We start from the raw sequence: 57671 nt of genomic DNA on the forward strand, positions 1-57671 counted from the left end.
GCAAGAAGCTGTAGAGATGCGATCGCAAATTGCGCCTCTATTATCAGATCTAGAAACAAGTCGTGAGGCAATCTTTGTAAGAATCAACTATGGTGAGAGCTTACTGAGACTCACAAAGTTAGTCCCTCAATCAGTAGCCAATTCTCTATTAGTCGAAGCCGCCCAAACATTAGCAGTTTCAGTCCAGCAGGCTCAATCCATCAACGATAGTCGTACTATTGCCCATGCGATCGGCAGTCTTGGCAATGCTTACGAACAAAGTAAACAAATCGAAGAATCTCAAAAACTCACTCAACAAGCTTTAGCGATCGCCCAAAGTATCAATGCCACTGACATCGCCTATCGTTGGCAGTGGCAATTAGGCAGACTGCTCAAGGCTAAGGGTGATATCAAAGGTGCGATCATTGCCTATACAGAAGCCGTCAATGGGTTACGCCAATTACGCAGCGATCTTGTATTTGTGAATCCCAATGTGCAATTCTCATTTCGAGAAACCGTCGAGCCTGTCTATCGGCAACTCGTGAGTTTATTGCTGCAAGATGATACGGGTGATAAACAGAAAAACTTAATCACAGCGCAAGCTGCGATCGAATCATTGCAAATTGCCGAACTAGTCAATTTCTTCCGTTCTGACTGTCTTAATGCTGCCCAAGTGGATATTAATCAAATTGATAGAACTGCGGCGGTCGTTTATCCAATCATTCTCGAAGATCGTTTAGAGGTGATTCTCAGTCTGCCTAATCAACCGCTCCGTCATTATGCTAGTAAAGTCACAGCCGCAGAAATCGACGATATAGTCATCGATTTACGTCTGAATCTGCGAGATCCCTCTTCAGAGGATTTTCTTTCGAGCGCTCAAAGTATTTATGATTGGTTGATTCGTCCTGCTAATAGTGCGATCACCCAAAGTAATGTCAAAACCATTGTTTTTGTTTTAGACGGTTCTTTAAGAAATATTCCCATGTCCGTTTTGCATGATGGGAAGCAGTTTCTAGTTGAGAATTACAGCATTGCTCTCACACCGAGTCTGCAACTCCTCGACCCCAAACCGATCGCTAAGCAAAAAGTTACCGCCCTAATTGGTGGATTGAGTGAGGCAAGACAAGGATATTCAGCATTACCAAATGTCAAAGGCGAATTACAGGAAATTAACAAACAAGTTCCTTCGAGTTCGACCTTGCTTAATTCTAGTTTTACGAAACAAAATCTTACCCAAACACTGACCTCCCTGACTTTTCCGATCATCCATCTTGCTACTCACGGCAACTTTAGCTCTGAAGCTGAAAACACTTATTTGCTCACTTATGATGGAAAGTTAACCATTGAAAATCTTTATCAGTTGTTACGTTCTAATAACCGCAGTGATTTAGAACCAATTGAGTTATTGATTTTGAGTGCATGTCAAACAGCGGTGGGAGATAAGCGTGCGGCTCTAGGTTTAGCGGGAATGGCGGTACGGGCAGGAGCGAGAAGTACGATCGCCTCGCTTTGGTCGGTTGATGATGAAGCTACGTCTAGGTTTATGATTGCTCTCTATCAAAGTTTATCCTCAGCCAATGTCACCAGAGCCGAATCCTTAAGACTCGCCCAGCAGTCTCTTCTCAAAAATGCAAAATACAATCATCCCTTTTATTGGTCTCCCTTTGTATTGCTTGGTAACTGGCTATAGCAGTTGTGCAACCCCAAACAAATGAAGGCGGCGCAACGCCTTCATTTGTTTGGGGTTTAGCAAAAGTTAGCGGAACCCCAGAGGCTAGTGGCGGCGCGAAGCGCCGCCACTAGCCTCTAGTTTTATATCTATAGCAAAACTAAAGCAAAACTAACTTGCTTTGCTTAGCAGTCCTATATCATTTGTGTGTGGATTTTTTGTTTTGTGGAAGGACACCCCGATGGGGGTGTCCTTCCACAAAACATTTAGGATTGCTATAGATATAAAAAAGGAATGAAGTGCCGAGGCACGCTCGGCACTTCATTCCTTTTAAACTTTGGTATGACGCACTGCGGAGAGAAGCCCATACTCGATACCTTCGCCAAGGGCTTTACAAGAAGCATCGATAATATTGTTTGATACTCCCGCCGTTGACCAGCGCCTTTTGCCATTACTGAACTCGATTAAGACTCTAGTAGTAGCTTGAGTTCCAGAATCACTGTTGAGAATCCGTACTTTATAATCAGTGAGATAAAAGTTTGCAATTTCAGGGTAGAAGCTAATCAAGGCTTTACGAAGGGCGACATCAAGAGCCGCCACAGGACCATTACCTTCAGCAGCCGTAAGATGCTCTTCATCTTTGACCAGTACTTTTACCGTGGCTTGGGAATTGACAGATCCATCTTTGTGAGTTTCATCTGTAGCGCAGTAAACATGAAAACTACTAATTGTAAAAAATGTAGGGCGATCGCCCAAAGCTTCGCGCACTAATAATTCAAAACTTGCCTCCGCAGATTCAAACTGATAACCAATTTGTTCGAGTTCTTTAGTCTTTTGCAAGATTTGCCGACAGGCAGAATCTTCTTTGCGTAGACAAATGCCAAAGGTTTCCACTTTGGAGATCACATTGCTGAGTCCTGCTTGCTCAGAGATGACGATACGGCGATGATTGCCGATACTTTCGGGAGTGATGTGTTCGTAAGTAAGGGGATTGCGCTGCACCGCGCTCACATGAATTCCACCCTTGTGGGCAAAGGCAGAAGCACCGACAAAGGGGGCATGGTCATCGGGCGCAAGATTGACGATTTCACTGACTTGGCGGGAGACTTCAGTAAGTTGTGATAACTTGGCGGGAGCAATGCATTCATAGCCCATTTTTAGCTGCAAATTGGGGATCACGGTGCAGAGATTGGCATTGCCGCAGCGCTCACCATAGCCGTTAATTGTGCCTTGTACCATCGTCGCGCCATGCTGTACTGCTGCGATCGCATTGGCGACGGCTAAGCCAGCATCGTTATGGGTATGAATGCCAATTTGCGGCGAGCTACTACCCCATTGACGCAATGAGTCATACACAACTTCTGTAATTTGCGCCACTTCATCGGGCATCGTGCCACCATTGGTGTCGCAGAGGACAAACCATTCCGCTCCAGCGTCAAAGGCGGCTCTTAAGGTCTGAATTGCGTAGTCAGGATTATGTTTATAGCCATCAAACCAATGTTCGGCATCGTAGATCAGGCGGCGATCGCAACTTTTGAGATAGGCGATCGTATCGCTAATCATGGCAAGATTTTCGTCAAGGGTAGTACGTAATCCTTCAATCACATGAAGATCCCATGATTTGCCAAAAATAGTAATCCACTTGGTTTCCGCACCAATGATGGGTACTAGCATCGGATCGTCCTGAGCTTTGATCCCTGCGCGTCTAGTTGAACAGAAAACTACGAGTTCGGCACTGCTAAGTCGATACTCCTGCATTCGTCGAAAAAATTCACCATCCTTAGGATTTGCGCCAGCCCAACCACCTTCGATAAAAGCAACTCCCATCCGATCAAGGCGATCGGCTATGCGTACTTTATCTTCTACTGACAGTGATAACCCTTCGCGCTGAGTGCCATCGCGAAGGGTTGTGTCGTAGATCAAAATATTTTGATTTTCCATATTTAAAATTTTCAATTTTTATGAAAGTCTTCTAGCAGCAGACTTTCATTGGTTATTTACCCATAGCTTTGACTAAGAAAATGCCACCAAAGTACAAAATACCAACAGCACCCGCCAATAAACTTTGAGTCATTGGATCAGTCGATGGGGTTAGTACTGCGCCAAGGATAACCGCACCAAGGACAACATAGCGCCAACCTGCGAGCATTCTGGCGGAGTTGACAATGCCTGTCATTGCTAACAAAGCCTGAATTACGGGAATTTGAAATGCTAGCCCTGTACTAAATAACAACAACAGTACAAACTCAAAATAGCGATCAATTGACCAAAACTGCTCAACTACGTCGCCGCCATAGCTAATAAAGAAATTGAGAGCCGCAGGGATCAGCAACTCGTAAGCAAACACAATCCCTAGGACAAATAAAATACTAGAACCAAAGACAATCGGTGCGATCGCTCGTTTTTCTTTGCGAGTCAGACCTGGCAAGATAAAGCGCACAATCTGGTACAAAATTGCTGGGCTAGCCACCAATAAGCCACTGTATCCAGCGACTTTGATCGATACAAAAAAATATTCCCCTGGTGCAAGTTGTAAAAATTTCACTCCTTGAGCAGGAATTTCTAATAGAGCGACAATTTTATTAACTACAGCGAAGCAACCAATGATCGCCACAACAATGGCTATTAAAGCGTAGAAAATTCGCGATCGCAGTTCTTCTAGATGATCGAACAGGGACATCTCGACATCTTCAATGGCTTCAAGATCGTCATCAATGGGAGGATCGACAATGGCGATCGCAGACTCATTTACGTCCTCAATAGGTTTTGTGGACAAATCCTGTGGTTGCTCTGCTTCACTTACCGTCTCTAGCATGGTGTCGTTACTAAAATCTACTTGTCGATTGCTTAACCCGATTGCTTAACAAACTTATCAAATAATCGAAGCCTATCGATACTATAGCAACCAAATCCGACTTTGATGTTTTGCTATGAATATAGCTGTAGTCACTTGTATTTTTACAAGCCAAAACCAAATAAGCGAGTGGCGGCGCGAAGCGCCGCCACTCGCTTATTTGGTTTTGTGTCCTGACAAGAGTCGCGATAGCTATAACTCGGATGACTTCAATGTTAAGAACATTAACTTCTTGCTGCATTTAGGCTTGCTTTATGTGAACTTTCTGACATTTACCTGTGTCTAAACAACAAGAATGTTAGATTTAATCATGGGGTTAAGGAGATGTTTCATGTTGTGGCTCACTATGTAAAATTTCGGGGAACATAAATGGCTTCATTCAAAGTTTTAGGATTATTGACGATCAGTTGTGCAGCATTTTCCATAAATGCCCCAAGCTTGAAGGCTCAAGTGACTATTGGTGCTAGTCAGCCTAGTGGCTTGTCACCTGCTCAGCAAATTCTCATGGATATGCGACAGACTAATGCCCCTAATGTTGGTGGTGGAAGTATGCAGTTATTGCGGTTTACAGAGAATAATGTCACATTCGCCCCCCTAGAAGGTTTAGATCGATTGTTTAATTGGCAGACTTCAGAAGATACAGGAACTACGGCGGAGAAAACACTGGGCGATCGCGTTGAGGAGTTTAAACTCATTCAGCGCCAGCAAATAGTCTCTGATAGCCAGATTTTTGAAGCTATTAGTCGCATCAGCAAGAAAAACTAAAACTGACAAAAAAGAGCGTTGCGAAGCAACGCTCTTTTTTGTGAGTGTATATTTGTGCAAAATTTGTGCCGCGATCTGAGAAAATTGGGCTTATATTTTTTATTAAAATTTTTTAGGCAATCTAACTAATATGTTTGACGTTCCAGAACTGACCTCGATCGCAGAGGCAAATCCTCAAGAATTAGCAGAAATGATTTCTGAGTTAGAACAGTATCGCGAAAGAATTGTTAACGAAACCCTTGCCACAGCACAACGCGCTAAGATCATGAAAAGCCAAGCTCTAGCCAATTTAGAGCCAAACTTAGCCAAAATTGATGCTACCCTTCAGTCACTGCGTCAACAGCAAAGTAAAGTTTAAAATTTTTCCGCTATAGAGGTTTTCATTTTGCCGTAGGCAAAATGAAAACCGCAAACCATTACTATGATAGTTTTTTTGTTTTGTGAATGAGTAAGCACTCATTCACAAAACGTTATAAAGGCAGATTATGATGGGCGGCAAGAAGCATCGCCCGTCATAATTGCAGAAACTTTATCGACATTTAACAATGGATACCCCAGTTCTAGATATTCAAGCTGCAAACGATATTCTAATTCAGCAGGTAAATGATCAAATTTCCCTTGGTACTTTCGACAATAGCGATCGCCAACTCATTGGGCAGCTAGTGGAAGGACTAGGTGATCCTAGAGGAATGGTCAGACTCAGATTTGCGGAAACTATTGGTGAAATCGGTGAATTAGCCACCCCCTTCTTAACGGAAGCGCTTACCAATCATCCCAATGTTGTCTTAAGGAGAGCAGCAGCTAAAACCCTGACAATTATTTCCGATCCTACTGCTGTACCAACCTTACTCAATTCTTTTCTCAATGATCCAGATACTGTTGTGAGAAGTTCATCGGCGGGAGCATTAGCCAGAACTGGAGAAGCTTCGGCTACAGCTCTATTAGGGATTTTAGAATCCCCTGATCAACCTCAAGATATTAAAGGACAGGCGGCATGGGCTTTAGCCTTCATCGGTGCTGATGCCGCAGAGCACTTATATAAAGCTCTAAATTCGGAATCTTTAGATGTCCGTTGTGCTGTCATTGGAGCCATTGGTCATGTTGCCCAAGAGCAATTAGATGAGAAGTCCTGCAATGTTCTCATTTCGGCACTCACTGATCCTGAACCAATTATTCGGACTGAGGCAGCAGCAGCGTTTGGTCAAGTGGAATATACTGAGGCAATTCCGCACTTAATCTTAGCTTTGCAAGATTCGGATCTTGGTGTTCGCAAAGCTGCCATTAATGCACTTGGGAAGATTGGCAATTCCAGTGTGATTAACTCTTTACAACCATTATTAAATGATGAGCAAGAGGCGGTGCGAGTACTCGCAAAATTAGCGATCGCCCAAATCAATCGTCAGTCTCAGAAATAGAAAAAGGCGCTTTGCGCCTTTTTCTATTTGGGGGAGTAATTAATCATTTGTTCTACATTAGCTGTTATGCCTTCACAAATCTCGTCAATTGGTAAGTCGTTAAAGTCATGACCAAAGGGGTTCTCAATCTCGTTACCGATTTGTTCTACTCCTAATAAAATAAAACTTACTAGTCCTACAGCGATCGCTGCTAGCCAATCAATCTCAATTACGAGGTGAAATGGTAACCCAATACAGTAAATCAAAATCAAGCGCTTTAAATAGATGCAATAGGCAGGTGGGAGTGGGGTCTTAAGAATGCGTTCACAACTAGTTAAACCTTCTACTAAAGCATTGAGGTGACTGTTCATCGTTACAAAATAATTAGTGTCAATGCGATCGCTTTGAACTTGCTTTTGTAAATACTCTCCCAACCAGAGCGTCAATTCTAAAGGAGCATGTTTTGTATTTCGCAGCTTGATAATTTCTTCTTCACTAAGCAGATTATCCAGATCCTGTTCAATCATTTCACTGCGTAGATGGCGTTTTGTCGCGATCGCAAAAGCCGTTAATAACTTAATCGATTTTTCTTTTTGTGGCTTTTCCTGTTCATCAGCATTGGTTGATATTTGCATTAGCCTTGATAAATTGCGAATATTCACTACCAAAGTTCCCCAAGCTTTTCGTCCTTCCCAATAGCGATCATAAGCAGCATTTGTCCGAAACACCAAGAGCAAACCTAAAACCAGATTAAAAACAACATTGTTAGTCAGATCACCAAAAACTTTGAGCGATATTTGTGGTTCGTAATAATGAAACAGAGAGACTAAGAAGGCAAAACCTGCAAAAATTATAACTCTCGGTAAAATAATCGGTGCTACAGAGCCTTGAAGCTTAAATGCAAGATTGAACCATTTCAAAGTCATAATCTTGGTCGTCTTAAAAGTTGATTGCCTTAAAAATTGTATAATGCTTTGTAGTAGAGTGGAACGATAGGGCTGGGGCTTGTATACAAAGCTTACTTTACAAATATGTAGGGATTTGGTCTCCAAATACTCTTTTAAGATGACATAAGAACATTATGACTATCTTTGTTTCACGTAAGTAGCTCAGCATAGTTATAAACAAAACCCATATTTCTGTACGGCCCGCATAGCGGGCCGTACAGAAATATGGGTTTTAAGTTTACTTATGCTTGACTACTTAACATCAGTTATAAGAAGAAGTGAAATCTATTCTTTTGAGAGCAATTTACTATGGAATTTCGTCAGGATTAATCCCCAGAGATCTGAGGTAAGCGACAAGCTTCTCCTTTTCATGGCGTTCTTGATTGGCGATCGCCTCTGCCTCAATCCTAGCTTGCTGCTCAAAAGAACGCTCCAATTCTGCCTGAAACCTAGCGCGTTGTTCCTGTGATCGCTCAAACTCCGCTTCAGCATACGAACGTAAAACTTGATTAGAAATAGGATCAAAGAAACGAAAACCGCGATCTGAATACAAATGTAAATCTAAACCTAATACTTCACTATGAAGTGATAAAGTATTGTCAGACAAGGTTGAAGAAGCGATCGCTACATACTCACCATTCTCCAAACGTACACCCTGCAATGATGTTGGTTTTAAATATTCACCAGTTGGGTCATATTGAAAATACTCTTTAACTCCCAAATTACGATAAATTAATGGATTCTGCTCGCGGTCTTTCGTTACCGTTCCCTTAGAAGTTATTTCCAACACAAAATCAGGAGCTTTCCCTCCCTCTTCATAGATCTTGTAACTAACACGGTCTTCATTACTCATGCCAAATACCACAAACGTATCTGGTGCAATCCTTTTCTCGACGTTCTCTTCTCGATAACGGATAAATAGATTCCCAGACACATATACATTTGCCTGTTTCTCAAACCATAGCCTTAATGCTTCAGTCGTATAGCTAAGATTGCGCCTTTGTTTATCGCCCTCTGGCATTGGCTCAAAGTCCTCGTCTGGGTATTCAATTGTGGAGAGTAACTTAAGATCATTAGAAATTGTCATGATGCCACTCCAAGTCAGATCTATCTCTAACTTAGCATATTGTACAAAAGCACAAAATGGCTTAGCCATTTTGTGCTTTAAAAACTTGACTGGGTTACTTTTTCATAGATTACAAAGCTTCACCTCGTCGATAGAGTTCACGAGCATAGTCTGTCCAAGTTCCCTGTCCCCAATAACGGAAGCAGCTAGTTTGCACTAAGAGATTGTAAAGCAGAGCTTGCTGATAGTCCGATCGCTTAGTAACTGAGGGATCTTGTGCTACAAGAGCATCATATTTCTCATGGAACTTGGCACTGAGTTTATTCATCGGCTCCAATACATTTTCATAGCCATGTACCCAACTCATGCTGTTTGTCCATGATGCGCCATCCATGTGGAATTGATGGTCACTTGCTTTGAGTTCAGTAATTGCTTGTTCAACGGCGGCTGTACTAAGACTGTGGTTTTGATCAACCTTATGCCAAACCTTATGCTGTTGCACCGCTTGAATAGTCGGGTAGTCAAGGGTACTGACTCCAGATGCCTCGATCATTTCTAGATATTCGGTTCCATTTAAGCCCACAACTCCCGAACTACCACGACCATTATTTTTTAGTTGATCCCATATCAAGGGATAGTCGCGAGGGAATTCATTCATCATCACACCGCCATTCTCACCATCGGCAATTTGCGAAACTAGCGAAGGTACAGAAATATTGCCAAGCATCTGCCTGCCCCGACCTTTAGCCTCATGATAAGGCTGCATTTGGGCGACTAGTTTCGTATCTGAGCCTTGGGTTTTAATCAAAGCAGTGATACTAATCGATTCACCAGTGGAATTCATCGCCACTAAACGATTGGGCAAATACTTCTGATCTTGAGTTAGTCCTGAGCCATCAAGACTTTCTACGGAATGTTCCTGAACCATTAACCATCGATAGCCGCATTCTTTGAGAGCCTTTATATATTCATAGAGCGTATCGGGATGATTGGGAAGATGCATCTCAGGAGGCGAGAACCCTTTAACCCGTTTTAGAGCATCAATGCCAAAGATAGAAGCAAAATGACTTTGCCATGCTTGAATATGTAGTTTTATGTCAGGAATTGGTGTCGATGGAATCACCGCATGACTCCACATTGTGCCAAGCCATTCTACATAGGGTTGATATTGGCGATCGCAGGTAATACGTTTGAGGTTGTCCAAAATGTCATGGCGCTGCATCTGCTGCAAGCCCCAGAGCAAATTTCCTGAATAGTCCAACATAATCCGAGGATTACTGCCTTGTGCGACCAATTGCGGGATAAAATCGCCCATGCGGCTGTAGCACCAAGCAAACACGGAGGCATTGTGGTTATCACCTTCGCCCTGATGTTCAAACATATGTTGCAGATTGCAAATCAGCGCTCCATTTGCTCCTGCGGGAATCGTGGGTTGGTGCATATGCAAGGCACAGGCAAAGGCAGCGGTAATCTCTTCAAGGCACAGATTATTATTATTTAAAAATAGAGGTGCATCATCTTGCACGGTGCGTTGAATTACGTCTTCATTTCCGCAAATAGCGGGGAAATCAGAGGCAACAGAGCTTGACGGTATAGATGTAATCAAAACTTGTAAAACCTCAATATAAATTTATAGCGGCTTTGAGATCAATCTGAAGTAATCTCAAAATCGCTATATTACATTCTGACAGTACTTGTGATTAAGTACTTATAAAATGGTGTGCTTCGCACACCATTTTATAAGTACTTGACTTTATAAGTAGCTAGGCATAATTAAAAAATAGAATCAAAAGCTGTGGCGCACGCGCAGCGTGCGTCACAGCTTTTAGGGTTTTATAATTAATTGTGTCCAGCTACTTAAGTAGTTAGGCGTAATTAATTGCTGATAAGTATCAATCCACAAAATTGTTAAAACACTCTCATGAATTAACGCCAGTTTGTCGAAAGCGAAAAATGGTAAGAATCGCTTAGCAACTCTTACCATTTTTCGCCATTTGCGGCGTACAAAGCACGCCGCAAATGGCTATATCGTACTCACGTTGAATTAGAAACCTAAACTAGCAGGATTTCTAAAAGCTAAAATGGCTATACCATTTTAACTTTTGGTGCAATTAGGAAGCAGGTAACTCGCCAGTGACGTTGACTTTAAAAGCTTTGACTTCGTTAGCTTTAGGCAAAGTCAGTGTGAGGATACCATTGGTATATTCAGCCTTAACTTGTTCGTTTTCGATCGCTACAGGTAATGCAAAGACTCGGCGGAATTTACCATAGCTCATTTCACTCCAGTAGTAGCCTTTGTCGGATTCTTCCTTACGTTGAATGTGGCGCTCGCCAGAAATTGAGAGAGAATCCTTGGTTACTTGGATATCGAGATCTTTAGCTTCGATTTCAGGAAGTGAGAGTCTTAGAGTTAAGTGGTCACCATCATCGCGTAGTTCACTAGCAGGAACCCATCCGCCCTTTGATGTTTCTTGATCTAATGGTGCAAATTCGCGGAATAAGCGATCGAACTGACGACGTACTTCTTCCATTTCTTGGAAAGGTTGCCAACGTACTAACATAAATATCACCTTAAGCTATTTCAAAACAACAATGAGTTAACAATGAACGTTAGGAAGTAGATGAATAATTTGATGTTTTGTACTTCGCTTTCGTTCACAGGATTATTATGAAATAGCCGTAAAGCTATGAGGAGCAGGAGAACCACACTTTTTAAGTGCGGTTCTCCCTACAGGTGTCTGTGCTTTGGGATTAGGACATAAAAACCAAGAAGTGAGTGGCGGCGCGAAGAGCCGCCACTCACTTCTTGGTTTTTGATTTGTCATTAAACCTACATTTTATTGACAATAAATTCTGTAATTTTGAGTAATCCTTCTTGGGTTTTGAGATTACTAAATATAAAAGGTTTATCACCGCGCATTTTTCGGGCATCGCGATCCATTACGCTTAGATCCGCACCAACATAGGGAGCAAGATCAATCTTGTTAATTACTAATAAATCAGATTTAGTAATTCCAGGTCCACCTTTGCGAGGAATTTTGTCACCTGCGGCAACGTCAATCACGTAAAGCGTTAAATCCACAAGTTCAGGGCTAAAGGTAGAAGCGAGATTATCACCGCCGCTCTCTACAAAGAGTAAATCTAAATCGGTAAAGCGAAGTTCTAATTGCTCGATCGCTGCAAGATTCATGGAAGCATCTTCGCGAATAGCAGTATGAGGACAACCACCCGTTTCCACACCCACAATGCGATCGCGGGATAGAGCCTCACTGCGAACTAGAAATTGAGCATCTTCTTGAGTATAAATGTCATTGGTGACAACGGCAATCTGAAAATGCGATCGCATCGATTTGCAAAGGGAATCAACAAGGGCAGTTTTTCCAGACCCAACTGGGCCAGCAACTCCGACACGAAATGGTGACATTGGGATTTATCCTGCTTATATATAGGGTAAAGTAGAAACGACGCTTTGCGTCGTCTCTACTTTACTGTAATTTTAGCCAATGCACATTGTTACACAACGTTTATCGAGAACAGATTTATCAACTGACGGAAAGCAATTGGTTGATCAAAATTCTCTCTTAACACTTGCACTCATTGCTGAAGATAGAACCCGCAGCCGTCACCGATTTATGACAGTTGAAGGAGAAGAGATTAATTTACAGCTTCCAAGAGGTACAGTACTTAGAGAAGGAGACATTCTCGCCGATGAGCATAGTCAAGCGATCTCCATTGTCGTCGCTAAGCCTGAACCAGTTATCACTGTTACAGCGAAGCATCCCCTTGAATTTTTAAGAGCCGCCTATCATTTAGGTAATCGTCATATTTCATTAGAAATTACGGAAACCTATCTGCGTCTATTGCCTGATTCAGTGTTAGAAGATATGGTTTTACACATGGGATTGACCGTAACTCACGAAACTCAACCTTTTCAACCTGAGTCTGGGGCTTATCATCACCATGATCATTAATCCAAATTCTTGGCAATTATTGCGGCTATTGCAACTCACTAGTCCTGCTTTACCAGTTGGTGCTTATAGCTATTCTGAAGGAATTGAATATCTTTGCAGCAATGGCACTATTCAAACTGATTCAGATTTGTGTGATTGGTTAAAAAGAGAGATGCATTTTGGATTTGTGACTAACGAAGCTGCGATCGCCCTACGCGCTCATCAGGCAGTCATGTCTAACAATATCACTGCTTTAAACTACTGGAATAATTGGCTGTCATCAACTAGAGAAACTGAAGAAGTCCGTCTTGCTAGTTGGCAAATGGGACAGTCTCTAATGAAGTTATGGCAGCAACTTCCAGATCATCAAGATGATCAATTAGCTATTTATAAATCAATCAACGAACTTTTACCAACTGCTAAAGAAAATTCTTTTGGGAAAGGCTGTAACTATGCGATCGCCTTTGGAATTGTGGCAGCTAGTTTAGGAATTGATGCGAGTAATACAATCGTTGGCTATATTTATAGTTGGCTATCTAATCTAGTTAGTGCTGCTGTTCGAGCTGTTCCATTTGGACAGACTATAGGACAACAAGTCATATTCAGACTCAATCCTGATATTCTTTGTAGTTCTCAATTAGCCTTAAAACGTTTAGATAATGAATTGGAATGGTGTGGTTGGGGTGCAAGTTTAGCTTCAGCCAATCACGAGACTCAATACTCACGATTATTTCGTAGTTGATGCTAACCTGAAAATTATTAAAACTGTTGTCAAACAACAGTTTTAATAATTTATTAGTGGTTTATTAAGTTATACATGGCTGCCGCCAGTCACGTTTAGGGCAACATTCAAGCGCAAAAGTGAGTAACGAAGCTTTGCTTTAGTACTCACTTTTACGCTTTATGTCCTGATACACTAGGCGACATCTTGGTGTAAGTTTGGCAATTTCTTAAAGCTGTTCTAGAATTGTTAAAGCCAATCGATTAGAAAAGTATGGAAACTGACAACCCCCAACTAGTTACTACTGAACAACTTTTCTTGGCTAAGATTGAGCGCTTGGAGCAAGAAATGCAAGTGCTGCGAGCGCAGAATATCATTTTAAGAGAGCATTTAGATGCAAAAATTACACAAGGAGAACAATTAACGCAAGCTAATCATCGTCTGCAAACCGAAATAATTGATCGTCAACAGACAGAGACTGCTCTGAGATTACTTTTAGATCGGCTTTCAAGTGAAAAAAATGATCTGGAGATCATTCTTGATACCACCACATCCCATAGTGACACGATTGAAGCCCTACTTTATGACAAAGCTTTATCACTAGCCCGTGAAGTAACTATTGATGGGTTGACCCAAATTGCTAACCGTCGAGCCTTTGACCAAAGATTAGAAACAGAATGGCAACGCTTAGCTAGAGAAAATTTGCCACTCTCTTTGTTACTTTGTGATGTCGATTTTTTTAAGCGCTATAACGATCGCTATGGACATCCTGCGGGAGATGATTGTTTGCGGACAGTTGCCAAGGCGATCGATTCCTGTATTCGTCGTCCTGCCGATCTTGCAGCTCGTTATGGCGGCGAAGAGTTTGCGGTAATTTTGCCGAATACTGTACGAGAAGGGGCTACCTTTATTGCTGAAGAAATTTGTCATGTCATTGCGGAATTGCGTATTCCGCATGAAGCTTCTTTTGTCAAAGATCGAGTTTCCGTCAGTATTGGTATATCTACAGCTCTACCCGAAAGAAATGTACATCCAAGAAGCATCATTGAATCTGCTGACAAGGGGTTATATCTCGCCAAAAATCAAGGACGCGATCGCGCTGTATATAGTAGTAACTACTAATTAGGGCTTGCTGAAAAAGAGACTAAGTGGAAAGTAGTGTGCAAAGAGGAAGGGGATAATACTTTGAGTGTCTACAAGGAAATTGCCAAGAAAAAGAATTAAAGTTAAAGAGCGGTTTCCGCGAAGGAAGAACAAAGAGTTGCCAGCAAAACAAAAACCAAGAAAAACCGAAAAAAATAATCCGCTTGAGCAGCTTGGAGATATGCTGTCCTTGCTTCTCGTCGATAGGTGCGTGGTTTCTTCGCTAATTGTTCTTTCACTTGTTTGTAAAGAGCATCAATCACTATTTCCGTTTGTTCCCTTGCTTCGTTCAACAGTTTGATGTCAGTGGGATAACGGATGTCGGCTGGCGCGACTGTTGCATTTAGCAGCAGTTTCCCTTGGTTTGCTGGCTCTGGTTCTTTCTGTTCCTTTTCTATATTCTGCTCTTCTAACTTCTCTTTCTTGTCTTCTTTTTTCTCTTCTTTCTTGTCCTGCTTTTCTACTATCTCTTTTTGTCTCGACTCTTTAGGGGGGGCACTATCCGTTCGTTGATTCTGCCCACGGTCTCTAGATTCAATCGTTTGCGGAAATGTACCATCATGCTTGCTTCAAATGGGGCTTTGTCTCTGTACTCTGATAAGCATAGGAAGTATTGTAAACATGGATTCTCACGAATTTGTTCTACTGTCTCTTCGTCACTTGTTCCTAGCTTCTCTTTGATGATCAGCGCCCCAAGTGCCATCCGAAATGGTTTTGCTGGCGCTCCTTGTCCTTGACTAAATTGCGCTGCATATTCATTCTCAAATTGTTCCCACGGTACTAGTTCTGCTAATCTTACCCATCGATTTTCTCCTGACAGTTTGCCGCCAAATGGTAAGTAGAAGTTCTCGAATGATAGCTGTCCTGTGGGGGATTGTCGGTACATGCAATTTTATTTGTGCAAGGGTTTTTCTTGCTTTTCCTGCTTTTCCTTGCATTTTATCAGTTTTCGATCTCCTTGAAAACCATTGCTTGTATGCTTTTCTTGCTTTTTCAGTAAGCCCTATGTAGCGATCGGTCTTACTGACAAATCTCGACATACTTGTCTCAGTTGAAATGCTCCTCTCTGGGCTGCTGTCTCAAAACTACTGATTCGCTCGTGACATAACGGGATTGCCCAACTCCCTGACATTTCTGGTACCCATCCCAAGGTGCTGTAGTCATGCCCCAACACAATTGGTTTGTTACCTTCAACCAAATTCGGTTGATGCACAAAACTCCTGTCTTTTAAGGTTTCGGCATGGGGGCTTCCCCATCCTGTATGGTCGCCTGCTAGCAATGGTCGTATATCTTTGGGTATTTGTTCGACACACAGTCGTCTAAGCTTTCCCCGTCTCGGACGGCTATCTTTTAATGATTCATACAGACTTGACCATTTCCGTCGATACACTGCTGATAATGATAATTCTGCAAATGACTTTACACTTGGACTGGTTAACACTGCATCCATCAAGTCAAATATTGCATCCCGTCCGTTCCCTAAAAATCTATATACCTGTTGACGAAAGTTCTGTAATTTATCAATAATCATGGCTGTAGATGTGCTTTCTCTTTTTCATCTACTTTAGGCAGTTTGTATCTCTTTTACTCTGCCTTTTTTCCTTCTTTAGTCTAAACTCCAGCCCCTAGAGCAACTGATTACGACTGTACAACAACTACAACCTAGCGATCGCGCCCAAGTAGCCAAAGCCTTAATTCAAATAGAACTAAAATCAGATCTGACCAAATTACTTGAAAAACTGTATAGCCAACCCCCTATAGATGAAATTACAGATGCCGAGATTATGAACGAAATTAAAGCTGTGCGTCAGCAATCAAGAAACTAGACATGAAATTGAGATGTGGCGCTGATTGATTTTTGAGATAGGTGATCTCTTAGTTCTTCTTCCATTTTGTCTAGTTTTGCTTGATTAAAACCATTACCCGATTGACAGCATCTTGGACAAAAACTTTGAGAAACTCATCACGGCGATTTAGTTGGAACTGACGCTGTACTACTTCCGCGATACCACCATCACCCCAATCGCGATCGCGACTGAAATATTCGATAAAACTCTTGCCAGCAATGCGGGTGAGATAGGCAGCCGTCACTGATTGAATCGTCGCCTTGAGTACCAGTCCTACGACCGTTACGGAAATGACCGTAGAAACAATTTGGACTACCCCTTTAACGATGCCGAGACTAACGAGAGTGCGGGTGAGAGAATTCGCTAATTCTTTACCGCGATCAATATTAATTTCACAGCCGTAGACTTTCCCAATTTCTACAACCATTTGTGCATTAATTGCGGCTGTAGCTAGAAGATCGACTACTGGTAAAGGCGTGGCAAAAACCACGCCAACTACTAACCATTGGAACTTCTCCACTACCTTTTCGGCTTCTGCTTGTTGTTGTTGCGAGAGGGCTTCGCGAGTTGCTTCCGTAAGCCTTTGCGATCGCAATAACACATTATCCGCCACCAGTTCATCGCCCTCATAGCTAAGAATATCGAGCATACGGGCTAGCAAGGGTTGGATTTTAGGGTTAGGCGTAACGACTTCGCCAGAGTCGAGGGTAATCGAGGCAGGATTGGCAGCGATCGCAACGACATCTTCGGGCGCGATCAAGTCCAATACTCGCGATCGCAAGCTGGTTTGAATGATTTCGCGATCGCTTTTGGTGAGCCGATCAATTTTATTGAAAGCAAGCACAGTTCGCTTACCGATTTTCGTAAGCGCTTTGAGAACTTCATATTCTGAGCGTCGTAAGTCATCATCGACCACAAATACAATCAAGTCTGCTTCTGTAGCGATTTTTCGGGCTTCCTGTTCGCGATCGCTACCCAAGGCACTCGCTTCTAAAATTCCTGGACAATCAGTGATTTGGACAGGTACATCTAGATTGGGAAACTTCACAGGCATATAGACTTTCCCCAGTTGCGTAGTTCCCATAGTAGCGCCGACTTCGCCTCTAACTTCAAGATCTTGAAGTGCTAAATCGAGCAATCCATTCACTAAGGAAGTCTTACCTGCGGAGCCGACTCCAAACACCACCACCCGCAATTCTTGACGAATGAAATTCTTCTTGAGTTGTTCTGTTTGCTCAGCGAGCGATCGCCGCATCACCTCATCTTGGATTTGCTCAACTTGACGCTCTAGGGCTTCGAGGCTATCTTGGGCAGCTTCGATCTTGTCGGTAGGAACTTCAGGAAGTGGTCGGGGTGGAGTTGGTTCGGCTTGAAAGAGATTAAGATATCGCCAGATTACAAAAAACAATCCTACTAATGATCCCATTACTAACAGCACAACGAAGCCACCCAAAATTGGCGATGAAGTGGCGACAAGTTGATAGATTTGAATAATGCGATCGAGTAAGGGAACGACAAACGAAATCACTAGACCAAAGCAGCCTAAAACAAGTAGCGATCGCAACCAAGGAAATTTTCTTTTCATTGGCTTAGGACTGAGGTTTTACAGGGAATTTTGCAGGGTGAGACTTCCGCCACCACCTGAAAATAATTTTCTCTGATTCCACCCACAAAACCAACAGCATACTGAATCCAAAGCATAAGCCCAACTCTGAAGCCGAAAGAGCATCTGTCCCGAAAAATTGTCGTAGGCTTGGCACGTAGAGCAGCGCAAGTTGCAGGATCGTGGTAAAAATTACGGAAAATAAGAGATATGGGTTGGAAATAGGATTTAACTCAATGATCAGTTTGGAATCAGAACGACAGGCGAGGGCATGACCCATTTGAGCAATACAGAGAGTTGTAAATGTAATTGTTTTCCAATGCTCTTGCCATGAGGGATTACCAGAGTTATAGACAAGTTCCATTAAGGAAATAGTTTGCAAACCAAAAACAACACCAATTCGCAGGATATACCAACCTAATCCCCTCGCAAAAATATTCTCTTGGGGATTAAAAGGAGGTCGTTGCATTACATCAGCTTCTGATGGCTCCACGGCTAAAGCTAATGCAGGTACACCATCTGTAACTAGATTCATCCATAGGATTTGTAAAGGGCTAAGGGGAACTGCATTAACACCGAGAAATGGAGTGGAAGCGATCGCAATCACTTCACCGACATTACTACCAAGAATATATTTAATAAAGCGGCGAATATTCGCGTAAACCGTGCGTCCTTCCTCAGTTGCCGCCACAATCGTCGCATAGTTATCATCCAGCAAAATCATATCGCTGGCTTCTTTAGAAACATCTGTTCCCGTAATTCCCATGGCAATTCCGATATTCGCCTGTTTGAGTGCAGGGGCATCATTCACACCATCACCAGTCATCGCCACCACTTCACCACATCGCTGTAATGCTTGGACGATTCTTAGTTTATGCTCAGGGGAAACTCTGGCATAGACAGCAGTTTGTCGAGAGAGAGTCGTGAGTTCATCATCGGTCATCAACTCAATTTCTTGCCCCGTTAAAACGCGATCGCTATCTGGATAAAAAATATTTAAGTCACGGGCGATCGCTTGGGCGGTAAGTTGATGATCGCCTGTAATCATCGTCGTGTGAATCCCAGCCTGACGACTGATTTGCACAGCTTTAGCAGCTTCAGCCCTGAGCGCATCCCGAATCCCGATTATTCCTAACCAAACGAGATTATTTTCTATATTTGCTAGTTCTTCCTCTGTCGGTAATTGTTCTAAGGGCAGATAGGCAAATCCTAATACCCGCATTCCTTTAGAAGCAAGGAGAGTATTTTGAATGTTAATCGCCGTTTTATAGGAAGTTGTAATTAAACCAATTTGCTTATCGATTTGAATGCGATCGCAGCGACTTAAAACTAACTCTGGCGAACCTTTACAAAATAGAAAGTAAGGTGTACTCGGTAATAAAGACGCGATCGCTCGTAGGGCTTCGGGTGTATCTTCGGCATTCATACTGTTGATGGTAGCGATCACGCTCATCATTTTCCGCTCAGATGTAAAGGGAATCTCTGCAACCCTTGAGAAATAATGCGTAAAGTGCAACTGCCAAAGATTAGCTTTTCCTGCCAAAGTTAATAACGCGCCTTCGGTAGGATCGCCAATTATTTTCCATTGTGAATTATTGGTAGCCACAGGCAAGGGGCTTAAGTTTCTTTTTCCTTTTGAGGTTTGGCGATCGCTCATTTGTTCAACAGTCTTTTTCTGGAGATAGGAGTCATTGCAAATTACACCTGACGCTAGTAAAAGCTGTAATTCTGCACATTGATAAATACTGAGATCACTAGCTAGCATATCTCCTGCTAGTCGGGAAAGCGAAAACTCACCAATTGGTTCATAGCCAGTTCCGCTTATTTGGGCAGCATAACTTGTAGTAAAAATATTTTCGGCTACCATTTTATTCTGGGTCAGCGTTCCTGTTTTATCGGAACAAATCATGGTCACTGAACCAAGGGTTTCCACCGCAGGCAATTTCCGAATCAGTGCATTACGACGTACCATTCTCTGAGTGCCAAGGGCAAGAGTCACCGTAATCACCGCAGGTAAACCTTCAGGAACTGCTGCAACCGCCATACTTAAGGATGTATTTAGCAACTTCACAAAGTCACCATTCCGCCATAGCCCTATGCTAATTACGATCGCTACTAGCACCAAAGAGGAAACTACCAAAGCCTTAGAAAGTTCGGTCATGCGTTTTTGTAAGGGAGTTTCTTCCAATTCCACATCTTGCAGTAGATTCGCAATCTTGCCTAATTCTGTTTGCATTCCTATCGATGTGACCAGCATCATCCCGCGTCCTTGCAATACCTCAGTCCCCTGAAAGAGCATATTGCGGCGATCACCCAATGATTCGTCTTCATGAAATATTTGATCGGCAAACTTATTTATGCCTTGCGATTCTCCCGTCAGCGCTCCTTCTCTGACTTTCAGCTTGATCGCCTCTAATAAGCGTCCATCCGCCGCCACCTGCATCCCTGCATCCACAAACACAATATCCCCTATTACCAGATCTGCTGAGAGGATTTCCGTAACTTTGCCTTCGCGAAGGACTCTTACATTGGGAGCCGCCATGCGTTTTAAAGCCGCAAGTGCTTCCTCGGCACGACTTTCTTGGACATAGCCCAAAATGCCATTGAGAATGACGATCGCGGCGATCGCTACCGCATCTTTGGGAAAATTACCCACCCGCAAATCTAATCCTGCGGAAACTACCGCCACTCCCATCAGCATCAACAGCATGATGTTAGTAAACTGATCGACAAAAATGCTGAGCTTAGAGCGTCCCGCCTTGCCAGTTAATTCATTACGACCATAGATCGCTTGGCGATCGCTCACTTGCCACGACTCTAGTCCCAACTCTGGATTTGTGTCCAAAGCCGCGATCGCTTCATCAATCGTTAAAGTGTGCCAAACTGGCTTTGTCGGTAAATTGTTCATTGTTTTTGCCAACAATCAGAATGCTAGAGTCTCAGCTTAAGCCTATCAGAGTCTATGCCCTCTCTAAGCTAAGTTGTATTGAGAGATTGTTACGACTGACATAAGCGCGATCGCTATACAAGATAGTCCTCATGCAATTCTGAGGGAATATCAAGAACGCTTACCTGCTGTAAATCCATACCACTCATCTACAAGGGGATAATATTTATAAATATCAGAGCCAAAGTGGTAGTTCCCATAGGGGTTAGGCTGATAGGCAAATCCATAAAAGTCAGAGATATCAATAAAGCGAAAGTTCGCAGTACTAAAATAGATGCCACCACGACTATCGCGATCGCATTCTATGACGCGATATAAACCTAACCGTTGGTTAACTGGTTTGCTATTACAGATTGAATTGAGCTTATCTACATCCGCAACAACCGACTCAAATGCAGGACGTGATACTGAAAAGGCAATTGTTTGGGGCAGATTGGTTTTTAATAAAATTACTGTTAGCCCTAAAGTTATTGCAGCAGCGATTACTAAGGTTTGAATTGCAGGGAAAAAATTTATTTTCTTCAAGATTTGCATCCCAACTACAATTATCACTACAAATGCAATTAAAAGCGGGATTCCATAAATATACACAATCAAAAGAAGAATAAAGGGCAGATCGGCAAGCTCCCCAGGGAAACAACTAATCCACAGTACTCCCAAACAAATTAGGTAATAGCTCAACGTAGGAAAATTGACAAAGGGGCAAAAGCTGATAAATTAAAGAAATGAAAGAACTACCCAACCTAAAAGAACTAACAGACGAGGCAAAAGAAGCCTTGATAGTTAAGTTATGGGAAGAACTACAAAAACTACAGAAGCAGTTAGAAAAGAAACCAAAGAAGACTTCAAAGAACTCAAGTTTGCCACCAGCCAAAGGATTTAAAGCGGAAATCAATAATCCAGAAGAAACAGAAGGCAAACGAGCAGGAAGTATAGGAAGAGATGGAGGAGGTCGTCAACTGAGTGAAAATCCAGACCAAACGCTCAAAGCAACTGTAAAAAGTTGTGCAGAATGTGGGAAAGAGATCGCTGAATCAATGCAGGTATTACTGGAACGATACGACAAGATCGATATACCACCAATCAAGCCCATCGTTACCAGAATCGAAAGGTATGGATGCAAGTGTGAGCATTGTGGACAGGAACAAATCGCAGCATTACCCGTAGGACTTGAAGTAGGAAGTCCCTTTGGAGAAAGAATAGCTGCCCTAGTGACAACGATGAGATACAGTCACGGTATAAGCTATGGAAGAATGCAGCAAATGCTGAGTGAAGTATTTGGCTTAGAGATATCAGAAGGAGGTATCGCCAATCTCTTAACAAGGGTGAAAGGACAACTAGAGTCGGAGGTGACAGGAATACTCCAAGCCCTAAAAACATCTCGTCTAGTATGCAGTGACGAAACCAGAGCAAGGGTAAACGGTAAAAATCAATGGGAATGGGTATTTCAGAACGAACAAGTATGTTTTCATATCATCCGACCGTCTAGAGGCGCAGATGTCATCGCCGAAGTGATGGCAGAGCATCAACCAGAGGTGTGGGTATCAGATTTGTTTAGCGCCCAAAAGACCAATCCAGCGACAGAATGGCAAGTTTGTCTTGCCCATCAACTCAGAGATTGTCAGTATGGAATTGATGCAGGAGACCAGATTTTCTCTGGCAGGATGAAAAAGCTGCTGCTACGAGCTTTGGTGCTGCGAAGGCGATGGTCGGATTTAGCTGACTCTACTCGTTATCAATATCGATGTCGATTGTATCGAGACCTCGACAATATTTTAGCTCTGTTACCTACTCAAGAAGATGGACTTAGATTACAGAAGCGATATCTAGAATTACGAGAAAACTTATTTCTGTTTTTGGATGACCACACCATCCCGCCAACTAATAACTCTAGCGAACAGGCTTTACGTTGGAGTGTCATTTTTAGAAAAGTTACGAATGGTTTTCGCTCCGATTGGGGGCGTGACTTATTTGCGGCTGTTCGTTCCATTGTCAATACTGGAAAAAGACAAGGCTTTTCTGCTTTTGAGTCCATTCTTATCGCTTTGAATCCTCTCAAATCATTGTTTTCTATAGGTTGAGCAATTACCAAATTAGTTGCAAGATCAACAACAGTATAAGTAGGAAACGATTCACCATTCTTCAGCACCTTATTTAGAAACTTGCCGTAGATTATAGCGATCCTAAACAGGTGAGAGTGCGCCCCTTCGGGGCGCACTCTCACCTGTTTATAAGGATTGGTAAATAGATCGAACAAAGAGATCGCAATTTAAGGTTACAGTGTAGTAAATCTGACCCTTTACAACCTTTATCAATTCCGCTCCGCTATGTCCTACGATACTCCTCGCATTGCCAAAGTCCACCGCAAAACTGGCGAAACCGATGTCACTGTGGTGCTAAATCTTGATGGCACTGGCAAAGGCAATATCAATACTGGTATTCCTTTTCTTGATCACATGCTGCATCAAATTTGTTCCCACGGATTGATTGATCTTGATGTGCAAGCAACAGGTGATTTACACATTGATGATCATCACACCAATGAGGATGTGGGGATTGTGTTAGGACAAGCTCTGGGGCAAGCATTAGGCGATCGCAAAGGAATTAATCGCTTTGGGCATTTTGTTGCTCCCCTTGATGAATCTTTAGTACAGGTAGCTCTCGACTTTTCGGGTCGCCCCTATTTGGTATATGGCTTAGTGATTCCCAATCAACGAGTGGGAACCTATGACACAGAGCTAATCCGTGAGTTTTTTCAAGCTGTGGTTAATCACGCGCAAATGACACTGCATGTGCGCCTCTTAGAAAGCGGTAATTCTCATCACATTATCGAGGCTGCTTTCAAGGCGTTTGCCCGAGCTTTACGGATGGCGGTAGAAGTCGATCCACGTCGCGCCAGCATGATTCCTAGCTCTAAAGGTGTTTTATAGCACTACCCCCCAAGATGAGATGGCGGCGCTTCGCGCCGCCATCTTAATTCGTGGGGTATATAATTTTAAAGCAAACCCTCTAAATCAATGGTGGTTTATGGCTGAGGCATTGAGTATAGGCGATCGCCTAGAATTTGGCTTTTGGGAAGCAGGCTGTATGATTTGGGTTGGCGCAAAGGACTTTGCTAGCCAAGACTATGAAGGCTTTTGCAATTTACTTTGGGATAACGATCAAGAGAAATTAAAAGCAGCCATCCTTGAACAGAAAGCATTTCTGGCGATGGATCTCTATCAAGATGATGGCTACAATGTCCGCGTTGTGATGGGAGAACTCAATGAACAAGAAAGTGATGAATGGGTGGCACGAGTACGATGGCGACTTGATCTATCCTGTGGACAAATGGTAGTTTCAGGTGTGCTCGGTGATGAAGAGGAATTTGATGATATAGCTGAAGCAAGGGCGATCGCAGATAGTAGTGATTCTTTACAATGCTTTGTCGAAGTTCCGCCAAATGAATACCAAGTTGAAGTATATTCCTATGCACCGGGGGATTTATCCACGGGCTGGGGACAGATTGTGAAGCCTGACCTATTTAAACCAACAGCAGAAATTATTGCTGAGCCATTAAAAGCATATTTCGAGCGAACCCGCCCTAATACAACTATGCCTGCATGGATCGGTTGTGAAATTGAAGAAGATCCAGACCTTCTCCAAAAATATTACCGAGAAGCCTCCACGCAACAATACACCGATTTTGTAATTCGGCTCTCACCTGTTCTTGAGGACTTACCGCCACCCGAACTCGTAGAAAGTGGATTGGTAAAATGGGAGTTTCGCAAACCCGAACGCTGTCCTCTTGGCTTAATTAGCTAACAAAACTCAAGAAGTGAGAAACGACGGGAAGTTCCATTTCTTATAGCTGTCACGATTTGTACTAGGACTAATCAAAATCCAGAATGCGAGTTGCGGTGCGAAGCGCCGCAACTCGCATTCTGGATTTGTGTCCTAACAAGACTGGCAACAACTAAACTTCAATATCTAGTCAGCGATCGCTACTTGGTTACGCCCATTTCTCTTGGCTGCATATAAAGCATGATCAGCCGCCGTAATTAAGCTCTCCAACGAATTGCCATGTTGACGGATGACGGCTATTCCTAAACTAATCGTGATTTGAATATTAGATGGCGTGGGATTTGTCTCCACATAGTAACGTAATCGCTCCGCAATCTCCTTCGCTTGATTAAGCGTCGTATCAGGCAATAAAATCAAAAACTCTTCCCCCCCCCAACGACTAGCTGAATCTATTTGTCGCATTTTGGTTTGGAGAATTTGGGCAAGATGCATGAGAACAATGTCACCAGCATCATGCCCATAGACATCATTAACCCGCTTAAAAAAGTCCACATCAATCAAGATAATCGCAAACTGGCGATCGCTACGATAAAACTGATTCATCACAATCTCAAGCTGATGCATCATTGCCCGTCGGTTAAGTAAACGAGTCAGCACATCTGTGTTAGCTGCAACCTTCAAATCATAGAAAAGCCTCTGACAGACCATCATGATAAATCCAGCCGTTAATAGAAAAGTAAACACAGATACGAAGATCAAAGTGGAAGCATTTAGCTCGTTGGGAACAAATAACTGATTAGGTGGATTTTTGAGAAGGAGTATAACTCTACCTGCCAATGAAATTAATAAACTAATCATGACAATCGCCATAAACTTAGAAGCTCCAACAAAGCTTTTATGGGAAGTCGTTAGTAAACAATAGGTAGATATGGAAAAAACAACCATTTGAAAGATTGTTTGAGTAATGGTTTTAAATACAAAAACATCTTTAAATATCAAAAAATATGACTGAACAACTATGAATAGAAGATTAATAATTAATAGATAATGGGGCTTAATCTTTTTGTCAGTAAATTGAGCAATTCCCAAGCATGAGATGGAAGTACCTATGAGAAGAAAAAAACCTGCTAAAACTAATGTTAGAGAGACGAAGGGGCTTTTAATTAAACTGATAAAATAGCTAATTATTGTGAAAGCTCTACCAAACGTATAGGTTTTGACTCCGCGATATTGATTTACCAATGAGCATAAAAAAATCAGTATTAACAACTGTAAAACTGCATCAATACTAGTCATTAAGATCATTGTCTGAACGTCAAGATTTACCAAGATTGTAAACATTGCATCAAAAACTGGATTTGTGCTTGGGTATGGCTTGCCATCAGGGTTAAGCGAATACGCGGAGTGGGAACGGTAGGCGGACGGATGGCAGGTGCAAAGATTCCATTTTCGCGTAAGTGGGTTGCCATTTGTAGCGTTTGTGGAATATCGCCAACCTCGATCGCCATAATCGGTGAATCCATAGCGATCGCTCGAATGCCCAAATTTTGTAAACCCTGTGTAAATAGCGCCACATTTCGCCAAAGCTGCTCACGGAGAGTATGCTCAGTTTTGACAATCTTAATTGCCGAGATCGCTGCGCCCGTATCCGCAGGCGATAGCGCTGTCGTATAAATCCAAGTAGCGGCGCGATTGCGTAAATAGTCGATTAGTTTTGCCGAACCTGCCACATAGCCCCCCAAACTGCCCAAAGCTTTGCTCAGGGTTCCTACTTGAATTAAGTTTTCCCGAATTCCTAAAGCCTGAGTTAAGCCACCGCCGCGATCGCCAAATACACCCGTGCCATGCGCCTCATCAACTAACACCATACAGTCGTATTGGTACGCCAAGTCCATTATTTCCCGCAATGGTGCAAGATCTCCATCCATACTAAACACACTGTCGGTCGTAATCAGGCAACGTCGATATTTCCCTCGATGCTCTTGCAATTTGGCGGTAAGGTCAGCTAAGTCCAAATGTTGATAATCGATCGCCGTTGCGCCACTGAGCAAGCCACCTTTTTTCAAACAAGAGTGATTGTAAGCATCACCTAAGATCAAATCTCGCGTCCCCACGATCGCCGCAATTGTCCCCAAATTTGCTAAGTAGCCAGAGCTAAACACTAACGCCGCTTCGGTATTTTTGAGATCAGCGATCGCCGCTTCTAATTCCTCATGCAAAGCCAAATGCCCCGTTACTAAGCGCGATCCCGTTGAGCCTGTACCGTAGATTTCTGTCGCCTTAATGGCAGCGTCAATCAAGCGGCGATCGCCTGCTAAACCCAAATAATTATTGCTAGCAAACATCAACATTTCGCGCCCATCAATGGTGGCGATCGCCCCTGCTTTGCTCGTAATGGTTTGCGTAGAGCGATACCAGTTAGCTTTGTGGATCGAGTCTAGGGAGCGATCGAGCCAGTCGTAGGGAGTAGCTAAATGAGTAGATATAGGTTCAGGCTTCACACTTCTTTACAAATTAGGATTAAAATCTTTATAGGATAAGCGGCGCATAGCGCAAATTATCCTACCGTTATTATCTAGGTTTAAAAAATGACTGTTGCATATCCTCGTAAACTTCGTGGACAGCTAAGCGCCCAAGACATTCTCGATCAAGTGGTGCGTCAGCGTGAAATCCACATGGTCACAATCAATCGCTATCGTTTCAATGAACAACGTAGTTGCAAAGACTTGACCGACCTCATCGAAAGACTCGACGGCAAGCCCCGTGACTTAATCAAAGATTTATCGCATCACGTTGCCGATGAAGCGCGTCATGCGCTCTGGTTAACTGATTTGCTCTATGAACTTGGTGAAGATATCGGCACTCCTCCTGGAACTTCCTATATCGATGAGTTTGAGCGCTTCATTAGCCATGATACGATCACTACTGCTGAAGATGGCATCATCGAATCACTTGCAGCGATCAATGTCACGGAAAAGCGTGGTTGTGAATACTTCGCCGCCCATATTCGCGCCCTAGAAAAAGCTGAGCAAACTCCCGAAAACATCAAAATTCGTGAAACGATCGCCCAAATTCTTCCTGAAGAAGTTGCTCATGTGCGTTGGGGTAATAGCAAGCTAGCCGAAATTGCTAAAAAGAGTGAAGCTCTCCATGCCAAGGTGGATACTGCTAAGCGTAAATATGCTGCGATCGAGCAAGCTGCCTACGAATCAGGAATGGATGTTCTCGCTGGTGCAGAAGTGCGCCGAGTGGAGAATTTGATGAAGATTGCCGATACACTTCCTCTCTGGCAACGTCCTCAATACTTAATCGATCAACTTCCTCAGACTTTGTTCTCTACCGAATTGCAAAAAACTAGAATCGATCTAGTTAAGAGAGCTTGGGAAAAAGATCCATCTTCTTTTGTCGAGAAATTCATTCCTATGTTCTTTAATGCGAATTTGAAAGATACGGCAAATAAGGCAGGAACCTATTAATAATCACCACAGACAAGGGGCTTAAGCTCCTTGTTCTATTTAAGACTTCAAGTTTGCTAATATTTTAAACAAATATCTGATGTTACTTAGAACAAAGATAGTCATAATGTTTGTTTGCACGTCATAATTCAAAAAGGATTTGGAGTCCAAATCCCTACATATTTGTAAAGGTAGACGCTTGGAAACCAAGCCCCACCTTCAATACCATATAAGTAGCTAGGCATAAATAAACTAAAAACCGAAAAGATTGTTCCGCCCGCGTAGCGGGCGGAACAATCTTTGGTTTGAGGTTTTAATATGCTCATCTACTTAACATCAATTAAAAAGGAAGAGGCGCGATCGCGCCTCTTCCTTTTTAGTTGGAGCGTAACTTCTCTAATTCTGAACGTAAACCTGCTAGCTGATCTGTGAGTTCTTTTATCTCATCCCGCATACTTGCTTTTATAGATTGATTAGACCGCTCCGATGGACTATCCGTTGTATTGTCATCAACAGTTTTAGCCGTTGTGGTGACAGTAGTTAAACCTGCTGATTCAGAAGTAGTAGTAGATGAGCCGTTTACCTGTTGCGCGATAAACTTGTCTACATAGCTACGAGCCTCAGCCTCAGTCGTTACACCCTTTTCAGCAAGCTCTTGAGTAATCTCATCAAAACTGCGCCCCAACCTTTTGAGATTTTCTTCGCGTTTGGTGGGGTCTTGGATTACCTCAAGTAATGATGATGTTGCACCGAGGGTGACATAGTAGCCTCGTTGAAAAAGCTTTTCTAAGTCGATGGTATCCATAAAACTCCTGCGAATGTGTAGTTTTGTAATATATTCTAACCGATATATTTGACACGAGTTTAAAAGTGAGTGGCGGCGCAAAGTGCCGCCACTCGCTTTTTGGGGTTTGATTTGTCTTAATGCAAGTGACCTAAGCAAAACCAGATAATATTTTAAAAGCCTTGCAAAGCAAGGCTTTTAAAATATTATTTTTGTAAATACCATGAGTGCAACCGCGCAGTTAACTACGCAATTAGAAGAACAAGTTATTTTAGTGGATACAAGCGATCTCCAAGTGGGGATTGCGGAAAAATTGCAAGCACATCGTGAGGGTTCACTACATCGTGCTTTTTCGATTTTTGTGCTGAATTCACAGAATCAACTTTTATTGCAAAAACGAGCTAAGCATAAATATCATTCAGGAGGACTGTGGACAAATACCTGTTGCAGTCATCCGCGCCCCCACGAAATGACATTAGATGCGGCTCATCGTCGTTTGCAAGAAGAAATGGGCTTTGATTGTGAGTTGCAAGAGCTATTTAGTTTTGTTTATCGCGCTCAGCTAGATCATGAACTAACTGAGTATGAGTTTGATCATGTGCTGCTAGGATATTGCGATCGCGAACCTGTTCTCAATCCTGAAGAAGCCGAAGATTGGAAATGGATAGATTTAAAATTTTTGCAAGCTGATATTCAAGAAAATCCACAATCCTATACCTATTGGCTACGTGATTGCTGCGATCGCTTCATTACTGAACTAGGATAAATACAAACAACTCATTGTTTGTATTTATTTTTCTGGAGGAAAATATGGAAACTTATTCAGAAGAACAAGTCGATCAAATTCTCCGTTATGCCCTTGCCAAGAGAACCAATGGTCAAAATCTGACCAAACAGCAAGTATATGAGATTGCTTCTGATATGGGCATCAGTGAAGCCGATTTTTTAGCATCCGTTCAGGAATGGCAATCTACACAAGCTGTTCGCAAAGAGCAAGTAGAGTTTGACAAATACAAAAAAAAATCTTTAAAGTCAAATGTCCTGAAATATGCGATCGTTAATTCTTTTTTAGTAGCACTCAACCTGTTTACATCTGGTCGAATCGGCTGGGCAATCTATCCTCTATTGTTTTGGGGATTAGCTATTGCACTGGATTCATGGGTTATTTACCAGTCAGAAAGCGAAGAATACGAAAAGCAATTCCAAAAATGGCTACGCAAACAAAAGCGCGATCAGCTTACTGCCCAAATCACAGGTAAATTAACCACTAGCCTCGAAGAATGGCTTAAATAAAAAAAAGAGGTAATGCGAAGCATTACCTCTTTTTTTATGGGGATTTTTTATGCGGATGGAGAGACTCGAACTCTCACATCAAAGATACTAGAACCTAAATCTAGCGCGTCTACCAATTCCGCCACATCCGCTTGGTTTAGGTGTTTTTTGCACCGAATAAAATAATACAGCAATCTTGGTAAATTACTACACAAAATTTTAATAGACATCTAGAGGTAGTAATGTGCGGCGTAGAGAGCCGCACATTATTTACAGCAATTTGCGCTTGCACACAAATCAAGAAAAAGCTTAAAAGCATTGCTAATCAATGCTTTTAAGCTTTTTCTTGTGGTTTGTTTAATTGGCAATTGTTGTAAGAATTTGGTATTAAGGGGCTTTGCCCCTCAATACCAAATTCGTGGCTGGGGGATGAGTAAAAGTAACCAAATCGAGAATCTAAGGCTGATAAACAAAAGGCTTAAGCCCCTTGCCTTTCTTATCAAATGATTTAGGATTGCTATACAATCATTTTGATTAGTTGCCTGATCTATATTCCTATTCTGAGCCTACCATTAGCATCCTTGTTGAGCATGTCCGTCTAGTGCATATCCATAAGCCTCAAAAAATTGATCTAGAGCAAATTTACCCCTGTCCTTGCCCTCGCAAACGCGGCAAGCTAAAGCCGATCGCATTGACGGATGCTTTTGGATGCGATCGCTGCTCTTTGCTATTTCAGCTAGAAAACGACGGCTATAGTCTATTACAGTTAGGTGGGATTGAGTCTCAACAACATACATGGCAATGGACTGGTAAATGGCAACCTATTTATCGAAATAGCCAGCAAACTTGGATAGAAATGGCTTTGATATATACGGCTTCACTGTTGTTTTTTGCTTTAGTTATTGTCTGGGCGCTAAATCTCAAATCAACTTTAGGTATTCCTCTAGCCATTTTGTTGTTTACCCTTTTAGGTTTGCTAATATGGCGATTGCTCGTGATCCGTCGGCGCGATCTTTAACAATTATTTATTACTGAGTATGTCACCAGAAGACCTTACAGGCTTCATTTATAAATCCCATGATGCGGCGCTGCAACTGATGCAAATCTCTACTAGAGACCGCGATAGTTTGCTGCTAGAAATTGCCAATAGCATTAAAAAGCATAAAAACGAGATTTTAGAAGCGAATACGCTGGATTTAGAAGCTAGCCGCGATATGGCTGTACCTGAGTTGGTATTAGAGTGGCTGAAACTGACTCCCGAACGTCTCAACAATGCGATCGAATGTCTGATCCAGCTTGCGAATCTGCCTGATCCACTTACCCTGCATGTGGGCATAAATGGCTATCAGCGAGTCCCTTTAGGCGTAGTAGCTTTTATCTATGAAGGCTTTCCTCAACTGGGCTTAATTGCGGCGGGCATGTGTCTTAAAGTCGGTAATACAATTATTCTCAAGGGCGGGAATGAAGGCACAAATACCCAAGAAGCGATCGCGGCAATCGCTAAGGAAATCCTCATAGCTAGAAATTTTCCTGAAGCATGTATGTCCTGCGTTCCCAAAGGGGTGACCCTCAAAGAACTAATTGTCCAAGAAAAGTATTTGCGATTGGTGATTCCCTATGGTCGCCCTAGTTTTGTGCAGCAGGTAAGCAAACAAGCAACGGTTTCCGCTTTGCCCATCTCTATGGGCAATTGCTATCTATATTTAGCGGCTTCAGGTAAGTTAGACTTTGCCAAAGAAATTATTCTGAATAGTCGTAAAGGTGATCCTGATGCAGTCAATGCGATTGAAAAGGTTGTCGTACATCGATCTTGGCTTGAGCGATCTTTAATTGATCGCAGTCTCGGTGAATGGATTAGTAATCTTAGAAAGCTAGGTTTAGTAGTACGTGGTTGTGCGGAAACAACCGCCTATTTTCGGCAATTTCTGGAGGAGTCCCATAGCGAGGAAACAGACAAACCAAGTCAAATTCTTATTGACCAATCAATCGAGTCTGAGGATATTTGGGGACAGGCTTATTTAGATGAGACGATCGCCATCAAGATTGTTAATGATACTGAAGAGGCGATCGCATGGATTAATCAGTACAGCAGTGGTCATGCCGATGTCTTGCTGACTGATTCCCTATCTGAGCGCGATCGCTTTGTCAGTCGTGTTAATAGTAGTACGATCTTTGTCAATGCCCATAGTCGCTTTAGTCGCTGCTCTAAACTTAACGATAGCGGCAATGCCAAAATTGCACTGGGGATGTCTAGCTTAAAAACGCGAGGTGCATCGAGATATCCGGGGGTGATCGATATCTATGCGCTGACGACCACTAAACAAGTGATGACGAATTCATGGATGTCATAAATTTAGCAGTAGCGCTGAAGTAATACTTCCAATTTCTCGACTGGCGATCGCGGCGAAAATCTTGGTAATTCCTGTTCTTGTTGGCGATCGTTAAGCAAACAAAGTACTGGGATTTCATACTGATAGCGATCGAACCAGTCTGGATTACTAGTGATATCTCTAATTTCTAGATCGAAGGCAACTTGCTTTACCTGTTGTAATTTTGTCAGCAAACCTTCACATAGGCAGCATCCTTGCTTGCTATACAAAATTAGTTTCATAGATTTTTTGTTGAATATAACTTCACTATGTTATATTATTAATCCGTCAGAACGCATAGCTCAGTTGGTTAGAGCACCACGTTGACATCGTGGGGGTCGGTGGTTCGAGTCCACTTGTGTTCATATACAGTGCCTTACGCTAAAACTAAGCCAAAGTTAAAAACAGCATAGCCTTTTTTAACTTTGGGATAAACCTTGATCGATCACTTTGGGAAGTAGCATCATAATACTGGCATCAAAAGCTCGTTTAAAATCTGGATCGGAGACATAGCGTTTATATGTCTCCAAATCTTGCTTACGTTCTTTATTCATAGCTTCTCTGATTAACTGCTCGAAGGCTAGATGACGGTTCTGCTCGTCTTGGTTGTTGACTACTTGAGATTCGTAATTAGGATGTTTAGTTATATGATGCACGATGTTCATAAACTTGACTGCATTCCATCCTGTAAAGAATCGGGTATTAAAGGCGGCAATAATTTCATCGAGGGGATCTTTTTGGATTTCATCGTGAAAACCGCGTGGGTTAGGGTTTTGCGGATCGAGTTCGGATGCGTTTGCATCTAGGGTAATAGTGTGATTTAGTTTGACGCGCTCTAAGCCATAGGTCGATAGATCGATGCTTTCGAGTAGCTGATCGAGGTGTTCTTGGGTGGGATCTTTGACTATCAGTTTGGGAATGAGGAATTTGAGAAACCAGTGCAACATTTCCCATTGCATATTATTGAAGGGAGTGATACAGGCGACTTGAGCGTATATTTTGACAAACTGTTTGGCTTTGATTTTGAAGTCGATTTTGGCTTCGTTTTCTAGTTCTAGTTCGCGGTCGAATCTATGGGCAGCAGTGTCAATTAAGGGACTAAGCTGATCGGCTTCAGCCTTATTAAAAAAGAGTTGGTTAAATTGCTGAACTTCAGACCATTCATATACGCCAACACCGTCTAATGCTTCTTTGAGGTCGTGGAGAACATTGACATCGGTGGGTTGGCTGAGGGTTGTCGAGGTATAGAAAGGGTCAAAGGCTTTTTTAATTTCATCAATGGTATTGAAGAAGTCAAGGATGAAGGTATCGTTTTTGGCTACGGATGCATTGCAACGATTAAGACGCGATAGGGTTTGGACGGCTTGAACAGATTGCAGCTTTTTATCGACATACATTGTGTGCAGTAAGGGTTCATCAAAACCTGTGAGGAACTTATTAGCAACCACTAAAATTTTGTAGTCATCCTTTGCAAATTCTGTGGGGATATCTTTGCTAGGAAATCCGTTAAGGATGTCTTCGGTGTATTTGATACCATCGATAGTTTTTTCATCAGAAAAAGCAACGATCGCTTTAAATGGCATATTAGCGGCGGTGAGAGCGTCGCGAATCGCAAAGAAATAACGGATCGCGGTTTCAATATTCCGACTGACGATCATGGCTTTGGCTTTGCCCTTGAGCTTTTTCGGTTGCCAAACCTGTTCGATAAAATGGTTGAGCATAATATCGGCTTTGGTGGCGATCGTTTCTTGGTGCGATTCTACATAGGCGCGGAGTTTTTTTTGAGCTTTGGCGGTATCAAAGAGGGGATTATCTTGAATGGATTTTCGGATTTCGTAATAGCTTTTGTAGGTGGTGTAGTTGGCTAAGACATCGAGAATAAAGCCCTCTTCGATCGCCTGTTTCATCGAGTAGAGGTGAAATGGTTGAAATTTACCATCGGGGAGTTTGATGCCAAATTTTTCGAGGGTAGCTGGTTTGGGTGTGGCGGTGAAGGCGAGATAGGATGCGTTTTTACTTAACTTGCGTCCTTCCATTACCTTGAGGATTTTGTCTTGGTTATCCTCTGGATCTTCTTCATCCATGCCGATGGTCATGCTGAGCTTATCGGCAGCTTGTCCGCTTTGGGAGGAGTGCGCTTCATCGATAATGACGGCAAAGTTCCGATCGCTAAGATTTTCAATACCATCAACGATGAAGGGGAATTTCTGGATCGTGGTGATGATGATTTTTTTGCCAGTTTCTAAAGCAGTTTTGAGTTCTTGGGAGTTGCTGGCATGGGCGATGATATTTTTAACGGCGGCAAAACCTTGGATGGTGTCCTTTAGTTGTTTGTCGAGAATACGGCGATCGGTGACAACGATGACGGAATCAAAGAGGGGTGTAGATGCACCTTGGGCATAGAGTTCGATCAGTTGATAGGCTGTCCATGTAATCGAGTTGGATTTGCCTGAACCTGCGGAATGCTGGATCAGATATTTATGTCCTACGCCATTTTGTTGGGCATGGGTGAGGATTTGGCGGACGACATCGAGTTGATGGTAACGGGGGAAAAGTAGGGTTTTCGATTTGGTGGAGAGGGTGGCGAAATGCTCGATGATTTTGGACAAGCTTTCACGGGTGAGGGTTTCTTGCCAGAGGTAGGCGGATTTGTGTCCATTGGGGTTAACTGGGTTACCTTTGCCGTAGTTGTTGCCTTTGTTGAAGGGTAAGAAATAGGTGCTTTGGCGATCGAGTTTGGTGGTCATCCAGACTTCATCAGTATCCACTGCAAAATGAACAAGGCAACGGGCAAATTGAAATAGGGGTTCTTTAGGATCTCGCTTGTCGCAATATTGTTGCTTAGCGTGGTATGTGGTTTGACCTGTCCAAGTATTTTTTAATTCAAGTGTGGCGATCGCAATGCCATTGATAAATAGAACGATATCGATGGAGAGTTGGGGGTTACTTTCGGAATAGTAGACTTGGCGCGTCAGGGAGAAGATATTGCGATCAAAGTTGGCTTGAATTTCGGGGTTGTTGTCGTTGTGGGGGAGGCTGTAGAGCAGGGTGAGGTGTGCGTCATCGATCGCTAGTCCTTTTTTCAAAACAGAGATAATGCCATCTTTTTGGATTTTACGATGAAGGCGTTCGAGGATCAGGCGTTGCCAGTTGGGGCGATCGCGTAGTTTGTCGAGTTGTTGCGATTGGGTGGTTTCGAGAAATTGCCAAAATTTTTGTTTGTCGATCGCAAATTCGCGATCGTAGTCAGCCGAATCCCCTTTTTCATAGCGTGAGTTGGTAATTAGCGATCGCTCGATGAGGTCTTCTAGTTTTTTTTCGTTGGTTTGGCTGACCATAATTTGATATTTCTAAAATTTATGATGGCAAAGATAAGCGGCGCAACGCGCCGCCTATCTTTACAGTTTTCCTGCTGCAAAGATTTGATCGGCGGTGAGTTCTAGGCTCGGAAATGTGGGGGATTGCAGCCGATCGCTATTTCTAAATAGTTGGCGATGATAGCGATCGCCTTGCAATGTGCAGATCGTGAGGGTGGGTTGTTTGGGTGTGCCGATATATTCTCTGCCACCAAGTCCGAGATAGTCAGCGATCCAATATTCGGGGATGCCTAGTTGAGCGTAGTCTTCGGCTTTACGGGCATAGTCATTTTGCCAGTTGGTGCTGACAACTTCAACGATCAGTTTGATCGATTGACCTAAGCAAATGATCGGTTCTTGTTGCCAGAGGGGTTCTTGGTGGAGTTGGCTTTGGTCAAGGACGATGACATCGGGGCGAAAGGCGGTTTCTGTGCCTAATAGTTTGATCAAGCAGCGATAGGGAATGAAAAATGGTGCGTTTTGCTGATCGATCGCGATGTTGAGTTTCCGTCCGATGAGGGCGGCTACTTGTTCATGTAGTCCTGTTGGTTCCAAATCAATTAGTTCTCCATCAATTAGTTCGTATTGCGTTGTGTCGCCATATTTGGCGATAAAGGTATCGGTGCTGAGTAGTTTTGGGGCAAGTTGAACCATTTTGATTACCTTATGAGTAAAATTTCGTTTTCGCTATTGGTTGCAAATTCGGTGAGGTGTCTTTTGCTGGGATGTTGAAAGCCGAGGATGATGTCTTGTTTAGGTATGTCGGCGTTGAGCAGATCGTCAGCGATACAAAAGTTGGTACTGTCTTCTTCTATCCAGATTTTACCGTTTTGGATTTGTAAATAAAGGATGATATGTTGAACTCGTTTTTTGCCATCCCATCCAGTGCGAAGCCATAGGTATTGATCTCGTTCTGGGTCGAGGGCTAGGCGATCGCAAATTGGATTTTCTTGGTTTTGATGTTGGTTGAGGTTGTAGTAGTCGCTGAGCAGGGTTTGGATCGTGTGGCGATAGTAGGTTAATTTATCCATAACTGTATGCGCTCCTGTTGGGTATCTACAACGATAATTTTTAAGTTGTTTTGTTTGGTGATTAATTGAATTGAGGCACGTTGAAAAAAGTTTTCGTAGGTGAGGTCGTCGATCGCTAGATAAAGATTATATTCAGGTTCGGTGATCTGGATGAGGTTACGGTAAACGATGTACTGCCCGATGGCGTTATGAAAGTCATACATGGGAGATCTACCAATAAAGCTTTTGATCTCGACAACGATTTTCTGTTCCTGACGTTGTGCGGCGATCGGCTTTTGGGCTGCGAGGTCTGCATAAAGTTCAGCGTCTTCGTACTTAATGAAGTAAGGATCGGCGGTAATTTCCCATCCGTCCTGAATAAGCGCGTTTTTGACCGCATCATGGTAAATGTCTTTTGCAGGCATATTTACACATTATCTCTTTTTAATGCCATTGCGGAAGGTGTTGGAGGCTTCGAGGCGGGAGGTTTGGGCGATCGCAATGCAGTTTGTGAGCAGGTCGATATCGAGGTTGGCTAGTTCTGGTATTTGGCTTTTGGCGATCGCTTCGTAGTGGTCATCATTGAGGCGATAGAGGCTAAATGTACCGTTTTGCCAAAACCATACTTCGGGAATTTGTAATGGTTGATAGCGTTGTAATTTTTTGGGGCTGCCGCTACTAAAGGTTATTTCAATAACGAGATCGGGTGTGTTTTTGGATGCGCCGAAACAATAGGATTCATCTGGCTCGACGGAGACTTCGCCTTCGCGTTGTTGGGTCATTGAGCCTGTGGGTTCAAATTCGATGTTGCTTTCTAGACAAAATAGTTCGATCAAGAATCCAATGATGGTTTTGTTAAATTCGTGGGCGCGTCCGCGCATGAGAATTTCGATGGTTTCTTGATAATAAAAAAGTCTGACTCGGTTAGATTCGGCGAAACCTGCTTGAATCAGTTTAAATTGTTCCCAAGTGATGCCCGAATAGACGAGGCGTTGATCTTGGTCTTGTTCGCTGGTTATGGCGGTGCGGAGTGGGGTTTGAGTCATGGTGATATTTCATTACCAATGGTTTAAGTATGACATAAGGCTAAAAAGCGCGATCGCCTGTATTCATACTTTGATTTTGCCTGTAACTGCTTCTGCAATGAGAGTTTTATGAAATTCTCTAATTTTCTCAATATCATTTTGTATAAACTTACAGCCATAATCTATTTCTTCTGTATATCTAGAGCAAAGATCAGCAATTTCTTTCTGCTCACTAATACTTGATGGATAAATTATTGGAATATCAAAGACCTGACCAACTCGTAAATGGCTTACTGTACTGCCAGCAGATTTAATGGCAACATATTCTTTGAGTGCTTGAGATTGCAGAAAATATAACAGGTAGTTGCTTAAAACCTCATTTTCATTAGTTTTGATACCCATCATTCTTTGTCCAAGACACATCTCAATATTATTATCTGGAATCATTGCAACTTCTCCTGCGGGTGCTTCTCTAGTAAAAACTAATTCATTAGGTAATGGCTGTCCTTTCTGTGTCCACTTTATAAAATTATTTCTATCAGTATAAAAGCCATCTTCAAGACTTAATTTCCCATTTCTGACGTTAGAAGTACGAATAACAAAATATTCTCCGTTTTCAAAATATTCTGGGGTTCTATTTTTACAGTCATAAATATTTTTTACTGAAAACTTGAGGCGTTGAGACTTCCAATGTTCAGGGATTTCGCCTATCCACTCAATACCACTATCACGCATAGGGATATTAGGGTTTAGCCCTTTAGTTACAGCGCGATTGATGAGGATGGCTTTTTGTTCGTTAAGGAGTTCGATTAGGCGTTGTTTTTTAGCGATCGCTTGGTCTATGTCATTGGTAATGCGATCGAGAAAATCAACAATTCTATTGACTTCATCATGAGGTGGCACTGGTGAATAAAGAGTTTTAAAATCTTCATACCGCAGACTATTCATATCACTACATAGTCCATAAGAATGCCGATTAGCTTCTCTAATAAATAGTTCTGTACGGTAGAGATAATGGAAGAATTTAGCGTAATTTTTGTTGCGCGTATTTAGGATGATATAAGCTGGACTGACGATACCAGTGTAATCTGACATACCGATCGCACCCTGCCACATTCTCATCTTGTTATAAGCTAAATCTCCTCGATACACTACCTTGTATTTAGACTTATCTTCATTCGACGAATCCTTTTTGATTGAAATTTCACTTTGTCTAATAACACCTTGATCGATAGTTACTGACAACAACTCCATATCTGGGCGATTAGTTTCTTTTCTTTCATCAAATAACCCAAGATTTCTCTTAGATTCCCAATGACTAGGAATCTCTCCTAACCATTCCACACCACTATCTTTATAACTCTCATACTTAGGAAAAGCCATATTTTAAAATCCGTATTTAGTTAACTCATGTAGCGATAATGGTTGACAGAAAAATCAGGAGGCGCAGAAATTTTGACTTCAAGCCACACCATAATCAGTATATTTGCGTTTATACGGCGGCTGTAAACCCAAAATAATATCCTCCCTCGGTACACCCAACTCCACCAACTCCTCAGCAGGATCGAGATCCGTCATATTGCGTTGTAGCCAGATTTTGCCATCCCGAATATCAAAATGCATCACACAAGAATAAACCCTTACCGCCCCCTCCCAACCAATCTCTAGCCATTGATAATGATCGCGATCGCAATCAAAAATTAGCTGTGTTTCCAAACCATCCTTAGGATTACCCCAAGAAGCGTAAGTGGTCAAAATATCTTGAATATATTTACGATAAATACTTAGTTTATCCATGTCCGACCTCACCAAAACTAACTAACCTCTTTAACAAGCCCTCAGTCTCCTGCTCTAACTGCAAAATCTCTGAAGTCACCTCCTCCAAACTTCGCAAAGGCTTATGCTGATAAAAATACTTGTTAAAACTAATCTCATAGCCGATCTGCGTCTTATCCAAAGCAATCCAAGCATCCGTCACATGAGGACGCACCTCCCGCACAAAATAATCATGAATGACTTCTTTTAATGGCACATTTTCATTATCCCGTAACTCACTATCCGACTCATACTCAACCCACTCACCCTTCACACCCGTAGCCCAGAAACCATAATCCTGTAAATGCTCCTGCACCGTTCCCAAAGACTCCAATAACTCCTTGAGCTTATCCCCCTTGAGTTTATGAACCTTCTTCACCACCTTAGCCGCCGACTCATCGCGCCAACTAATCGCATTTAAAACTTGATTCTTCTCACTCGATGACAGCTTGATTTCTAGCTTTTTCAAGGCTCCATCAAACATAATCGCAAACTGATTAAAGTCTAGATATAAATCCCCGCCAATATGCCCCATCAGCCTCTCAGCCGATCGCATCAAATCTCTCTGAGTCTCCCAAGTCTTCACCGATAACAAATCCTTACGATTTTTAGGAGATACCGCAAGTTCCTCTTTATCAATATATTCCTCGATCGCCTTTTTATACTTAGGATCGTTTTCCAACTCAGCATATAGGCGATCGCCCCATTCACCATAAGCCCATTCCATCACCTCACGCAAAGCAGGGACAAACCGCAAACTCGCCACCCGTTCTGCCGTAAACTGAGCCGCTAACCGCAAAGGACGCTCCACCGTCACCTTGTAATAGCCAAAATCCCGATTATCAAAAACCTTAGAAATCTCTCTCTGTCTCCCCTCGCCCTCTGAGTCATATTTAGAGAAATGCGATCGCATTTCTAAATATATTTCCGTAATCTCCTCAATATGTTCAGGAGCAAACTCGCAATTCTTCGCACCCAAATTTTTACGCAACTTGCGATACATCTCCGAAGCATCAATCAACTGCACCTTACCCCGACGATGTGGCGCTTTATGATTCGCCAAAACCCAAATATAAGTAGTAATCCCTGTGTTGTAAAACAAATTATTTGGCAGTTGAATAATTGCCTCTAACCAATCATTTTCGATAATGTAGCGGCGAATATTACTCTCACCACTACCCGCATCCCCCGTAAACAAAGACGAACCATTATGCACCGACGCGATCCGCGAACCCAAAGGACTATCCTCTAGCCGCTTCATCTTGCTGACCATATCCATCAAAAACAATAGCTGTCCATCCGAAGATCGCGGAATCGCAGGCACTATTTCCGCAACCCCTTTAAAATTGGGAAGCGATACTTGAAAACGTGGATCGACAACATCCTTGCCATCCAAAATCGATTTTTGTTCCCCCTTCCAAGACTTCCCATAGGGAGGATTGGACAACATAAAATCAAAGCGCATCCCCGCAAACTCATCCGTCGCCAAAGTCGAACCAAACTTAATATTTGCAGGATCGTTCCCCTTAATCATCATGTCCGATTTACAGATCGCATAGGTTTCCCCATTCACCTCTTTCCCATAGAGATAAATCGCCGCCTTAGACCTGATTCTCCCATCAGGATCGATCATAAAATTCTGTGATTCCGTCAGCATTCCCCCTGATCCACAAGCTCCGTCATAGACCGTAATCACAGGAGGTAAGCGATCCTTCACAGGTTCAAACAAAATATGCGTCATCAAATCAATAACTTCGCGGGGCGTAAAGTGTTCTCCCGCCTCTTCGTTATTTTCTTCATTAAACTTCCGAATCAACTCCTCAAATACATAGCCCATACCCAAATTGGTCAAAGGCGGCAACTTACGTCCATCAGGATCGATCGCCTCATCAGGACTCAGATTAATGCGCGGATCGATAAATTTCTCTAGCACCTCCAACAATACATCCGCCTCCACCATCCGCTTGATCTGGTTACGTAGCTCAAACTTCTCAATAATTTCCTTAACGTTATCGCTAAAGCCATCTAGATAAGCCTTAAAATTCGCCTCCAAAATTTGACGATTATTCGTAACCGTCTTGACTAACTTGGTAAGCGTCCAGTCAGAAATATTGAAAAAAACATAACCACTTGCCTCTTGCAAACCTTGCTGATCAAGATCGGTTAATCCTGCATCCTCGCGCTGAAAACGCACCTCTTCTAAAACTGCCGCTTTGCTTTTCTCCAAAAGGCAATCCAGACGGCGCAACACAAACATCGGCAAGATCACATCGCGATACTTGCCCCGCACATACACATCCCGCAAACAATCATCCGCGATCGACCAGATAAAGGAGACGATTTTATTATTGATGGTGTAGTCCATAGCCAACGAAAAAATTATGAAGATTATTGATCTTACACAACTACAGGCGGTTTGAGTTAATCAATCAAAGGCGCTTTTTACCCCGTCACCTTGTTGACAATGCTCAAAAGTCCTACTCTACAAACTTTCTAGCAAATGAAGATACCACGTTGACATCGTGGGGGTCGGTAGTTCGAGTCCACTTGTGTTCATTTTTGTTATGTGCTACAAAAATTTTCGATCAAAAGATCTAGAAAAGCTTTGAAAGCTTTTCTAGATTTGTATTAGATCGCTTTGCGATCTAATACAAGGGAAGATGCAACGCTGAAACAACCTGAAGATCTAGATAACTGATGTTACGTGGAAGGAATTCCTGCGATCCTCAAAGTTGGGGGCAAGCACGGGGGCGCAGCTCCTACAAAACATAAATTTCTCAGGTAGGGGCAATGCCCCCGTGCTTGCCCTGTTACGCTAGCAGCAAGAGATTCATCATCTGCGTTCCACGTAACATCAGTAGATAAGAGCATCTTTAATCAATTGACGAATACTTATAAATCCACGCTTGAGACGGTCAGGCTGATCGTAAAGTCTGGCAATTAATAGCACCCCTTCTAGCATGGTCAGAATTTGTTCTGCGAGTAAATCTGGATCAGTGCGATCGCTTAATTGCTCTTTTCCATCCCGCAACATTTGAGCAAATAAGGCTTGCCATTCATCAAAAACCTTTTGGAGATGAGTACGAAAGGTCTCGTTATATTCGGCTAAATCGACAATTAAGTTCCCTAATAAACAACCTGCACAGTTAATTTCAGCAAGATGTTTTGCTTCAATTTTATCAATTGTCAATATGAGTCGCTGAATCGGATCATCGGTAACTTGAGAAGCTGATAGAAAGGCATTTTCTCTGATTTTGTGCCACTGGAAATCAATCAGCGCATGGGCAAATTCATCCTTTGATTGGAAGTAGTTATAGAAACTGCCTGACGAAGCCTGAGTAGCAGCAAACAACTCCTTTAAGCCAGTTGACTGTAAACCCTGACGATGCACAAGATCGATCGCTGAGGTGAGAATATCTTCGCGAGTACGTTTGAGATTTGCCATAAACTAACTGATTTTCATATTAGGCATAGCGTTGAAACTTGTGAGGGATAGCGGTTTTCATTTTGCTCTAGGCAAAATGAAAACCGCTATATTTTTTGAGAGGGAGTTATGTTACCACTTTTTATAGGGTAGGAATTTGCCATTCATCGTGACTTTGACGCGATCGCCTTTGGGATCTTCCACTTTGTCGATATCGAGTGTGAAATCGATCGCACTCATGATGCCATCACCAAACTTCTCATGGATGATTTCCTTCATAGGATAGCCATAGACCTGCATGATTTCATAGAAGCGGTAAATCAATGGATCGGTGGGTACTACTGGTCCCAACCCTTTACTAGGATAGGAACTTAGAGCCGTAATAATATCTTCCCCTAGTCCTAATGCTTCAGCAATTTTTGTGGCTTGTTCCACACTGGCGCTATTTTGACCATAAAAAAGCGAAGCAATCCAAACTTCATCTTGACCTAATAGCTTTTCGAGGTCAACAAAGCTCAAGCCTTTGGCTTTTTTGGCGGCTAATAGAGTTTGAGTAAAAGATGGAAATTCAACTGTCATAATGTTTTTGGTATTTCTAGATATTTTGTATTGGGAATGTAAAAAATTTTGCTGTGCAAAATTTTTTACATTTTCCTATATTCTTGCGGCTTCAACAGCACGAGTTTCACGCATGAGATGCTCTTCCATTTCCGCTTTAAGATCATGATATCCCGATTGTTGGTCAAGATTTTCACGCGATCGCGGACGGGGAAAAGGCACATTCAGGATTTCATCAATCCCTGCGGCGGGACCTCGCTTCATCATCACGATTTTATCGGAAAGCAGCAAGGCTTCCTCAATACTATGGGTAATCATCACCACAGTTTTACGTTTCTGTTCCCAAATACGGGCAACTTCATCCTGTAGGAATCCACGAGTGAGCGCATCAAGTGCGCCAAAGGGTTCATCCATCAATAGGATTTGGGGATCGATCGCAAGGGCGCGAGCAATGCCTACCCTTTGTTTCATCCCACCAGATAGCTCATGGGGATGTTTTTTCTCGGCTCCTTTTAAGCCGACTAGTTCGATATATTCATAGACACGACTTTTGCGATCGGCGAGAGACATTGTAGGATAGACCGTCTCGATCGCAAAGTGTAAGTTCTCGGCAACCGTCAACCAAGGCATCAGTGCATAGTTTTGAAAAACTACTCCGCGATCGGGACCTGGGGCATGAACTTCTTCCCCATTGATTAAAATCGCGCCACTGGAGGGACTAGTTAAACCTGCAATGAGATTGAGAAGTGTGGATTTACCACAGCCAGAGGGACCAATAATCGAGACAAAAGTATTAGGCGCAATGTCAAAATTAATATTTGCTAAAGCGACATAATCCTTAGAAGTACGGCGAGTGAGCTTATTGATCAAGCCACTTCTGCCACGATAAACCATTGAAACATCGCAGATGGAAATCTGTGCTTGCTGAGTTGCCATATTTGCAGATGCTTTTTCCATAGAAGACACGATCATACTTCTCTCCCAAATGAAACCCAATGTTGCAGCAATCCAAATAGGCGATCGATGATTAAGCCGATCGCTCCAATTAGCAGGATCGCCGTGATGATGCTAGTAATACTCAGGTTATTCCATTCATTCCAGACAAAGTAACCCACACCCGTACCACCGATCAGAATTTCCGCAGCCACGATTACCAGCCATGCAATCCCTGCACTAATTCGCATACCTGACACAATACTCGGAGCCGCCGCAGGTAAAATCACCTTCGTAATTGTCCGCCAAGGTGAAGCGCCAAGTGTACGGGTCACATCAATATAGGTCGGATCAACATTACTCACGCCAAATTTGGTATTAATCAGAGTCGGCCAGAGACTGGTAATTGCGATTACAAAAATGGCAGTGCTTTCTGAATCTTTGATTAGACCCAAACCAATAGGCAACCAAGCTAGAGGTGATACAGGCTTGAGGATTTGAATAAATGGATCGACAGCCTTGGAAACTACAGGAAATAGTCCAATCAGCACGCCTGAAGGAATCGCGATCGTCGCGCCCACGGTAAAGCCAATCGCAACCCGACGTAAGCTAGTAATCAAGTGCCAACCAATCCCGCGATCGTTCGTTCCCTTTACATAAAAAGGATTAGAAACCCATGCCCAAAAGTCGGTTAAAGTTTGTGAAGCAGATGGCATCAGGGGAGAAAACCAACCTTTAACTGCACCTACTTCCCAAAAAATCAATATCGAGCTAAGGATCAATAGGAATAAAACAAATGCTTGCAAGTCTTGATTAGGCAATACGCTCTGAATAATTACCATAATTGGATTTGAGCGGGGTCGCGACTTGGGCATTGGAGGAGAATAGTCCATAGTTTTCTCTCTTTTTGATTAGTATTTGATGTTTCGGTAGTGCTAGCTAAGAAATCTAAGAAACCATTTAAGAATTACCTTCTGCGTTCAACACTGCCAAGAGATCCCCCTCAATCCCCCTTATAAAGGGGGAAGAATTTAAATTCTCCCCCCTTTATAAGGGGGGCTGGGGGGGGATCTAGATAATTCTTAAAATAGGTTCTAGACCTTAAACTGCTTAATCTGTTCTTCGATATAAGCTTCAGGCTTAGCAGGATCGAAGGAGTCATACTTCAACTTCTCAGTTCGCTCTGTTTCCGTTGGCGGAGTTTGACCTAATTCCTTTGCCAATTCACGAGCTAGATCGGTTTGATAGATATCTTGAGCGATAGTTTTGTAATCAGCCTTATCTTTGGGCATCAAGTCCCAACGCACAAACTGCGAAGAAATCCACTTGGCAAAACTCTTCCAAGGATAGGGATCGAAACCAATGCGATCGGGAACATCTAAGGTATTGCCCTGACCATCCTCAAACTTACCAGTTAATACTGCTTTTAAGACTGGTTCAGGTTGATTGAGATAGTTCTTTCCTGCGATCGCCTTGGCAATTTCTTCACGATGTTTAGGATCATTGGCATAGCCAGCACCATCAATAATCGCTTTATTAATGGCGCGGTAAGTATTCGGATTGGTGTCAATCCATTTCTGGCTAGCCGCAAAAGCGCAGCAGGGATGTCCAGCCCAAATATCTTTGGTGAGCAAATGGATAAAGCCAATCTTATTAAAGACAGAACGTTGGACGACGTTATCAGGTAGTAGGAATGCATCAAGTTGTCCCGCTGTCATCTTCGCGATCGCATCAGGTGGTGGAATTACTTGAATCTGCACATCCTTATCAGGATCGAGTCCACCAGCCGCTAAGTAGTAGCGCAACAACAAGTTGTGCATGGAGAAAGCAAAAGGGACACCAATACTAAATCCTTTAAAGTCTTTGGCTTCTTTGACTTTGCCCAAGTGCTGATTAGCAACTGAGATCGCTTGACCATTAATATTCTCAATACTGGCAAGCTTTACAGGAAAAGCGGTGGAACCTAGTCCTAGAGACATGGAGATCGGCATAGGTGAAAGCATGTGATAGGCATCCAACTCACCTGCGATCGCAGAGTCACGAATGGCCGCCCAACTAGGCATCTTCACCAATTCCACCTTCAGACCATACTTCGTATAAAAACCCAATGGTTCTGACATGATAATCGGGGTGGCGCAAGTGATCGGTAAGAAACCAACTTTTAAATTGGGTTTCTCCACTCCCGCAGGTGGTGTATTTGGGGTATTGGTAGTTGCCTTAGAGGGAGTCTCGGTCGGAGGTGCGGAAGGACATCCTGTAAGCGTTACCACGGCGGCGGCGGCAGCTACTTTAATGAGAAATTCACGCCGACGGAAGGTGCTAGATTGCAATGTATCGGTAAAGAATTCCTGTGCTTGGGGACCAAAGGCAGCACTAAAGGCTTCTTCAACACCGCCAGCCATCTTGATCAGGTCATAGCAAATTCGCTTTTGACTCTCAGAAGCATGGGATAATGAACCCTGTTCCAAAAGTTGCCACAGGTCTGCTTTCATGGCGTTGGTTTCCCATGACTGCGCCATCAATTGAGCGCGATCAGAGTAGTGACCCATCCGCATCAGGTCATTCACTAATTCCACGGGATCTGTCGGCATTCCTTCCATAACGCTCTGATGCTGATCAGCATTATGATCTGCGCCGCAGGGACAAGCATTCCATAAATTATTGTTTATTTGAGCAACAGAATAATCAGAAGTTTGAGCAGAGATTGAGTTATTTCCTATCGCTGAAGCGACCATCTGTTCTATGAGGTTAGATGTCATGGTTGGTTATTATTTGTGTTTTTGAGAATAATTCTTGATCCAATGAATGCAGTTCAATTAGCCATAAATAGCTAAAGATAAATTTAATTATTTAGTACTCTAGCAACTTATTTGTAATTAAATCGGTATAGATATATACGAAAAATATTACATTATTAGTATGTAAGCGCTTTACAGATCATTTTTCACTCTGACTATCAATTAAATTTTTAATACTAGAAAATCAATAAAATCCACAAATACATAAATTACATATAAATCCCAAATAAATCGTGACAACCTAAAAGTAAAAAAAAAACAAGGGGCTTAAGCCCCTTGCCTCTCATATCAAAAATATTTTCTGCTTTGTATAACTGGTAATTACTATAGTATTGATAAGTAGTTGGAATTAAGAGTAGGATGTGTTAGCGATAGCGTAACGCATCCTACAAACTACAAATAATTAATCCTTTACTACTTACAGATTATTTCTTAGCTTTTAAATCTAATTTATACCAACCAGTTTATGATTTTCTCTCAGCAGGAAATAACAAAGTTTTATTTTTAAAATAAAACTTTGTTAGACTCTTAGAGTATGATTTAGCTATTTAAATTTTAGCTATATTAATCTTATAAAAAATAGCTATTTCTAACTAAGACATACTTGCTAATACTTTGCGTAAATGTTTGAGCGCAGGTGTCACCATAGCAACGAAATATGATTCGCGTAAACGGCGATCGTACACACTGCCATGTACATAACTGATCGCACCTGCATGGAGCATTAATGATTGCGAAGCTCTAAGTGATAACTCTGAAGCAGTTGCTCTTGATTCAATTACTTCCCGCAAAACTTCTTTGCTAACTAGTTCTCGACCATGACCGATCGCTTCAGCTAAACGATAGGATTTTAATCGTAGCGTTTCGAGTTCACTTTCCATTTCGTCAGGACGATCATCGAGGTATTGATTAACATGCTGCTTAGTTTTATCAATCCTTCGCATTAAATCAATACAATTTTGGGTCAAGCCCAAGCCCATCCCCACCTGCATTAGGATAAATCCTGGTTTGATATATTCTACATAGCGATCACATGGAGACGCTAACACCCAATCATGACTGACAAAAGCATTACGAAACAAACATCTAAAGGTATTTGTCCCTTCAAGAGCAATAAAATGAACATCTTGCTTCAGTTCTAGCCCTTGCATTCCACCCCGTGCGATCGCCATCAGATAGTTGTCAGTCCCTTCTATTTGAGCAGATATCCCAAATAAATGCTGATCGCCGATATTAGAAACCCAAGGCAATGTGCCATTGAGAATATAACCACCTTCGCAAGGCGTAGCAATAATTTTAATCTTCTCAATGCCAGCAAAGTGTTTCATCGGATTAGATAAACCCGTCCCCGACAAAAGTTTGCCTGTAGCAACTTGCGGTAAGATTTGTTCCCTTAGAAAAGGATTGTCCGTGTTTTGTAAATACCAAGAGCAAGCATTATGACACCAAGCCATAAACCCTGTGCTGAGACAAGTTTCCGAGACCATTTCGATCGCTTTCAATGCAGGTAATACGCCCCGTCCTGTACCACCATATTCAGTACTAACACCTTGAGCATAAGCACCTAGACTACCAATATCACGTAAAAACTCTTCTGGATAAATCCCTTTTTGATCAATGTTAGTAACATCAGGTGCTAATTTTTGGGCGATCGCCTCTTTTAAACTCTGCATTAATGCTGCATCAGTGAGCAGTTTTTCTTGAGGTTGCTTGATTATGGTGTCACTAACCTGCATTGCTTCTTCCTTTCTCTTAATTAGTATTTTTTGATTGAACAGGATATGCCGCACTAAGTGCGGCATATCTTGCATTTTATGCTAATGAAACTTCCATATCGACAGGATTACGGAAAGTATTAGCAACTGGCGACCAGTAATTTGCATGTTCTAGAAGTTCAGCAAGTTCTTCCTCAGTTGCATCGGACTCGATATCGACCTTCACCCGCACAGCACTGATACCTAAACGCTTCTTAGATAGATCTCCAATACCCCATACACCAGTGATGTTAATGTCGCCTTCGAGGTGTAGCTCTAATTTAGAGAGAGTAATTCCACGCATGATCGCATTAGCATGAATACCCACGGATAGGCAAGAACCCAAACAAGCTAACAAAGCTTCAGATGGGTTCGGAGCGGTATCTTGCCCTAGTAATGTGGGTGGTTCATCAATGACATGCTCAGGTAAATTACGCACGTAGTTCAGGTTGCGAAATTGTCCTTCACAGACAGTTTTTACTTTTAATGTACCGATGACATTGGGGTTAGCCTGTGCTTTTGCTGCTAGGGCTTCTAAGCCATCTTTACTGACTGGACGCAAGGGAGTGATTACGGAGGCTGTTGTAGTCATAATTTTAAGTATTTGATATTTCTTGACTAATCAAGCAAATAGAACGATCTATACAATTAAATACTATACAACCTCCCGTGATTTCCGTATCTTCGATTACATATAACAATTCTAAATAATTTGTGAGAGTGTGCTCCTTTAGTCTGCACTCTCACAAATCTGCAAATCTCACAACTCATTTAGGACTGCTGGTAATGATGAGGGACGCGAAGCGCCCCTCATCATTAGGCATTTTGATTTGGCAAAGGAGATCGATATAATATTCAAAAATATATTGAATTAATCCATGTCGATCGCATTTAGTAAATATCACGGCTTAGGTAACGATTTTATCCTGATCGATAACCGTCACAGTGCCGAACCAATTCTCACCTCTGAGCAGGCTGTCAAATGGTGCGATCGCAATTTTGGTATAGGTGCAGATGGAGTCATTTTTCTGTTAGCTGAGACAAATGGTGAACATCGGATGCGGATTTTTAACTCCGATGGTTCTGAGCCAGAAATGTGCGGCAATGGAATTCGTTGCTTAGCGAAATTCATGCAGGACTTGAATATTTCCACTACAGATGGAAAGTATCAGATTCAAACTGGTGCAGGCTTGATCGTGCCTCGAATGGATGCAGATGGACAGGTAACTGTGGATATGGGCAAGCCATTTTTGACTGCTGCCGAGATCCCGACGACGTTAAGAGACAGCGATCACAAGGTTATCAATGTTCCACTTGAAGTTGGCGGCAACATTTGGAATGTAACGGCAGTGAGCATGGGTAATCCTCACTGTATAACCTTTGTTAATGATGTCGATGCAATTCCTTTAGCAGAGATTGGCACTCTCTTTGAACATCATCCTGTCTTCCCAAAACGGACAAATACCGAATTTGTGGAAGTAGTTAATACTAGCTATGTGAAAATGCGTGTATGGGAACGTGGTGCAGGGGCAACTCTGGCATGTGGTACAGGTGCTTGCGCGACGGTAGTGGCTGGCGTTTTAAATGATCTTTGCAATCGCACCTGTACGGTAAATCTCCCTGGTGGCGATCTCAAAATCCATTGGTCAGAAGAAAGCGATCGCATTCTGATGACTGGTCCCGCAACTTTAGTATTTACTGGTTTAGCAAAGAACGAATTGTAAATAAGCTGTGGCTATTGTGGCTCTTTGCGTCACAATTACCGATTAAGCGAACCACAAGAAATTTTTAAAAAATTTTACAAGGCGATATTTTTAAAAATTTCTTGGTTTGGGTTTGAGCGCAAAGCGTAACAAGTATAAAAAACTAGAGATTTTCAAAATGAGCGAAACTATATTTAGCAAAATTATTAAGCGGGAAATTCCTGCAAGCATTCTCTATGAGGATGAACTTGCCCTTGTATTCCGCGATGTCAATCCTCAAGCTCCCGTACATTTTCTTGTCATTCCTAAAAAGCCCATTGTGAAGCTTTCAGAAGCAACCATAGAGGATCAGACCTTGCTAGGACACCTCTTACTTGTAGCTAATAAGGTTGCTGCTCAAGAAGGTTTAACTGATTTTCGTCTAGTCGCGAATAATGGTGCAGGCGCAGGGCAAAGTGTTTTCCATTTACATATTCATGTTTTAGGCGATCGCTCCTTTACTTTGCCCCCTGGTTAAACCATAAAAAGAGTCGGTGCAAAAAGCCGACTCTTTTTATGGTTGGTAATTTTTCCCAATCGCAATTTCATAGGTTTTCAAATACAATCCAAATCTAGTGATTGCGACATTACTAATGGGAGTAACTTGATCAAAATGGGCGATCACTTTATCAGTAAGGGGATACCATTGGTCAGAAATTAAGATGGCATTTTTACCTTTTTGTTGTGCTGCATTATCTAGGTTCCAAATTGTAAATTGACTAATCCGCTTAGAAATAGCCGTCACATCAGGGTTTCCCATCTCATAGGCAAGTGCTGCTGCTGAACGATAATCAGAAGTAATTAAGAAGGGTGCTGCTGGCAAGGTTTTGCTGATTTTCTGTACTTCAGCAGCCACCTCCTGCCATCCATAAATCATGCGCCCATCTTGATCGCCATCCTTCCCAAATATGGCACTCACTGGGAACATACAGGAATTCCACACAAATAAAATTGCGAATAATATTCCAAAGACTTCTGCTCCATAAAAAATTTGCAGATTTTCTCTCCCTCTCTCTATGGAAGAGTGGGCTGGGGGGGGAGAGAAACATGCTAATGGCAATAATGGAAATAGCAATAAATAAGCATGAATATTCCAATAATAGAGCGCTGTAGAAAATAGCGAAACTACCATTAATAAACCTGTAGAAGTGATAAAAGTCCAAAATGCTACTCTTGTGTATAGCCCATTTTCCTTGCAAAAGCCTCGCCATAGCAACCATGCTAAAAATGGCGAAAGCATTAATAATGAAATCCCAATAAAGCCCAATGGTTCTAACAATCGCATAATCACAGTGCCACTATCGACACTCCGATTTGCATAAAAACGGAAGGATAAAAAATTATTGCTGTAGTTCCAATAAAATACGGGTAGAAAAGCGATCGCACTAATACCAACACATAACCACAAGCGGATATCTTTAAATAATCTTCTTAATTGTGAATCTGTAGTGATCGCTGCTAATAAACCCAATGTCATAAACAGCGAATTATATTTTGTTATATGAGCTAGGGAGAGAGCGATCGCACTGCCATATAGTCGCCAACTTGCTCCTTTGCCATTGATTAAATATTCATCAAGAAAGCGAATGCAAAGATATGCACCAACAAGACTAAGAGCGATCGCTAAATGGTCATGCCATGCCAAGGAAAGCATTATGTTATATAACGGTGAAGCCATGACTGCGAGAACCACCCACCAAATATAACGACTGGCTCTTTCTTGATAAAGATATCGGAGAATGCAGTAATAGGTATAAAAGAAGACGCTGCTAGTAACGAGATTTAGCGATCGCAAGGTGAGGAGGGATTTGCCAAACCATGTAGTAATCCATCCCTGTAACCATGCCTGCAACGGTGGATGATCGTAATAGGAAAAGTCTAAATGCTGCCCCCATAGCCAATAGTAAGCTTCATCAGGATTTGGTGGAGCAAATAGCCAAAAGATGCATCGCAGTAAAATTAATAACAGCAAAAATATTGGTGGATAAAAGCTCATTAGTCTTTAGCGGCTTTACTTTGATAACTGATAGGTTTAGATCTCCGACTTTTTTGTGCGAGCAAGGATAGTTTGTGCATTTACAGAAAAAGTCGGAGATCTTGGCTACTTGCTAATTGCGCTTATTTACTCACCAACTTACTTGATAAACTTTGCGTCAAGAGGCGGTCGATCGCGTTTAACTTGACGTGAATTTTTAGATTTCATATTTGGGCGATCGCCATAGGGGACAGTATCTGGATCGTCATCTTCATATTCTTCCTCTTCTTCATCTTCATATTCCTCTTCCTCTTCTTCATATTCTTCATCCTCATAATCATCCTCAACAAATTCTTCTTTGTACTGGGATTGAGTGGCTTTGACCTGTTCTTTGATCTCCTTACCAGATCCAGAGGCAATCACAGCCCGACGAATTAAGAGATTTTGCCGCCATGAAGCGATCGCATTAATCACAAATGCTAGAAAACCGCCACCAACAAATGCAGCTAACATGGCAACACTCAGGGGAATCGCGATTGTCTTTTGCCCTAAAAAGAAAATCTGTACGACAGGCTGTAAATTTTGGACAAAGATAGCTGCAAGTAGGGTGATCATAATCCCTAAGAACACAAGTTGCGCGATCACGATCGCACCCGAAGATTTCTTATTAACAGCATTAGCGGTTTGAGAAAAACGCGATCTCGTCATAGTTCAGCATCTCCTGTGACCATATTAGAAGGCATTCTACCCTGCCAGCGCAGGATTAAATCTGCATCAATATCCAGTTGATCGAGCGCTCTCGCAATCACAAAATCCACCAAATCCTCGATCGTCTGCGGGTTGTGATACCAAGCAGGAATCGCTGGTACAATTCTCGCCCCTGCTTCCGCTAAAGCAGTGAGATTTCGCAAATGGATCAAACTTAAGGGGGTTTCACGCGGTACGATTACCAATTTCCGACCTTCTTTAAGATGGACATCCGCAGCCCGCTCTAATAAATCAGAACTTAATCCGTGAGCGATCTTCGCCACCGTTGCCATACTGCAAGGAATTACCAGCATTCCCAATGTCCGAAATGACCCACTAGCAATCGTTGCCCCCACATCGGCAAATTGATGACAAGTTAGTTTGCCATCATGGGTCTCACTGCGATCGCGCCAAAACTGTTCTTGCGATCGCAAATTACTCGGCATGGCAATATTATTTTCCGATTGCCAAACCATCATCGCCGCCTTAGAAGCCACCAGATCGACGTTGTAATGATTATTTAATAAAAATTTGAGCGATCGCACAGCATAAATCATGCCTGATGCCCCAGAAACCCCTAATACAATCGCTTTTTCAATCTCTTTGTTATTTTGCATTCAATATCTAAATTCAGCATTTAATTCAGCACATTAGCTCAATCATAGCTCTGTTTGTTAAGCTTAAAGTTATATAGCTGTCGCCAGTCATCAAAGTAGAAAGTGGCGGCGCTTTGCGCCACCACTGCTCTAGATTTAATATAGGCTGCTGCTATAGCCATTAGCCTCACGATAAATATGTCGTGATCTAGCAAATTATTGATGAGGCAAAGTTCTGTAACTTGGTAGGTAACTATGTTAGTAGGCAAAACATTAAAGAATCGGTACAAAATCCTCACGGTTCTGGGGAGTGGGGGATTTGGTGATACCTACTTAGCACAAGATATAGACTTACCCGGTCACCCTACCTGTGTGGTTAAACAACTCAAACCCAAAGATACCAATCCCAATGTTTTGCCGATCGCCAAAGGTTTATTTGATCGGGAAGCAGAATATTTATACAAATTGGGAAATGCTCATCCCCAAATTCCGAAACTATTTGCTCATTTTGAAGAGAACAACGAGTTTTTTTTGGTGCAAGAGTTTGTGGAAGGGCATAGCCTTGCTGAAGAGATTCCCATCGGTCAGAGATTATCAGAGAGTGCAACAACTACCCTATTACTAGAGGTTTTAGAAGTTCTCGCCTTTGTTCATCAAAATAATATTATCCATCGTGATATCAAACTCACCAACATTATGCGCCGTCGGCAAGATGGCAAAATCGTTCTCATTGACTTTGGTGCAGTTAAAGACATCAGTGCGTTAAAAACTGACTCCCAAGGTCATACTGACGTTACCGTTAGCATTGGTTCCCCCGGATATATGCCAAGCGAGCAAGCAAGAGGGAAACCTCGCCTCAGTAGTGATGTTTATGCTGTCGGTATGATTGGCATCCAAGCTCTTACGGGTATTGCACCTGATAGCTTGCAAGAAGATGCAAACACAGGCGAAATCCTGTGGCGCGATCGCGTAGAAGTCAGTAATGCTTTTGCGGAAGTACTTCAAAAAATGGTGTTTTCCCATTTTAGTCAGCGCTATAAATCAGCGATCGATGCTTTACAGGCAATGCGATCTCTTTGTGCTACTAACATTAGCTATAGTAATAATATTGCCCCAACTGAGGCGATCGCTTATCCATTATCTGGTTCAGATTCATCGCCAACTATAGTTACCAATACAGGTAGAGAGACTGTACCTGCATCTGCACCAACCACACCACAAGCCCCTATCCCAACCACACCACAAAATCCTGTCACAACGCCCCATGTCACAGTCTCCGCTCCTAATCCAATATTCTCGAAGTATCAACCATTTCTATGGATCGCCTTGACTGGAGTAATATCAGTTTCAGCAGCGATCGCTACAGCAATGCTGTTACCAAAACTAACTAATCAGACTAGTAGTAATAATCAAATTGAAACTACAAAAGTACCAACAAGTTCTCCATCAATTTCTCAAACTCCTTCCCCAAGTCCAGAAACTCCAGATCCCATAGAAACAGAAACTCCAGAGTCATCTCCCATAATTACAACAACTGATTCCACTATGCCAAGTTTTGGGGCGATCGCGCGTTCCCCTTCGACTCAAGCCAACGGATACTCATGGAACTTTACTTCACAAAAGGCAGCCGAAACTAGAGCTTTGAGTGAATGTGAGAACAACTCTAATTCAGGGGATTGCAAAATATTAGTCTGGGCGCAAAATGCCTGTATGTCATTGGCTGAGGGATCTAATGGTGCGGCAGGCTCAGGCTGGTCAACGGATATGATTGCTGCCGAAAATACCGCAAAACAAGTTTGCCAGCAATACAAAGGTGTTAATTGTGCTATTACCCGCACAATTTGTTTGCCATTTCAACAGTAAACTAAAAAAATGGCGACAAAACTAGCATCTATGCACCATTACTATGGCACTTCCTACTGAGTTTAGAGAGATTCTGACTAAGATATTACACAACGCAGCAAAGATATTAGATAAACATTTGCAAGAACTTATACTTGCACAGAATGCGCTGATTCTTGATAATGAAGTGTTTTTAGTACCTCCTGAAATCATTTCCGATCCAAGGTACTTGTCATTAGAGCTAAATAGAAAAAGCTCTGGATTCAGTAAAACTATTCTTGATCTATTAAGTGAGTGGCAATTTATTCGTATTACCAAACAAATTGATGATTTAAAATCTCCTTGGGAATCAAGTTATATATCGGCTAATTTTAGTCGCAAAATTCTTGATCATATTCTCATCGATAATGCTAAAAAACATCGCTTGTTAGTTTTAACTGCACCTTTTAAAATAAGCCCTAACTGTGTAGCTAGTCTCAGGGAAGATCTTGAGATTGAACTAGCTGAAGACTTAAGAATGTTGTTTTTAAGTAACAATTATCCTTTAGATAGTGAGGAATGTCCGATTGAGTTTTATAGCGATCATTTTTATAATACCATTAACAATGATGATATCCATCAATTACAAACAATATTAACAAATATTCCCACATTAATCTTACATAGTAGCATCAGCGACTACAAAGCTTATTTTCATCTAATTTTCTGGCTTCCATATAGTCAATTTGTTGTCACTTATACACTGCCAGTGATGCCTTGGGAAGAAGCCTGTGAAATACTGAAAGCATCAGCCAAAGAAGAAAGATTAGCCTTGAGAATTATCCGTCAAATCATTATTTCAATCCAAGAATTTCTAGCAGCTTTTATTTCAGACTGGTATTATTTACACTTAAATCCCTACTATTCTCCAAGGTTATTACAATCAATTAATATATTAACTACTCAATATTTTGATGCAGATTTACTTGCACCTTATATTGATATTCTAAACAGGGTTCAAAAGCAACAACAGTTAATCAATGAAAATCTATTAAACACATTCTCTAATCAACAAAAAAATACTAGTAAAAAACTTATCCAAAGAGTTAAAGAATGGTCTTTAAGTAGTGTACTTACTACTCACTCTGGATGTGTTCATGCCCTTGCTTTTAATAGCGATCGCAGTATCTTACTGAGTGGAGGTAGTGATAGTGTAGTCAGACTATGGCATCCTAGTACAGGTAAGGTAAGCTTAAGTTTAAAGGGACATACAGGCGATGTTTTTGCTGTAGCAGTAAGCGATAATGACAAATTTTTTGCTAGTAGTGGGAGTGACTGCAAAGTATTAGTGTGGAATTTAGGTAAACTGCAAGAACCGATTTGTTTTAATGAACACTCTGCATATGTGAGTTCTCTCGTTTTTTGTCCAGATAATCGCTTGTTAGCCAGTGGTAGCTATGACAACTCAATTCATATTTGGGATTTATGGTAAAGTAAAATATTTCGAGTTCTCACAGGACATTCCTCCTATGTAACTTCGCTTGCTTTTAATACTAAGGGTGATATTTT

Annotated in this window: 52 protein-coding genes, 2 tRNA genes and 2 pseudogenes (2 of these 56 only partly in view); 21 read left to right on the forward strand and 35 right to left on the reverse strand. The window is 42.2% G+C overall.

Annotation, left to right across the window (positions count from 1 at the left end):
• Positions 1–1669, forward strand: partial view of a CHAT domain-containing protein gene (locus tag ABM313_RS02870; protein WP_434686201.1) — the 3' portion only. 962 nt of this gene lie to the left of the window's left edge; the window shows 1669 of its 2631 coding nt (coding positions 963–2631); its start codon lies off the left edge, out of view; its stop codon occupies positions 1667–1669.
• A 309-nt stretch (positions 1670–1978) separates the two neighbouring features.
• On the opposite strand, the gene cimA is transcribed toward ABM313_RS02870, so the two are convergent.
• Together cimA and tatC are read right to left on the reverse strand one after the other, a co-directional pair.
• Positions 1979–3589: a citramalate synthase gene (cimA, locus tag ABM313_RS02875; RefSeq protein WP_434686202.1), complete on the reverse strand. Its 1611-nt coding sequence runs from the start codon at positions 3587–3589 to the stop codon at positions 1979–1981.
• 52 nt (positions 3590–3641) lie between these two features.
• The gene (tatC, locus tag ABM313_RS02880) at positions 3642–4463 is read right to left on the reverse strand and encodes a twin-arginine translocase subunit TatC (RefSeq protein ID WP_434686203.1); all 822 of its coding nucleotides are present in this window, start codon (positions 4461–4463) and stop codon (positions 3642–3644) included.
• A 408-nt stretch (positions 4464–4871) separates the two neighbouring features.
• On the opposite strand from tatC, the gene ABM313_RS02885 reads away from it, so the two are divergent.
• The 3 genes from ABM313_RS02885 (at position 4872) to ABM313_RS02895 (ending at position 6682) form a co-directional block, all read left to right on the forward strand.
• Complete coding sequence (locus tag ABM313_RS02885) at positions 4872–5267, forward strand: hypothetical protein (protein WP_434686205.1); 396 nt, start codon at positions 4872–4874, stop codon at positions 5265–5267.
• 130 nt (positions 5268–5397) lie between these two features.
• Complete coding sequence (locus tag ABM313_RS02890) at positions 5398–5625, forward strand: hypothetical protein (protein ID WP_434686207.1); 228 nt, start codon at positions 5398–5400, stop codon at positions 5623–5625.
• Positions 5626–5812: 187 nt separating this feature from the next.
• Entirely contained in the window at positions 5813–6682 is an 870-nt protein-coding gene (locus ABM313_RS02895; protein ID WP_434686208.1) for a HEAT repeat domain-containing protein, read from the forward strand.
• Positions 6683–6705: 23 nt separating this feature from the next.
• Here the strand turns inward: ABM313_RS02895 and ABM313_RS02900 are convergent, their stop codons facing one another.
• The 5 genes from ABM313_RS02900 to ureG form a co-directional block, all read right to left on the reverse strand.
• On the reverse strand, positions 6706–7587 hold the full coding sequence (locus ABM313_RS02900; RefSeq protein WP_434686209.1) for a bestrophin family protein: 882 nt from the start codon (positions 7585–7587) through the stop codon (positions 6706–6708).
• A gap of 328 nt (positions 7588–7915) precedes the next feature.
• A complete protein-coding gene (locus tag ABM313_RS02905; protein WP_434688341.1) occupies positions 7916–8695 on the reverse strand; it encodes a Uma2 family endonuclease in 780 nt (259 codons plus the stop codon).
• Positions 8696–8804: 109 nt separating this feature from the next.
• Positions 8805–10280 (reverse strand): glycosyl hydrolase family 57, encoded by a 1476-nt coding sequence (locus ABM313_RS02910; RefSeq protein WP_434686211.1) that lies wholly within the window; start codon positions 10278–10280, stop codon positions 8805–8807.
• 505 nt (positions 10281–10785) lie between these two features.
• Positions 10786–11235, reverse strand: a complete 450-nt coding sequence (locus ABM313_RS02915) for an Hsp20/alpha crystallin family protein (protein WP_434686212.1) — start codon at positions 11233–11235, stop codon at positions 10786–10788.
• Between the two features lie 269 nt (positions 11236–11504).
• On the reverse strand, positions 11505–12098 hold the full coding sequence (gene ureG, locus ABM313_RS02920; RefSeq protein ID WP_434686213.1) for an urease accessory protein UreG: 594 nt from the start codon (positions 12096–12098) through the stop codon (positions 11505–11507).
• A 79-nt stretch (positions 12099–12177) separates the two neighbouring features.
• Here ureG and ureE point away from each other — a divergent pair, with 79 nt between their 5' ends.
• From ureE to ABM313_RS02935, 3 genes are all read left to right on the forward strand, one after another.
• Positions 12178–12645 (forward strand): urease accessory protein UreE, encoded by a 468-nt coding sequence (ureE, locus tag ABM313_RS02925; protein ID WP_434686214.1) that lies wholly within the window; start codon positions 12178–12180, stop codon positions 12643–12645.
• Positions 12635–13366: an urease accessory protein UreF gene (locus ABM313_RS02930; protein WP_434686215.1), complete on the forward strand. Its 732-nt coding sequence runs from the start codon at positions 12635–12637 to the stop codon at positions 13364–13366. The genes ureE and ABM313_RS02930 overlap by 11 nt, the downstream gene beginning before the upstream one ends.
• 252 nt (positions 13367–13618) lie before the next feature.
• Positions 13619–14467 (forward strand): diguanylate cyclase, encoded by an 849-nt coding sequence (locus ABM313_RS02935; protein ID WP_434686216.1) that lies wholly within the window; start codon positions 13619–13621, stop codon positions 14465–14467.
• A 185-nt stretch (positions 14468–14652) separates the two neighbouring features.
• Here the strand turns inward: ABM313_RS02935 and ABM313_RS02940 are convergent.
• From ABM313_RS02940 to ABM313_RS02960, 5 genes and pseudogenes are all read right to left on the reverse strand, one after another.
• Positions 14653–15374 (reverse strand): annotated as a pseudogene (locus ABM313_RS02940) (transposase); the annotation flags it as partial.
• Between the two features lie 120 nt (positions 15375–15494).
• Positions 15495–16019, reverse strand: a pseudogene (locus ABM313_RS02945) (transposase); the annotation flags it as partial.
• A 365-nt stretch (positions 16020–16384) separates the two neighbouring features.
• A complete protein-coding gene (locus ABM313_RS02950; RefSeq protein WP_434686217.1) occupies positions 16385–17920 on the reverse strand; it encodes a YcjF family protein in 1536 nt (511 codons plus the stop codon).
• Positions 17921–17924: 4 nt separating this feature from the next.
• The gene (locus ABM313_RS02955) at positions 17925–20846 is read right to left on the reverse strand and encodes a cation-translocating P-type ATPase (protein WP_434686219.1); all 2922 of its coding nucleotides are present in this window, start codon (positions 20844–20846) and stop codon (positions 17925–17927) included.
• A gap of 150 nt (positions 20847–20996) precedes the next feature.
• Positions 20997–21410, reverse strand: a complete 414-nt coding sequence (locus ABM313_RS02960) for a hypothetical protein (protein ID WP_434686220.1) — start codon at positions 21408–21410, stop codon at positions 20997–20999.
• A gap of 200 nt (positions 21411–21610) precedes the next feature.
• On the opposite strand from ABM313_RS02960, the gene tnpC reads away from it, so the two are divergent.
• The 3 genes from tnpC (at position 21611) to ABM313_RS02975 (ending at position 24689) form a co-directional block, all read left to right on the forward strand.
• On the forward strand, positions 21611–22966 hold the full coding sequence (tnpC, locus tag ABM313_RS02965; RefSeq protein WP_434684645.1) for an IS66 family transposase: 1356 nt from the start codon (positions 21611–21613) through the stop codon (positions 22964–22966).
• A gap of 246 nt (positions 22967–23212) precedes the next feature.
• Positions 23213–23815, forward strand: coding sequence for an imidazoleglycerol-phosphate dehydratase HisB (gene hisB, locus ABM313_RS02970; RefSeq protein ID WP_434686221.1), 603 nt, complete (start codon positions 23213–23215; stop codon positions 23813–23815).
• Positions 23816–23834: 19 nt separating this feature from the next.
• Complete coding sequence (locus ABM313_RS02975; protein ID WP_434686222.1) at positions 23835–24689, forward strand: hypothetical protein; 855 nt, start codon at positions 23835–23837, stop codon at positions 24687–24689.
• 165 nt (positions 24690–24854) lie between these two features.
• Here ABM313_RS02975 and ABM313_RS02980 read toward each other — a convergent pair whose 3' ends face one another.
• Both ABM313_RS02980 and bioF read right to left on the reverse strand, forming a co-directional pair.
• Entirely contained in the window at positions 24855–25526 is a 672-nt protein-coding gene (locus ABM313_RS02980) for a GGDEF domain-containing protein (protein ID WP_434686223.1), read from the reverse strand.
• A 464-nt stretch (positions 25527–25990) separates the two neighbouring features.
• Positions 25991–27169, reverse strand: coding sequence for an 8-amino-7-oxononanoate synthase (bioF, locus tag ABM313_RS02985; RefSeq protein WP_434686224.1), 1179 nt, complete (start codon positions 27167–27169; stop codon positions 25991–25993).
• Between the two features lie 87 nt (positions 27170–27256).
• On the opposite strand from bioF, the gene ABM313_RS02990 reads away from it, so the two are divergent.
• Positions 27257–28144 carry a ferritin-like domain-containing protein gene (locus ABM313_RS02990; RefSeq protein WP_434686225.1) on the forward strand — a complete coding sequence of 296 codons (888 nt, stop codon included), beginning with the start codon at positions 27257–27259 and terminating at the stop codon, positions 28142–28144.
• Positions 28145–28499: 355 nt separating this feature from the next.
• Here ABM313_RS02990 and ABM313_RS02995 read toward each other — a convergent pair whose 3' ends face one another.
• Positions 28500–28928, reverse strand: a complete 429-nt coding sequence (locus tag ABM313_RS02995) for a hypothetical protein (protein ID WP_434686226.1) — start codon at positions 28926–28928, stop codon at positions 28500–28502.
• A 202-nt stretch (positions 28929–29130) separates the two neighbouring features.
• Between ABM313_RS02995 and idi the strand changes: the two genes are divergently transcribed.
• Together idi and ABM313_RS03005 are read left to right on the forward strand one after the other, a co-directional pair.
• Positions 29131–29673, forward strand: a complete 543-nt coding sequence (idi, locus tag ABM313_RS03000) for an isopentenyl-diphosphate Delta-isomerase (RefSeq protein ID WP_434686227.1) — start codon at positions 29131–29133, stop codon at positions 29671–29673.
• Positions 29674–29717: 44 nt separating this feature from the next.
• Complete coding sequence (locus ABM313_RS03005) at positions 29718–30200, forward strand: 2TM domain-containing protein (protein WP_434686229.1); 483 nt, start codon at positions 29718–29720, stop codon at positions 30198–30200.
• 50 nt (positions 30201–30250) lie between these two features.
• On the opposite strand, the gene ABM313_RS03010 is transcribed toward ABM313_RS03005, so the two are convergent.
• Positions 30251–30331: transfer RNA gene (locus ABM313_RS03010), tRNA-Leu, on the reverse strand.
• 386 nt (positions 30332–30717) lie between these two features.
• Between ABM313_RS03010 and ABM313_RS03015 the strand changes: the two genes are divergently transcribed.
• Positions 30718–31197, forward strand: a complete 480-nt coding sequence (locus ABM313_RS03015) for a hypothetical protein (RefSeq protein ID WP_434686230.1) — start codon at positions 30718–30720, stop codon at positions 31195–31197.
• A 19-nt stretch (positions 31198–31216) separates the two neighbouring features.
• Positions 31217–32530 (forward strand): aldehyde dehydrogenase family protein, encoded by a 1314-nt coding sequence (locus ABM313_RS03020; protein ID WP_434686231.1) that lies wholly within the window; start codon positions 31217–31219, stop codon positions 32528–32530.
• 2 nt (positions 32531–32532) lie between these two features.
• Here the strand turns inward: ABM313_RS03020 and ABM313_RS03025 are convergent, their stop codons facing one another.
• Positions 32533–32790, reverse strand: coding sequence for a glutaredoxin family protein (locus ABM313_RS03025; RefSeq protein ID WP_434686232.1), 258 nt, complete (start codon positions 32788–32790; stop codon positions 32533–32535).
• A 49-nt stretch (positions 32791–32839) separates the two neighbouring features.
• Between ABM313_RS03025 and ABM313_RS03030 the strand changes: the two genes are divergently transcribed.
• A tRNA-Val gene (locus ABM313_RS03030) sits at positions 32840–32913 on the forward strand.
• Positions 32914–32967: 54 nt separating this feature from the next.
• On the opposite strand, the gene ABM313_RS03035 is transcribed toward ABM313_RS03030, so the two are convergent.
• From ABM313_RS03035 to ABM313_RS03105, 15 genes are all read right to left on the reverse strand, one after another.
• Entirely contained in the window at positions 32968–35886 is a 2919-nt protein-coding gene (locus ABM313_RS03035; RefSeq protein ID WP_434686233.1) for a type I restriction endonuclease subunit R, read from the reverse strand.
• A gap of 60 nt (positions 35887–35946) precedes the next feature.
• A complete protein-coding gene (locus tag ABM313_RS03040; protein ID WP_434686234.1) occupies positions 35947–36558 on the reverse strand; it encodes a Uma2 family endonuclease in 612 nt (203 codons plus the stop codon).
• Positions 36559–36563: 5 nt separating this feature from the next.
• Positions 36564–36935: a XisI protein gene (locus ABM313_RS03045; protein WP_434686236.1), complete on the reverse strand. Its 372-nt coding sequence runs from the start codon at positions 36933–36935 to the stop codon at positions 36564–36566.
• Entirely contained in the window at positions 36923–37339 is a 417-nt protein-coding gene (locus ABM313_RS03050; RefSeq protein ID WP_169362046.1) for a XisH family protein, read from the reverse strand. Before ABM313_RS03050 ends, ABM313_RS03045 begins: the two co-directional genes overlap by 13 nt.
• A gap of 9 nt (positions 37340–37348) precedes the next feature.
• Positions 37349–37960 carry a Uma2 family endonuclease gene (locus ABM313_RS03055; RefSeq protein WP_434686237.1) on the reverse strand — a complete coding sequence of 204 codons (612 nt, stop codon included), beginning with the start codon at positions 37958–37960 and terminating at the stop codon, positions 37349–37351.
• Positions 37961–38023: 63 nt separating this feature from the next.
• A complete protein-coding gene (locus ABM313_RS03060; RefSeq protein WP_434686238.1) occupies positions 38024–39322 on the reverse strand; it encodes a restriction endonuclease subunit S in 1299 nt (432 codons plus the stop codon).
• Between the two features lie 78 nt (positions 39323–39400).
• The gene (locus ABM313_RS03065; RefSeq protein WP_434686239.1) at positions 39401–39736 is read right to left on the reverse strand and encodes a XisI protein; all 336 of its coding nucleotides are present in this window, start codon (positions 39734–39736) and stop codon (positions 39401–39403) included.
• The gene (locus ABM313_RS03070; protein WP_434686240.1) at positions 39729–42119 is read right to left on the reverse strand and encodes an N-6 DNA methylase; all 2391 of its coding nucleotides are present in this window, start codon (positions 42117–42119) and stop codon (positions 39729–39731) included. Before ABM313_RS03070 ends, ABM313_RS03065 begins: the two co-directional genes overlap by 8 nt.
• Positions 42120–42608: 489 nt before the next feature.
• The gene (locus ABM313_RS03075; RefSeq protein WP_434686241.1) at positions 42609–43199 is read right to left on the reverse strand and encodes a TetR/AcrR family transcriptional regulator; all 591 of its coding nucleotides are present in this window, start codon (positions 43197–43199) and stop codon (positions 42609–42611) included.
• A 111-nt stretch (positions 43200–43310) separates the two neighbouring features.
• Positions 43311–43757 carry a cyanase gene (gene cynS / locus ABM313_RS03080; RefSeq protein WP_281008644.1) on the reverse strand — a complete coding sequence of 149 codons (447 nt, stop codon included), beginning with the start codon at positions 43755–43757 and terminating at the stop codon, positions 43311–43313.
• A 75-nt stretch (positions 43758–43832) separates the two neighbouring features.
• Positions 43833–44708 (reverse strand): ABC transporter ATP-binding protein, encoded by an 876-nt coding sequence (locus ABM313_RS03085; RefSeq protein WP_434686242.1) that lies wholly within the window; start codon positions 44706–44708, stop codon positions 43833–43835.
• Positions 44705–45511, reverse strand: coding sequence for an ABC transporter permease (locus ABM313_RS03090; protein ID WP_434686243.1), 807 nt, complete (start codon positions 45509–45511; stop codon positions 44705–44707). The genes ABM313_RS03085 and ABM313_RS03090 overlap by 4 nt, the downstream gene beginning before the upstream one ends.
• A 252-nt stretch (positions 45512–45763) precedes the next feature.
• Positions 45764–47269 carry a CmpA/NrtA family ABC transporter substrate-binding protein gene (locus tag ABM313_RS03095; RefSeq protein ID WP_434688343.1) on the reverse strand — a complete coding sequence of 502 codons (1506 nt, stop codon included), beginning with the start codon at positions 47267–47269 and terminating at the stop codon, positions 45764–45766.
• Between the two features lie 791 nt (positions 47270–48060).
• Positions 48061–49278, reverse strand: a complete 1218-nt coding sequence (locus tag ABM313_RS03100) for an acyl-CoA dehydrogenase family protein (protein WP_434686244.1) — start codon at positions 49276–49278, stop codon at positions 48061–48063.
• 1 nt (position 49279) lies between these two features.
• Positions 49280–49813 carry an OsmC family protein gene (locus ABM313_RS03105; protein WP_434686245.1) on the reverse strand — a complete coding sequence of 178 codons (534 nt, stop codon included), beginning with the start codon at positions 49811–49813 and terminating at the stop codon, positions 49280–49282.
• 286 nt (positions 49814–50099) lie between these two features.
• Between ABM313_RS03105 and dapF the strand changes: the two genes are divergently transcribed.
• Both dapF and ABM313_RS03115 read left to right on the forward strand, forming a co-directional pair.
• Entirely contained in the window at positions 50100–50945 is an 846-nt protein-coding gene (gene dapF / locus ABM313_RS03110; protein ID WP_434686246.1) for a diaminopimelate epimerase, read from the forward strand.
• Positions 50946–51102: 157 nt separating this feature from the next.
• Positions 51103–51441: a histidine triad nucleotide-binding protein gene (locus tag ABM313_RS03115; protein WP_434686247.1), complete on the forward strand. Its 339-nt coding sequence runs from the start codon at positions 51103–51105 to the stop codon at positions 51439–51441.
• 36 nt (positions 51442–51477) lie between these two features.
• On the opposite strand, the gene ABM313_RS03120 is transcribed toward ABM313_RS03115, so the two are convergent.
• The 3 genes from ABM313_RS03120 to ABM313_RS03130 all read right to left on the reverse strand — a co-directional run bounded on the left by ABM313_RS03120 (position 51478) and on the right by ABM313_RS03130 (position 54302).
• The gene (locus ABM313_RS03120; RefSeq protein WP_434686248.1) at positions 51478–52959 is read right to left on the reverse strand and encodes an ArnT family glycosyltransferase; all 1482 of its coding nucleotides are present in this window, start codon (positions 52957–52959) and stop codon (positions 51478–51480) included.
• Positions 52960–53097: 138 nt separating this feature from the next.
• On the reverse strand, positions 53098–53646 hold the full coding sequence (locus ABM313_RS03125; protein ID WP_434686249.1) for a hypothetical protein: 549 nt from the start codon (positions 53644–53646) through the stop codon (positions 53098–53100).
• Positions 53643–54302 carry a flavin prenyltransferase UbiX gene (locus ABM313_RS03130; protein ID WP_434686250.1) on the reverse strand — a complete coding sequence of 220 codons (660 nt, stop codon included), beginning with the start codon at positions 54300–54302 and terminating at the stop codon, positions 53643–53645. Before ABM313_RS03130 ends, ABM313_RS03125 begins: the two co-directional genes overlap by 4 nt.
• Positions 54303–54536: 234 nt before the next feature.
• Between ABM313_RS03130 and ABM313_RS03135 the strand changes: the two genes are divergently transcribed.
• The 3 genes in view from ABM313_RS03135 to ABM313_RS03145 are tightly spaced (at most 43 nt apart) and all read left to right on the forward strand, a layout consistent with a single transcriptional unit that may run on beyond the window.
• Positions 54537–56144, forward strand: a complete 1608-nt coding sequence (locus tag ABM313_RS03135; protein WP_434686251.1) for a protein kinase domain-containing protein — start codon at positions 54537–54539, stop codon at positions 56142–56144.
• 43 nt (positions 56145–56187) lie between these two features.
• Positions 56188–57594: a WD40 repeat domain-containing protein gene (locus ABM313_RS03140; protein ID WP_434686252.1), complete on the forward strand. Its 1407-nt coding sequence runs from the start codon at positions 56188–56190 to the stop codon at positions 57592–57594.
• A gap of 6 nt (positions 57595–57600) precedes the next feature.
• Positions 57601–57671, forward strand: partial view of a WD40 repeat domain-containing protein gene (locus tag ABM313_RS03145; RefSeq protein ID WP_434688345.1) — the start only. 430 nt of this gene lie beyond the right edge of the window; the window shows 71 of its 501 coding nt (coding positions 1–71); it begins with the start codon at positions 57601–57603; the stop codon falls past the right edge of the window.

It is taken from the genome of Pseudanabaena minima str. Chao 2107 (assembly GCF_051131155.1).
In the GTDB taxonomy this organism is placed as follows: domain Bacteria; phylum Cyanobacteriota; class Cyanobacteriia; order Pseudanabaenales; family Pseudanabaenaceae; genus Pseudanabaena; species Pseudanabaena minima.

Coding starts and splice junctions, on each gene's coding strand:
- ureE (WP_434686214.1), top strand. CDS start 12,178: ATGCACATTGTTACACAACGTTTATCGAGAACAGATTTATCAACTGAC.
- ABM313_RS02995 (WP_434686226.1), bottom strand. CDS start 28,928: ATGGATACCATCGACTTAGAAAAGCTTTTTCAACGAGGCTACTATGTC.
- ABM313_RS03060 (WP_434686238.1), bottom strand. CDS start 39,322: ATGGCTTTTCCTAAGTATGAGAGTTATAAAGATAGTGGTGTGGAATGG.
- ABM313_RS03020 (WP_434686231.1), top strand. CDS start 31,217: ATGTCACCAGAAGACCTTACAGGCTTCATTTATAAATCCCATGATGCG.
- ABM313_RS02895 (WP_434686208.1), top strand. CDS start 5,813: ATGGATACCCCAGTTCTAGATATTCAAGCTGCAAACGATATTCTAATT.
- ABM313_RS03040 (WP_434686234.1), bottom strand. CDS start 36,558: ATGGTTCAACTTGCCCCAAAACTACTCAGCACCGATACCTTTATCGCC.
- ABM313_RS03055 (WP_434686237.1), bottom strand. CDS start 37,960: ATGACTCAAACCCCACTCCGCACCGCCATAACCAGCGAACAAGACCAA.
- ABM313_RS03125 (WP_434686249.1), bottom strand. CDS start 53,646: ATGACGAGATCGCGTTTTTCTCAAACCGCTAATGCTGTTAATAAGAAA.
- ABM313_RS03120 (WP_434686248.1), bottom strand. CDS start 52,959: ATGAGCTTTTATCCACCAATATTTTTGCTGTTATTAATTTTACTGCGA.
- ABM313_RS03005 (WP_434686229.1), top strand. CDS start 29,718: ATGGAAACTTATTCAGAAGAACAAGTCGATCAAATTCTCCGTTATGCC.
- ABM313_RS03025 (WP_434686232.1), bottom strand. CDS start 32,790: ATGAAACTAATTTTGTATAGCAAGCAAGGATGCTGCCTATGTGAAGGT.
- ABM313_RS02890 (WP_434686207.1), top strand. CDS start 5,398: ATGTTTGACGTTCCAGAACTGACCTCGATCGCAGAGGCAAATCCTCAA.
- ABM313_RS02955 (WP_434686219.1), bottom strand. CDS start 20,846: ATGAACAATTTACCGACAAAGCCAGTTTGGCACACTTTAACGATTGAT.
- ABM313_RS02900 (WP_434686209.1), bottom strand. CDS start 7,587: ATGACTTTGAAATGGTTCAATCTTGCATTTAAGCTTCAAGGCTCTGTA.
- tatC (WP_434686203.1), bottom strand. CDS start 4,463: ATGCTAGAGACGGTAAGTGAAGCAGAGCAACCACAGGATTTGTCCACA.
- ABM313_RS03095 (WP_434688343.1), bottom strand. CDS start 47,269: ATGGAAGGAATGCCGACAGATCCCGTGGAATTAGTGAATGACCTGATG.
- ABM313_RS03075 (WP_434686241.1), bottom strand. CDS start 43,199: ATGGCAAATCTCAAACGTACTCGCGAAGATATTCTCACCTCAGCGATC.
- ABM313_RS03100 (WP_434686244.1), bottom strand. CDS start 49,278: ATGCAAGATATGCCGCACTTAGTGCGGCATATCCTGTTCAATCAAAAA.
- ABM313_RS03065 (WP_434686239.1), bottom strand. CDS start 39,736: ATGGATAAACTAAGTATTTATCGTAAATATATTCAAGATATTTTGACC.
- ABM313_RS02975 (WP_434686222.1), top strand. CDS start 23,835: ATGGCGGCGCTTCGCGCCGCCATCTTAATTCGTGGGGTATATAATTTT.
- ABM313_RS03135 (WP_434686251.1), top strand. CDS start 54,537: ATGTTAGTAGGCAAAACATTAAAGAATCGGTACAAAATCCTCACGGTT.
- ABM313_RS03115 (WP_434686247.1), top strand. CDS start 51,103: ATGAGCGAAACTATATTTAGCAAAATTATTAAGCGGGAAATTCCTGCA.
- cynS (WP_281008644.1), bottom strand. CDS start 43,757: ATGACAGTTGAATTTCCATCTTTTACTCAAACTCTATTAGCCGCCAAA.
- tnpC (WP_434684645.1), top strand. CDS start 21,611: ATGAAAGAACTACCCAACCTAAAAGAACTAACAGACGAGGCAAAAGAA.
- ABM313_RS03140 (WP_434686252.1), top strand. CDS start 56,188: ATGGCACTTCCTACTGAGTTTAGAGAGATTCTGACTAAGATATTACAC.
- ABM313_RS02990 (WP_434686225.1), top strand. CDS start 27,257: ATGACTGTTGCATATCCTCGTAAACTTCGTGGACAGCTAAGCGCCCAA.
- dapF (WP_434686246.1), top strand. CDS start 50,100: ATGTCGATCGCATTTAGTAAATATCACGGCTTAGGTAACGATTTTATC.
- ureG (WP_434686213.1), bottom strand. CDS start 12,098: ATGTCACCATTTCGTGTCGGAGTTGCTGGCCCAGTTGGGTCTGGAAAA.
- ABM313_RS02950 (WP_434686217.1), bottom strand. CDS start 17,920: ATGAAAAGAAAATTTCCTTGGTTGCGATCGCTACTTGTTTTAGGCTGC.
- ABM313_RS02935 (WP_434686216.1), top strand. CDS start 13,619: ATGGAAACTGACAACCCCCAACTAGTTACTACTGAACAACTTTTCTTG.
- ABM313_RS03085 (WP_434686242.1), bottom strand. CDS start 44,708: ATGATCGTGTCTTCTATGGAAAAAGCATCTGCAAATATGGCAACTCAG.
- ABM313_RS02915 (WP_434686212.1), bottom strand. CDS start 11,235: ATGTTAGTACGTTGGCAACCTTTCCAAGAAATGGAAGAAGTACGTCGT.
- ABM313_RS03070 (WP_434686240.1), bottom strand. CDS start 42,119: ATGGACTACACCATCAATAATAAAATCGTCTCCTTTATCTGGTCGATC.
- cimA (WP_434686202.1), bottom strand. CDS start 3,589: ATGGAAAATCAAAATATTTTGATCTACGACACAACCCTTCGCGATGGC.
- ABM313_RS02980 (WP_434686223.1), bottom strand. CDS start 25,526: ATGATTAGTTTATTAATTTCATTGGCAGGTAGAGTTATACTCCTTCTC.
- idi (WP_434686227.1), top strand. CDS start 29,131: ATGAGTGCAACCGCGCAGTTAACTACGCAATTAGAAGAACAAGTTATT.
- ABM313_RS02885 (WP_434686205.1), top strand. CDS start 4,872: ATGGCTTCATTCAAAGTTTTAGGATTATTGACGATCAGTTGTGCAGCA.
- ABM313_RS03130 (WP_434686250.1), bottom strand. CDS start 54,302: ATGCAAAATAACAAAGAGATTGAAAAAGCGATTGTATTAGGGGTTTCT.
- hisB (WP_434686221.1), top strand. CDS start 23,213: ATGTCCTACGATACTCCTCGCATTGCCAAAGTCCACCGCAAAACTGGC.
- ABM313_RS02930 (WP_434686215.1), top strand. CDS start 12,635: ATGATCATTAATCCAAATTCTTGGCAATTATTGCGGCTATTGCAACTC.
- ABM313_RS03090 (WP_434686243.1), bottom strand. CDS start 45,511: ATGGTAATTATTCAGAGCGTATTGCCTAATCAAGACTTGCAAGCATTT.
- ABM313_RS03050 (WP_169362046.1), bottom strand. CDS start 37,339: ATGCCTGCAAAAGACATTTACCATGATGCGGTCAAAAACGCGCTTATT.
- ABM313_RS03045 (WP_434686236.1), bottom strand. CDS start 36,935: ATGGATAAATTAACCTACTATCGCCACACGATCCAAACCCTGCTCAGC.
- ABM313_RS03105 (WP_434686245.1), bottom strand. CDS start 49,813: ATGACTACAACAGCCTCCGTAATCACTCCCTTGCGTCCAGTCAGTAAA.
- ABM313_RS03035 (WP_434686233.1), bottom strand. CDS start 35,886: ATGGTCAGCCAAACCAACGAAAAAAAACTAGAAGACCTCATCGAGCGA.
- ABM313_RS02905 (WP_434688341.1), bottom strand. CDS start 8,695: ATGACAATTTCTAATGATCTTAAGTTACTCTCCACAATTGAATACCCA.